Annotated in this window: 53 protein-coding genes, 4 pseudogenes and 3 riboswitches (1 of these 60 running past the window's edge); of the genes and pseudogenes, 11 read left to right on the top strand and 46 right to left on the bottom strand. The window is 46.5% G+C overall.

Features of this window, described 5'->3' with window-relative positions; all coding sequences use genetic code 11:
- Nucleotides 1-353 precede the first annotated feature (353 nt).
- The 12 genes and pseudogenes from A372_RS36285 to A372_RS33630 all read right to left on the bottom strand — a co-directional run bounded on the left by A372_RS36285 (nt 354) and on the right by A372_RS33630 (nt 9,977).
- On the bottom strand, nt 354-593 hold the full coding sequence (locus A372_RS36285; RefSeq protein ID WP_237728506.1) for an aspartyl-phosphate phosphatase Spo0E family protein: 240 nt from the start codon (nt 591-593) through the stop codon (nt 354-356).
- A gap of 230 nt (nt 594-823) precedes the next feature.
- Entirely contained in the window at nt 824-2,116 is a 1,293-nt protein-coding gene (locus A372_RS0108845) for a helix-turn-helix domain-containing protein (RefSeq protein ID WP_019420477.1), read from the bottom strand.
- A 184-nt stretch (nt 2,117-2,300) separates the two neighbouring features.
- Nucleotides 2,301-3,563, bottom strand: a complete 1,263-nt coding sequence (gene ltrA, locus A372_RS0108850) for a group II intron reverse transcriptase/maturase (RefSeq protein WP_019420478.1) — start codon at nt 3,561-3,563, stop codon at nt 2,301-2,303.
- Nucleotides 3,564-4,266: 703 nt separating this feature from the next.
- Nucleotides 4,267-4,542, bottom strand: coding sequence for an IS110 family transposase (locus A372_RS38500; protein ID WP_267933994.1), 276 nt, complete (start codon nt 4,540-4,542; stop codon nt 4,267-4,269).
- 194 nt (nt 4,543-4,736) lie between these two features.
- Nucleotides 4,737-5,291 (bottom strand): DUF1700 domain-containing protein, encoded by a 555-nt coding sequence (locus A372_RS0108860; RefSeq protein ID WP_019420479.1) that lies wholly within the window; start codon nt 5,289-5,291, stop codon nt 4,737-4,739.
- A complete protein-coding gene (locus tag A372_RS0108865) occupies nt 5,284-5,628 on the bottom strand; it encodes a PadR family transcriptional regulator (protein WP_019420480.1) in 345 nt (114 codons plus the stop codon). Before A372_RS0108865 ends, A372_RS0108860 begins: the two co-directional genes overlap by 8 nt.
- Nucleotides 5,629-5,942: 314 nt before the next feature.
- The gene (locus A372_RS0108870) at nt 5,943-7,112 is read right to left on the bottom strand and encodes a serine hydrolase domain-containing protein (protein WP_019420481.1); all 1,170 of its coding nucleotides are present in this window, start codon (nt 7,110-7,112) and stop codon (nt 5,943-5,945) included.
- A gap of 19 nt (nt 7,113-7,131) precedes the next feature.
- On the bottom strand, nt 7,132-7,197 hold the full coding sequence (locus tag A372_RS39515) for a hypothetical protein (protein WP_407672911.1): 66 nt from the start codon (nt 7,195-7,197) through the stop codon (nt 7,132-7,134).
- Nucleotides 7,198-7,622: 425 nt separating this feature from the next.
- Entirely contained in the window at nt 7,623-7,850 is a 228-nt protein-coding gene (locus A372_RS0108875) for a hypothetical protein (protein WP_019420482.1), read from the bottom strand.
- A pseudogene (locus A372_RS33625) lies at nt 7,843-8,235 on the bottom strand (tyrosine-type recombinase/integrase); the annotation flags it as partial. The gene A372_RS0108875 and the pseudogene A372_RS33625, both read right to left, overlap by 8 nt.
- Nucleotides 8,236-8,925: 690 nt before the next feature.
- A complete protein-coding gene (locus tag A372_RS0108885; protein ID WP_019420485.1) occupies nt 8,926-9,438 on the bottom strand; it encodes a GNAT family N-acetyltransferase in 513 nt (170 codons plus the stop codon).
- Between the two features lie 104 nt (nt 9,439-9,542).
- Entirely contained in the window at nt 9,543-9,977 is a 435-nt protein-coding gene (locus A372_RS33630; protein WP_157259489.1) for a hypothetical protein, read from the bottom strand.
- 143 nt (nt 9,978-10,120) lie between these two features.
- Here A372_RS33630 and A372_RS0108895 point away from each other — a divergent pair, with 143 nt between their 5' ends.
- Nucleotides 10,121-10,900, top strand: coding sequence for a class I SAM-dependent methyltransferase (locus A372_RS0108895; protein ID WP_019420487.1), 780 nt, complete (start codon nt 10,121-10,123; stop codon nt 10,898-10,900).
- 180 nt (nt 10,901-11,080) lie between these two features.
- On the opposite strand, the gene A372_RS33635 is transcribed toward A372_RS0108895, so the two are convergent.
- Nucleotides 11,081-12,754, bottom strand: coding sequence for a DUF4855 domain-containing protein (locus tag A372_RS33635; RefSeq protein ID WP_019420488.1), 1,674 nt, complete (start codon nt 12,752-12,754; stop codon nt 11,081-11,083).
- A gap of 391 nt (nt 12,755-13,145) precedes the next feature.
- On the opposite strand from A372_RS33635, the gene A372_RS0108905 reads away from it, so the two are divergent.
- From A372_RS0108905 to A372_RS0108915, 3 genes are read left to right on the top strand one after another with little or no spacing between them, the layout of a single operon-like run.
- Nucleotides 13,146-14,768 (top strand): spore germination protein, encoded by a 1,623-nt coding sequence (locus A372_RS0108905; protein ID WP_407672912.1) that lies wholly within the window; start codon nt 13,146-13,148, stop codon nt 14,766-14,768.
- Entirely contained in the window at nt 14,740-15,849 is a 1,110-nt protein-coding gene (locus tag A372_RS0108910) for a GerAB/ArcD/ProY family transporter (RefSeq protein ID WP_019420490.1), read from the top strand. Before A372_RS0108905 ends, A372_RS0108910 begins: the two co-directional genes overlap by 29 nt.
- Nucleotides 15,839-17,080 (top strand): Ger(x)C family spore germination protein, encoded by a 1,242-nt coding sequence (locus tag A372_RS0108915; RefSeq protein ID WP_019420491.1) that lies wholly within the window; start codon nt 15,839-15,841, stop codon nt 17,078-17,080. The genes A372_RS0108910 and A372_RS0108915 overlap by 11 nt, the downstream gene beginning before the upstream one ends.
- Nucleotides 17,081-17,151: 71 nt before the next feature.
- On the opposite strand, the gene A372_RS35395 is transcribed toward A372_RS0108915, so the two are convergent.
- From A372_RS35395 to A372_RS0108945, 6 genes and pseudogenes are all read right to left on the bottom strand, one after another.
- Complete coding sequence (locus tag A372_RS35395) at nt 17,152-19,464, bottom strand: fibronectin type III domain-containing protein (RefSeq protein WP_019420492.1); 2,313 nt, start codon at nt 19,462-19,464, stop codon at nt 17,152-17,154.
- A 378-nt stretch (nt 19,465-19,842) separates the two neighbouring features.
- A complete protein-coding gene (locus A372_RS39520; protein WP_019420493.1) occupies nt 19,843-19,938 on the bottom strand; it encodes a DUF488 family protein, N3 subclade in 96 nt (31 codons plus the stop codon).
- Nucleotides 19,939-20,244: 306 nt separating this feature from the next.
- Complete coding sequence (locus A372_RS0108935) at nt 20,245-20,790, bottom strand: putative glycolipid-binding domain-containing protein (protein WP_019420495.1); 546 nt, start codon at nt 20,788-20,790, stop codon at nt 20,245-20,247.
- Nucleotides 20,791-21,012: 222 nt separating this feature from the next.
- Nucleotides 21,013-21,276: pseudogene (locus A372_RS38505) on the bottom strand (hypothetical protein); the annotation flags it as partial.
- A gap of 378 nt (nt 21,277-21,654) precedes the next feature.
- Nucleotides 21,655-22,470: a hypothetical protein gene (locus tag A372_RS33650; protein WP_157259490.1), complete on the bottom strand. Its 816-nt coding sequence runs from the start codon at nt 22,468-22,470 to the stop codon at nt 21,655-21,657.
- A 254-nt stretch (nt 22,471-22,724) separates the two neighbouring features.
- Nucleotides 22,725-25,082 carry a hypothetical protein gene (locus A372_RS0108945; RefSeq protein WP_019420498.1) on the bottom strand — a complete coding sequence of 786 codons (2,358 nt, stop codon included), beginning with the start codon at nt 25,080-25,082 and terminating at the stop codon, nt 22,725-22,727.
- A gap of 424 nt (nt 25,083-25,506) precedes the next feature.
- Here A372_RS0108945 and A372_RS0108950 point away from each other — a divergent pair, with 424 nt between their 5' ends.
- The gene (locus tag A372_RS0108950) at nt 25,507-26,397 is read left to right on the top strand and encodes a phosphotransferase (protein WP_019420499.1); all 891 of its coding nucleotides are present in this window, start codon (nt 25,507-25,509) and stop codon (nt 26,395-26,397) included.
- 71 nt (nt 26,398-26,468) lie between these two features.
- On the opposite strand, the gene A372_RS0108955 is transcribed toward A372_RS0108950, so the two are convergent.
- The 19 genes and pseudogenes from A372_RS0108955 to gcvH form a co-directional block, all read right to left on the bottom strand.
- Complete coding sequence (locus tag A372_RS0108955) at nt 26,469-27,353, bottom strand: carbohydrate ABC transporter permease (protein ID WP_019420500.1); 885 nt, start codon at nt 27,351-27,353, stop codon at nt 26,469-26,471.
- A gap of 24 nt (nt 27,354-27,377) precedes the next feature.
- Nucleotides 27,378-28,289 carry an ABC transporter permease subunit gene (locus tag A372_RS0108960; RefSeq protein WP_019420501.1) on the bottom strand — a complete coding sequence of 304 codons (912 nt, stop codon included), beginning with the start codon at nt 28,287-28,289 and terminating at the stop codon, nt 27,378-27,380.
- 81 nt (nt 28,290-28,370) lie between these two features.
- On the bottom strand, nt 28,371-29,108 hold the full coding sequence (locus A372_RS0108965; RefSeq protein ID WP_019420502.1) for a hypothetical protein: 738 nt from the start codon (nt 29,106-29,108) through the stop codon (nt 28,371-28,373).
- Nucleotides 29,109-29,500: 392 nt separating this feature from the next.
- The gene (locus tag A372_RS0108970) at nt 29,501-29,989 is read right to left on the bottom strand and encodes an HXXEE domain-containing protein (RefSeq protein ID WP_019420503.1); all 489 of its coding nucleotides are present in this window, start codon (nt 29,987-29,989) and stop codon (nt 29,501-29,503) included.
- A 46-nt stretch (nt 29,990-30,035) separates the two neighbouring features.
- Nucleotides 30,036-30,626 (bottom strand): TetR/AcrR family transcriptional regulator, encoded by a 591-nt coding sequence (locus A372_RS0108975; protein WP_019420504.1) that lies wholly within the window; start codon nt 30,624-30,626, stop codon nt 30,036-30,038.
- Between the two features lie 826 nt (nt 30,627-31,452).
- Nucleotides 31,453-31,740, bottom strand: a complete 288-nt coding sequence (locus tag A372_RS0108985) for a YciI family protein (RefSeq protein ID WP_019420506.1) — start codon at nt 31,738-31,740, stop codon at nt 31,453-31,455.
- Nucleotides 31,741-31,946: 206 nt separating this feature from the next.
- A complete protein-coding gene (locus tag A372_RS0108990) occupies nt 31,947-32,342 on the bottom strand; it encodes a (2Fe-2S) ferredoxin domain-containing protein (RefSeq protein WP_019420507.1) in 396 nt (131 codons plus the stop codon).
- Between the two features lie 89 nt (nt 32,343-32,431).
- Nucleotides 32,432-32,863 carry a hypothetical protein gene (locus A372_RS0108995; RefSeq protein WP_019420508.1) on the bottom strand — a complete coding sequence of 144 codons (432 nt, stop codon included), beginning with the start codon at nt 32,861-32,863 and terminating at the stop codon, nt 32,432-32,434.
- Between the two features lie 119 nt (nt 32,864-32,982).
- Complete coding sequence (locus A372_RS38510) at nt 32,983-33,405, bottom strand: pentapeptide repeat-containing protein (RefSeq protein ID WP_019420509.1); 423 nt, start codon at nt 33,403-33,405, stop codon at nt 32,983-32,985.
- Nucleotides 33,406-33,494: 89 nt separating this feature from the next.
- Nucleotides 33,495-35,015, bottom strand: coding sequence for a sensor histidine kinase (locus tag A372_RS0109005; RefSeq protein WP_019420510.1), 1,521 nt, complete (start codon nt 35,013-35,015; stop codon nt 33,495-33,497).
- Nucleotides 35,012-35,695 carry a response regulator transcription factor gene (locus A372_RS0109010; protein ID WP_019420511.1) on the bottom strand — a complete coding sequence of 228 codons (684 nt, stop codon included), beginning with the start codon at nt 35,693-35,695 and terminating at the stop codon, nt 35,012-35,014. Before A372_RS0109010 ends, A372_RS0109005 begins: the two co-directional genes overlap by 4 nt.
- A gap of 735 nt (nt 35,696-36,430) precedes the next feature.
- Nucleotides 36,431-36,742: a hypothetical protein gene (locus A372_RS0109020; RefSeq protein ID WP_019420513.1), complete on the bottom strand. Its 312-nt coding sequence runs from the start codon at nt 36,740-36,742 to the stop codon at nt 36,431-36,433.
- Nucleotides 36,743-36,807: 65 nt separating this feature from the next.
- Nucleotides 36,808-37,281 (bottom strand): NUDIX hydrolase, encoded by a 474-nt coding sequence (locus A372_RS0109025; protein WP_019420514.1) that lies wholly within the window; start codon nt 37,279-37,281, stop codon nt 36,808-36,810.
- Between the two features lie 57 nt (nt 37,282-37,338).
- Complete coding sequence (locus A372_RS0109030) at nt 37,339-37,554, bottom strand: hypothetical protein (protein ID WP_019420515.1); 216 nt, start codon at nt 37,552-37,554, stop codon at nt 37,339-37,341.
- Nucleotides 37,555-37,568: 14 nt separating this feature from the next.
- On the bottom strand, nt 37,569-38,033 hold the full coding sequence (locus A372_RS0109035) for an aminoacyl-tRNA deacylase (RefSeq protein WP_019420516.1): 465 nt from the start codon (nt 38,031-38,033) through the stop codon (nt 37,569-37,571).
- 160 nt (nt 38,034-38,193) lie between these two features.
- A pseudogene (locus A372_RS37290) lies at nt 38,194-38,262 on the bottom strand (GNAT family N-acetyltransferase); the annotation flags it as partial.
- 65 nt (nt 38,263-38,327) lie between these two features.
- Nucleotides 38,328-38,936, bottom strand: coding sequence for a hypothetical protein (locus tag A372_RS0109040; protein WP_019420517.1), 609 nt, complete (start codon nt 38,934-38,936; stop codon nt 38,328-38,330).
- Nucleotides 38,920-39,126: a hypothetical protein gene (locus A372_RS0109045; RefSeq protein WP_019420518.1), complete on the bottom strand. Its 207-nt coding sequence runs from the start codon at nt 39,124-39,126 to the stop codon at nt 38,920-38,922. The genes A372_RS0109040 and A372_RS0109045 overlap by 17 nt, the downstream gene beginning before the upstream one ends.
- Before the next feature lie 560 nt (nt 39,127-39,686).
- Nucleotides 39,687-40,076, bottom strand: a complete 390-nt coding sequence (gcvH, locus tag A372_RS0109050; protein ID WP_019420519.1) for a glycine cleavage system protein GcvH — start codon at nt 40,074-40,076, stop codon at nt 39,687-39,689.
- A 186-nt stretch (nt 40,077-40,262) separates the two neighbouring features.
- Nucleotides 40,263-40,375: riboswitch (glycine riboswitch) on the bottom strand.
- Between the two features lie 193 nt (nt 40,376-40,568).
- Nucleotides 40,569-40,663: riboswitch (glycine riboswitch) on the top strand.
- Nucleotides 40,664-40,772: riboswitch (glycine riboswitch) on the top strand. It begins immediately after the preceding riboswitch.
- An 87-nt stretch (nt 40,773-40,859) separates the two neighbouring features.
- Here gcvH and gcvT point away from each other — a divergent pair.
- The 3 genes from gcvT to gcvPB are packed head-to-tail and all read left to right on the top strand — an operon-like array spanning nt 40,860 to nt 44,791.
- Nucleotides 40,860-41,963, top strand: coding sequence for a glycine cleavage system aminomethyltransferase GcvT (gene gcvT / locus A372_RS0109055; RefSeq protein WP_019420520.1), 1,104 nt, complete (start codon nt 40,860-40,862; stop codon nt 41,961-41,963).
- A 21-nt stretch (nt 41,964-41,984) separates the two neighbouring features.
- A complete protein-coding gene (gene gcvPA / locus A372_RS0109060; RefSeq protein ID WP_019420521.1) occupies nt 41,985-43,337 on the top strand; it encodes an aminomethyl-transferring glycine dehydrogenase subunit GcvPA in 1,353 nt (450 codons plus the stop codon).
- Nucleotides 43,334-44,791, top strand: a complete 1,458-nt coding sequence (gene gcvPB, locus A372_RS0109065; protein ID WP_019420522.1) for an aminomethyl-transferring glycine dehydrogenase subunit GcvPB — start codon at nt 43,334-43,336, stop codon at nt 44,789-44,791. Before gcvPA ends, gcvPB begins: the two co-directional genes overlap by 4 nt.
- Before the next feature lie 322 nt (nt 44,792-45,113).
- Here the strand turns inward: gcvPB and A372_RS0109070 are convergent, their stop codons facing one another.
- The 5 genes from A372_RS0109070 to A372_RS33660 form a co-directional block, all read right to left on the bottom strand.
- On the bottom strand, nt 45,114-46,100 hold the full coding sequence (locus A372_RS0109070) for a phosphotransferase enzyme family protein (RefSeq protein WP_019420523.1): 987 nt from the start codon (nt 46,098-46,100) through the stop codon (nt 45,114-45,116).
- Between the two features lie 188 nt (nt 46,101-46,288).
- Entirely contained in the window at nt 46,289-47,170 is an 882-nt protein-coding gene (locus A372_RS0109075; RefSeq protein ID WP_019420524.1) for a GNAT family N-acetyltransferase, read from the bottom strand.
- Between the two features lie 346 nt (nt 47,171-47,516).
- The gene (locus tag A372_RS0109080) at nt 47,517-49,124 is read right to left on the bottom strand and encodes a PASTA domain-containing protein (RefSeq protein WP_019420525.1); all 1,608 of its coding nucleotides are present in this window, start codon (nt 49,122-49,124) and stop codon (nt 47,517-47,519) included.
- A gap of 118 nt (nt 49,125-49,242) precedes the next feature.
- Nucleotides 49,243-50,340 (bottom strand): NAD(P)H-dependent flavin oxidoreductase, encoded by a 1,098-nt coding sequence (locus tag A372_RS0109085; RefSeq protein ID WP_019420526.1) that lies wholly within the window; start codon nt 50,338-50,340, stop codon nt 49,243-49,245.
- Complete coding sequence (locus tag A372_RS33660; protein WP_019420527.1) at nt 50,327-50,593, bottom strand: hypothetical protein; 267 nt, start codon at nt 50,591-50,593, stop codon at nt 50,327-50,329. The genes A372_RS0109085 and A372_RS33660 overlap by 14 nt, the downstream gene beginning before the upstream one ends.
- 338 nt (nt 50,594-50,931) lie before the next feature.
- Here A372_RS33660 and A372_RS0109095 point away from each other — a divergent pair, with 338 nt between their 5' ends.
- The 3 genes from A372_RS0109095 to A372_RS0109105 are packed head-to-tail and all read left to right on the top strand — an operon-like array spanning nt 50,932 to nt 53,298.
- Entirely contained in the window at nt 50,932-51,186 is a 255-nt protein-coding gene (locus A372_RS0109095; protein WP_019420528.1) for a FeoA family protein, read from the top strand.
- Nucleotides 51,183-51,914 (top strand): FeoB small GTPase domain-containing protein, encoded by a 732-nt coding sequence (locus A372_RS0109100; RefSeq protein WP_019420529.1) that lies wholly within the window; start codon nt 51,183-51,185, stop codon nt 51,912-51,914. Before A372_RS0109095 ends, A372_RS0109100 begins: the two co-directional genes overlap by 4 nt.
- Entirely contained in the window at nt 51,892-53,298 is a 1,407-nt protein-coding gene (locus A372_RS0109105; protein WP_019420530.1) for a nucleoside recognition domain-containing protein, read from the top strand. Before A372_RS0109100 ends, A372_RS0109105 begins: the two co-directional genes overlap by 23 nt.
- 3 nt (nt 53,299-53,301) lie before the next feature.
- Here the strand turns inward: A372_RS0109105 and A372_RS0109110 are convergent, their stop codons facing one another.
- From A372_RS0109110 to A372_RS0109125, 3 genes and pseudogenes are all read right to left on the bottom strand, one after another.
- On the bottom strand, nt 53,302-53,655 hold the full coding sequence (locus A372_RS0109110) for a hypothetical protein (protein WP_019420531.1): 354 nt from the start codon (nt 53,653-53,655) through the stop codon (nt 53,302-53,304).
- A gap of 914 nt (nt 53,656-54,569) precedes the next feature.
- Nucleotides 54,570-56,666: pseudogene (locus A372_RS0109115) on the bottom strand (thioredoxin domain-containing protein).
- 607 nt (nt 56,667-57,273) lie between these two features.
- Nucleotides 57,274-57,671: the 3' portion of a metallophosphoesterase family protein gene (locus tag A372_RS0109125; protein ID WP_019420534.1), read on the bottom strand. Its footprint extends 268 nt past the window's final position; the window shows 398 of its 666 coding nt (coding positions 269-666); its start codon lies off the right edge, out of view; its stop codon occupies nt 57,274-57,276.

Here is a 57,671-nt window from a genome sequence, read left to right on the forward strand (position 1 = left end):
GCTGCTGTTTATCTGGAAATATGAAGGTAGACAGCACATTTCCCGATATATAGGAAACAAGAAACAGCCAGCTCACATGTATTGCATTCATTCCTTTATTCATTCCTCTCTCCCTCAACTCGTCACGAAACCCCAAGTTCTTTGTCTATCCGCTGTATCGCACGCTTGGACTTGAGCAAGGCTGTGGAGGTAAAGATTTCTCTTCAAAATTGAAAGTAGACATTGCATCATGTTTATGCGGAGGAAATCAATATGTAATGATACATTATCTCTATCTATTGATGATATAAAGAGCATTTTAATAAGTAATAATTAACCTTATATGGTTATATTTATCAAGATCATTGATTTTTTTAAAAATTATCTTGTCTTTGCCTCTGAAACTCAAAAAGATAAATGTCTAGCTCTTGACTCAATCTAACAACAGTTTCGTCTGTAAAGCTCTTTTTTTCATTGGCTTTTTTTATTAATTGGTGTCGGATACTTTCGATTCTTTCAAGTAAATAATCATGTTTTACATAGCAAAAATAAAATGGTTCTATTGTTGGAACACCCTTTCGTATTTTATAACAGCTTAAATGGTGGGCACCCACTCTCTAAAATCAGTATAATATAAGTCGTAGAAATCCCATTAAATTCAATTACAGGAAACGAAGGGAACGAAGGGAACGAAGGAAACAAAAATAACAAAAAAAAAGAGTACCTAATCGGTACTCTTACCATGGATGAATCCCTTCATTATTTCCCAAAAACGCTACGCTCGAAGTTACCACAACGACTGCCGAAAAAACGATACTGCTGTATAGCTTTGCTATGAAGCGCTTCACACCAATCCCTCCAATTTATTTTCTTTAGCTGCACTGCGTTCATAATACGCCTTCAGTTTTTCCAGTGTGGGTACGGCCATGGCAGTGCTTTGTTGCAGATGGCTGCACACGATTTGGTTGATGCATTCTTTTTCCTGAACCGTATCATTCACTCTTGAGAAATGAAACGCGCCTTCTAGGTATTCGGTTACTCCCTTATCGAGTTCGCCCACGATAACAAAGTATGCAGCTCGATGATAATAATATTCAGCTAACTGTGAAATGGTGATAGGATTATTAGTGCTGATGGACTCCGTGTATATAGGGTAGGCAATCAACTGTCTGGCCTCATCTAATCGGTTTTCTTGCAAATAGATTTGTATTAACTGATTGCTTGCCGGTAGAGCGGCATCCTGGGTACACGTTTTTAGAAATGATGTAAGTTTTGCGACAGCGCCATCGGTGCTCCCCTTTTTCGCATCGAGCGCTGCCTCCATTAGTACGGAGTTAGCCCTGATGTGAGGGTAGTCATATTGAATATAGAGGCGTGAGTAGTATTCCGACTTATCGTAGTCCTCAATGCGAAAATAAGAATCTCGCAATATCCCGAGCGCATTGATGTAATACCAGTTATTCGGAGCCGCTTCCCCAAGAACACGGAGACAGAGATCAATGCTTTGCGGGTACAAGAATAAATTGAATGCATGTACAGCCAATTTGTAATACAAAGTGATTCTCTCTTCACTGGTTAAAAAATCAACGAATTGAACGATATGTTTACCACTGTCGTAAACGTCCCGGAGCCGGGAAAAGTCGTCTCGATCGATAAGATACACCCGGAATAACCCCTTAGCCAAAAAAGGCATGATTCCATGGTCGCGAGAATAGTCAACGATGAGTTGATACAAGGCTAATTTAATCTCCTTATTTTCCACGCTGTCCGTGAAGGTATAGAGCCGTTCAACCAAGGCGTGACTATCGCCACTAGGTGATTCCAAAAATTTCCTACCTACTTTTTTCACCAGATCAGCATTACCCGAATGCTGAATCACATCCTGCAATACGAAAAGGAGGGTGTCTGCCCTTTTGTCAACGGTTATGTGCAGTTCGACCAAAGTCTCTAGGGGTATTTCCAAGGTGTCTACAAGCGGACGGATGGTCATATATTCCGGCCTTTTAACGTCCCCGTTTTCGATTTTTGATATCGTACCTTTATGTAAGCCTGTCAATTCAGCTAATTGCGATAAAGTCATGTCCCTATTCTGTCTGTAGCGTTGTATTAATTCCCCAATGGACAATACTTGTGCCACCCTATACGCACCTTCTCCCTATTTCAATAATTGACCACCTATATTTTACCATGTTTGATACAAAATATATACATTTATCAACAAATTAACGATTTTGCGCAAAGGTTATGCAAAATCGAGTAGGAGGGGGTGCCTAACCCCCGTCCTCTCACACCACCATACGTACCGTTCGGTATACGGCGGTTCATGTTATATTCCGCAGAAGATTATATCTGTACATTAGACTTCTCAGCCCTTGCTTTAACCAGTATTCGTTACTCCATGCACGACTGAGAATTGGACTGTACGCACTACGCCAATATTTCTTCCGTGTATTCCCCCATTCCCATGCTTTCCCTTTCGGAATACCTAATGCTATCAGGTTCCTCACCCTAGTCCTTGGCAGTTTCCACTGTTTCCAGATGTACATTCGCAATCTTCTACGTATCCATGAATCGAGTGCACTAAAGATTGATGGTGTATCAGCTAAGGCGTAGTATCCGCACCACCCCGTCAGATACTGATTCAGTTCTCTTATCCGCTCTTTCATTGAGATTGGGCTTTTCCGCGCGATGAGTTCCTTTATCTTTGCTTTTACTCGCTGCAAAGAGGTCTGGGATATCCTTACCTTCGGGTTTTCTTTATCCGCACTATAACTGAATCCGAGAAACTTTCGTTTCCATGGACGGTCTACCGCACTTTTCGCCTGGTTCACCTTTAGCTTTAGCTTCTTCTCAATGAACTGCGTTATCGAATGCTTTACTCGGTTTCCTGCCTTCCATGTCTTTACGTAGATATTGCAGTCATCTGCGTACCTCACAAATTTTAAGCTTCTCTGTTCCAATTCCTTATCCAACTCGTCTAGTACAATATTGGACAGTAGCGGACTCAGCGGGCCTCCTTGCGGGGTTCCTTCTCGGCTCAGTTGTACGAGTCCATCTTGGAGTATCCCCGATTGTAGGTACTTTCGAACTAGCTTTAACAGCATCTTATCCGTTATTCGCTCTGCCAGTCTCGCCATCAGTCGGTCATGGTGAACCAGGTCAAAGAATTTCTCCAGATCAATGTCTACCACGATCCGGTATCCTTCTTGCATGAATTGTTTCGCCTTCCTTACTGCGCCATGCCCTCGCCTTTGTGGACGAAATCCATAGCTATGTTCGGAAAACGTAGGGTCGAATACAGGAGTCAATACCTGCATAATCGCTTGTTGAATAAATCGGTCTGTCACGGTTGGTATACCTAATAACAGAGTTCCGCCGTTCGGTTTCGGGATTTCGACCCGACGGACTGGACTTGGCTCATAGGTTCCCTGTTTCAAGCTTTGACGAATGGTTCGCCAATTTTGTAGAATGTGGACTCGTAACTCCTTTACGGTCATTCCATCTACGCCATGGCTCCCTTTGTTCGCCTCAACGCGTTTTAGCGCTGTCAGCAAGTTCTCCCGTGACAATAGTAGTTCTATCATTCGTTGATATACTCCTTGCGTGAATTGTTCTTCTGTTCATGCCGCTGTAAGCTCAGCCCTTCTGAATACCCTCGCGTATTCACCGCTACTTTCTCCAGATAGGTCTCCGAAAAAAAACAGGAGATTGTCTGCCTTTATCACTTACATTCGAAATCCAAGTCGTTCAATTCCTATAACATGTTCGGCCCTTCCGACCATTGTCGTCACAACTGTCGTACTATGACCTCTGCTGACTTCTGTATGTTCAGTCTGCTTTCACAAGCAGATTTACAGAGTTACTCTGCATTCATACAGATCTCCCCAGGTAAGAGCGCTATCTTCCTCTCCATCTATCTGCTTCATTTACTCTCGTATGCCTTTGGCAGTAAGGACTTTGGTTTGTTATGCAACCTCATCCAACATACGCTAGCCTTATATGAAGTTCGTGTTCCTCAGACCGGAGATTTGCCGCCGACTTCCTTCAGATTCGACCTTGCGGTCGACACCCTTGTCTTAAGCTACGGCTACTACTGCCTTCACCGTTCGGGACTTGAACCCTAGAGATAGCGCCCATGCTGGGCGCACATAAAATGAGCAGGCTGCCGCAGCCTGCTCATCAATGTGTGTAATTCAACTATCGTGTCCCGTTAGCTCAATGATCCGGACTTCTACTGGTTCATCGAGAACATAACCTAAACACAAAGTACAGAGTACAGTTTGACCACTAAATATACATAAACACAAAGCTAATCTCCATTTTGAAATGCTCTTTTGCCCAATTGTGATAGCCGCACGACCCGGTAACCCGGCTCATCTCCAGTCGCGAACTCCGATGGCTACGGTGTGCTTTAACGTCCCCTCGGTAATTCATCTCAGCCAAATGCCAAGCATCTGCTGCATCTGTTTTCACCTTACGAAGCTGTGTGCCTTTCGATCGTTTCACTTGCAGGGGGTTGACGATGTAATGAATCCATCCACTGCGTTTAAGATACCCTACCAGATTTCGATGGAATGTCCGGTTGCCTCAAGGACAACAACGGGCATTGTTACGCGATAGGGGTGCATAAGCCCCTGTATAGCGCAGGTTTCCGCTCTCGTTTTGTGAGGGGTAAGGGCTTTACTGCGTGACACACCCATAGTAAAAACGGGGTACGGTTGGTCTATGAATGACCCCGCGCCCCGTTCTTTATATTATTACACTGTTTTCTTTTTCTGACTAATTGTGTGTATATATTTAATAGTAAGCTTCCATAAGACTTTCCCGAGCCAAAACATTAACACACCAATCACAATAGAAATTGGCAAGAACTGCATTGGGCTTGGTGTAAATGCTCCCATTTCGATTGTTATTCCGGCAATATCATATCCCATAAGATACCCGAAAAATTTAACAATTCCGCCTATCGGCGTAATAACTCCGCCAATCATTAAAGCAATGGAAAGAGTACTGATGAACGGCAAAAGTAACATACCGCTGACGCCTGCAAAGCTGCTACAAAATGCAAATATTTCGCCGAATTTACGCCAACTAAATTTACTGTTCTTTGAAATGGCTTCACCTAAGTATGCTTTCGCTAATTCTTTTGGGTTTCCTAACCGTTCGATGATTTTCTCAGAAGATACACCATTATTTTGCAATTCAAGCATTACGCTTTTGATTTCTTTTACAATGTCAATACGCTCGGAATCGGACATAGATTTCAAATACTTTTCAATTTTTACAAGATAGTCATTCATAATTTTATCCAAAGTTTAACTCTCCTTTAATTTCTGATATAGCTGTTAATAAATTATCCCATTCTAAGGACATCGCGTTTAAGTACTCGTTTCCTTTTTCTGTAAGGGTATAATATTTTCTCGGTGGCAAGCCTTCTGTACTTTCTTGCCAAGATGAAGAAATATATTCTTCTTTCAATAATCTTCTAAGCAGTGGATAAATTGTATTTTCTTTTGCAGCAACAATAGGATACTGCTCTAACTTACTTATGATTTCATACCCATAATATGGTCGTTGCTTTATTAGCAATAGAATACAAAAATCGAGTGTTCCTCGCTTAATTTGTGATTTCCAATCATCTACATTCATGTATTGTACCTCCTGCATATATATCGTACAACACAGTACTATATTTATCAATAGTAAATTCAGTACCAACAACCGCCGAACGCAAGCAGAAACAGCGGGCAATGTTACGCAATAGGGGCGCAAAAACCCCTTGTATTGCGCGGGTTTTCCGGGCGCGTTTTGAGAGGGGTAAGGTTTAAAAAGTTGCCGCCATAATTCCAAAAAGCCCCAAATTTATTTTTAAAAGTAAGTTGGGGCTTTTGAACCAGAAAGGTATATTTTTAACTATAAAAACTATGACAAAATTTATCCGTATTTTCCGTTTTCCTTTTTTCCTATTTGCTAAATTCAGCAAGTAAAATATTTTTAAAAGGATTAGGACTGTTATCTCTACCCAAACTGTTCAAACTGACGACCAACGTATGCTTGCCTCCAAGTGTACCTCCAGCAATAGTAGAAAACCCTAGAATGCCACCTGTGTGTCCCCATATCGAGACACCGTTTGGAAGCTTAGTTTCAAAGATTCCAAGACCATATCCATCGATTCCTGCTCTTCCTGTAGGAACTGTAGTAAGCATTTGTTTTAGTTGCTGTTCCTTCAGTAATTTGCCACCGAGCAAGGAAGAGAAGAATTTATTTAAGTTATCAGCAGTAGAAATCATATCTCCAGCCGAGCTACCTGCACTTGGATTATAATAAGTAACGTCTTTTATCTCACTTGCTTCGTCTGGTTGGGAATATCCCCGAGCATGCTTGGTGCCTGGAATAACGCTTGAATTGCCAGGTAGGAATGTATCCGACAATTCAAGCGGTTCAATAATCCGATTTTCAATCTCTTCTGCGTAGCTGTTTCCGGTTACTTTTTCAATAAGAATACCCAGTAATACGTATCCCGTGTTTGAATAAGACCAGCCCTTTCCTGGGACAAAGTCTGGGGGCAGAGAAATCCCCATCTTCACTATTTCATCAGCCGTATACGATTTTTTTGTATCCATAAAATCAGCGTCTTTTGACCTTGAGTATTCAGCGATACCACTTGTATGGTTCAATATCTGCCGGATGGTAATCTGTTTACCATTATATCCGTTTCCTTGAATGACACCAGGCAACCATTTTTCGATGGAGTCGTCTAGATTTAAGCGGTTCTCTCCAGCTAATTGAAGTACAACCGTTGCGGTGAACGTCTTCGTCACGCTGCCAATGCGAAATCGAAAATCTGTTTCCATTGGTTTCTTGGTGCTCAGATTCGCTACCCCAGCGGCATAACCCCACGTTTTTCCACCCTCAGAAGTTTTAGCAAGTATCCCCGGGAATCCAAGTTGCAATGTATCCCGCATTGCTTGCTTGACGGAATTATGATCTCGTTGAGTGGTTGTTTGTAACGAACTAGATACATCTTGAGTGGGCTCTGCTTTTACAATTGAGGTTGGCGATGTGTATAGCAGGGAACTTCCAGTTATTAAAAGGGCCAGACTTGCAAATGTAATTTGACTACGTATTTTCATAAGGCATTCCTCTTCTCTATTAATATTGTAAGTTTGTAATCATCTTCATAATTGTTGTTTTACCAACGCCATTCTGTCCTAACAAGCGGTAAATTCCTCTTTTTTTCGCATCCCAGAAATTAATTCTTTTCCTTAAAATACTCTGTTAACTGGTTTGTTTTTCATATATTCGTCATATCTGTTCCGCCTTTCACACCCACCTCCTGCATATACATCGTACAACACAGTACCTCAATTATCAATAGTATATCAGATTTTTTTATTCAATGAGAGATATTTGAAAGAAATTCAGTATCAACAACCGCCGAGCGCAAGCAGAAACAGCGGGATGTTACGCAATAGGGGCGCATATGCCCTTGTATAGTGCTGGTTTCCGGGCGCGTTTTGAGAGGAGCAAGGGTTTTATACCTTTTCCCTCAAAATCATCGTTCTGCTGCGTGACACACCCATAGTAAAAACGGGGTGCGGTTGGTCTATGAATGACCACCGCGCCCCGTTCTTTTTTTGTGCTTATGGTTCAGTTTCCTTTTGCCGTTCGGCTTCTCTTGGCTGTCGCAAAATCCCATCAATGTTCCGCTTGATAACGTCGTATTCCTTTACCTGCTTTTTCAGTTTCCCATAGTCGGTATACAGCTTTTCCTCTTGAAGCCTTTTGTATTCCGCTTGCAGGGCGGCGATGTTCGGGAGCCTGCCGCCGATCTGCGCTGCCTTTAATACTTTGGTGGCTGCTTCATACAAAAAATACTGCTTTCGTGCCCTGCGCGACGCCTTGTTTGACAACGGCTTCAAACGCCTTGCGTTTAGTGTTGTCCAGAAGTTTTGCATAGCTCATTGTCATCTCTGGAGATGCATGGGCCAATAACTCCTGGACGGTTAATATATCTGCACCGCCGTTTAGCATCTTAATTGCATAGGTGTGACGAAATTGATGAGTTTTAAAGTAGAATACGTTACCGCATTCATCTGTGATATTCAAATTCTTTACCAAGCTGTTCAATTTCTCTCCAACCCATAATTGAGAATAAGGTCTACCTTTCCTTGGACCACGAATTCTTATGAAAATATATCTTTCTGGATTGTTGTCTTCATTACTGTTCTCAATTGAATTTTTAATTAAAGCCGCTGTTCTTAATTTTCGAGAAGTCAATAAAATATTGAGATTTCGACATATTATAATTTATCTTATATGTATCATACAAAATTCGAATGTCCCAACGGTCTTTGTCCCATTCCTCGCGAGCATCGATTAGTTGTGATATAGAAAAGCGCATATGTCTTAAAAATTGAACATTTGATTATTTGTTCTCCGTACACATCATGTTCCCTTATTGTATGTGTGCGGATGTTCTGTTTCTCCAACCAGAATAACCATTCCCGATCTGACTTACCAATGTCCAAATCAAGTAGTGATCCTAGTCGAGGGTGTTTTTCATTAAGAATCTTGTGAGCTGGTTTATGTTCGTGAAATTAGTTCCGAATAAGCTTGAAAAAGACCAATCCTCATTAAATAACTTATGGAACACAACATACTTCATTTTTAGAGTAACAAATGGGCTATAAAACTCGAACCGAATGTTTTTATTAGATCGATTATATTTTTTTCGCTGATCATGAAAATTAGTTATAGAACCTATCACATCTACACTCCAAACGTTTTCAGTCAAGAAATAGGGATTCTCAACTTTGCGAAACGACACAGATCCATCAGCATTAACTAACCGTTCCTCTATTTACGATACTATAATTAATACGGTCTAATACTTTATTTTCAGTCTAATACTTTATTTTCTCAAGACATTTAGTCAAGCCCAGCTCAAGACTGGCACCCTATTCCTGAATAAATCAAATGCTTCTTATTAAAAATATGTTCTTCTCTTTCAAATGTAAATCCTATTTTTTCTGCTACTCTGATGGATTGAATATTGTTTGGAGCAATAATGCTTACCAGTTTGTTTTTCTTTAATTGTTGGAACCCGTATTCTTTACATTTTAACGCTGCTTCGGCAGCAAATCCTTGCGACCAGTATCTTTTATTGATATGATATCCAATTTCCACTTCAGCTGCCCCGTTAATGATTTGTGTTATAAGTCCACAATCTCCTATCACTTCATCCGTATCTTTTAAACACACCGCCCATAATCCAAAGCCATCCGCTATATACCTCTCTTGATTGCGGGAAATCCAAGCATGTGTTTGTTCCATTGTAAATGGAGCTGGATAAAACTTCATCGTTTCCGCATCAGAAAATATTTTATGTAAAGCGGAAGCATCTTCTGCTTCGAAATGTCTTAAATAGAGTCTTTCTGTTTCTAAAATGAAACTCATCCTAAACTATCTCCCTTAACCTGTGGTATTACATACTATTATATACAAAGAATAAGCCCTCAAGATTATACATCTCGAAGGCCGCATGTAAAAAATTGCAATATTTATGCTTTTTCTTCTTCAATACTCGATAAAACCTTGAATTGCATCTGCATTCCTGCCCCTGCCTGCATATTCAGCAAGTTGATGACATCCTTCGTATTCTGAGTCATTCCATCTTCATTTGCATATTGTTTACCGGAAAGACTGTGCAGATCGTTACCGTCACTTATGGATTCGTCCTCGGCTTGCTTTGCTTCACTTAACAAAATTTTGGTGCCGTCCGGCCTAACGATATATTGCCGCACATAAGCCCCTTCCCTACAAGTAACTAACTTCCCTTTTTTCTCCTCACCTTGCTTATCCTCTGCCTTCTCAGCCTCTTTTTCCATAAGCACAGAACTAAACAACTCTTTATTCGCATTGGAATTCGCTCGTTGAGCGGTAAACGTATAGCTTCCACCAGAATGAATACGCATACTTACACTTCCTTTTTGCACATGATAATTACTCTAAATAATATAGCTCTTAACTAAATATCGGAAGACAATGATTAAAAGTTAATCGTGCTTGCTTCCATTTATAGAGAGCAAGACTTAAAATTGATATGAACATATCAAGTGGTTTCTTCGAGGAGGTTCACATGGTTACCGAAAAACGAGCAACTTTCAATGAAGTCGCGGAGCTATACGATAAAGCCCGGAATCATTATCCAGACTCCCTATTTGACGAATTGCACAAGCTTACGCAACTGCCTTCCGCTGCACGTATTTTGGAAATCGGTTCGGGCACGGGAATCGCCACGCTTCCGCTTGCAGAACGAGGCTATCGCATCATCGGAGTCGAACTTGGACACGATATGGCAGCAGTTGCACGGCATAAGCTGGCCGCTTTCTCCAATGTCGATATTCAGCTTGCCTCCTTCGAAGATTGGCAGCCTCCGGCAGAGCCGTTCGATCTGGTCCTTTCCGCAACTGCATTTCATTGGCTTGATCCGGACATCCGGTTCCAGAAGACAGCTTCTGTACTGAAAGACAGAGGGCATCTGGCAATCGTAAAATATCATCATATCGCGGGTGGCGATCAGTCCTTCTTTGACCAAGTGCAGTTATGCTATGAACAATATAAGCCACACTCAGAACAGCTCCAACTTCCCCGCATGGAGGATATGTATCCCGATACAGAAGAGCTTGTACAGTGCGGATTGTATGAGCAGCCTGTCATACGAAGGTATGTCACGGAGGAAACCTATAATCGTCAACAATATCTCGATTTATTAGCAACGTATTCCGATCACCGAACTCTTGAACCATTGACTCGACAGCGTCTTTTTGAATGCATAGGGACTCTTATTGATAACGATTATGATGGTAAAGTGAGAAAATGTTACTTACATGAGCTCATCTTGGCACGCAAAGCTTAGTATTCAGCAGAACTAATGATGGCACGCCTAATCTATCTTCACTGTTATGTATATTTCGGTATGAGGCAATTACAATGTGCCCACAGGAGAGATTGATTCGTATAAAGAAACCGAGCGAAGCGGACGGAGGATCCGTCCACTTCGCTCGGTTTAAATTGTCGGCTGGCGCCTAGTAGAGCACTACGTGACAGGTTGCTTCTGATAGGTTCCTTTAATGAATTGGTACATCCAATCGTACAATTCGCGTGCGCGCGGATCGGTGCTGCGGGCGCTTTCCAAGAGTCCGTCCACGCCCTGATAGTATGCCTTGAAGGCCCCTGTCATGAATCCGTTATCCACACCGCTGTTCAGATATTCAAGATACCGCTTACGGAATTCCGGATCATGATTCATCCGTTCATCTGTTTCCATTTCAACCCCAAGTCCGTGATGTCTCGCCAAGTAAGCAGCATCATCAACTCGTGCTGCCTGCGTTCCGTCGAAATAGTGGTTCGGTTGCAGTACGGTTGCATCGAATCCGAGAGCTCTTCCTGCAAAGTTCATGTTCGCAGAGAAGAACGGAATCCAGAAAAATTTCTTGCCTGCTTGGTGCACCAAGTCACGTGAATAGCTAAGCAGATTCATATCAACGGATTCTCTTCCATGCTCTACGCCTTCGGCCAACCAGTACATGCCAACCAAATCCAGTCGATCATAGTGACCTTGCAACCAACGTTCTTTCACTTGATTCATATACCATTGAATCGCCTTCGTACGGTTAGCAAAAGCAGCTTCTTCGCCAACTTCGGCAGCATTGAAATTTTCGGACACGCCGTCGCCGTCCACATCGCCAAAGTCAGAAATCTTTTCGCCTGCATACGGAATCATCAATACGACTTTAACTTTATGATTGGAATCATTGAGCTTGGCTCCGGCTTCTTTAACTGCTTCGTTTAAGTTAGCCATGTCACCATCCGCTTTGAACGTCTTATCTAAGTACCAGTTCCAATCGCTTAATAAGGCAGTGCTGCCGAAGTCACGCTGATCATCATCTGTTTTCAGCCCCAAATACAGCACCCCGTCATACATCCAGTCCGTCGAAATTCCCTGCTCGTCGACATAGCTGACGTATGGGATGATATTGTCTTTCTTCCAGTCGCCGCGGTCATTTTCATATTTGCCGTTGTACAATAACAACAAATCACGAATGTCCGCCGTATCACGACCTGGCTTCAAATAATCAGATGCAACCGGTTTCAAATTAAAAGCATCATTTGTCTTCCCATCAACGCCATAGATCTCAACTTCGTCTAAGAATACCCACACCGTAGTCGTTATTGCTACTTTCACGTAACGAGCATACGCTTTACTCGCGTTGCGGGAAGGATGAGGAACACCGTCCACTTTACCATCCCATACGTAATCAACGCCAGTAGCAGTCTTATCTGCCCAGATCGGTTCCGGAGAAGCCATATGCTTCACAGGCGCCCAGTTCTGTCCGTCTTCCGACACATAGTAAGAGAGTATATTCGGACTGTAAATTGCAGCAGGGCCTTCATACAAAAAATGCGTTTTAATGCGTCCTACCGATTTGTTCTCACCCAGATCAAACGTAATCTCACGCGTTTTTCCACCTAAGAATGCGACCCAAGCGGAATCCCAGAACGCGTTCAAATCTCCAAACTTTCCATCTGTCAATCTGTTCCCGTTATCTTGATGCTCTTGGTGCGGCGCTTCGGAATACGAATATGTGCTGTGCGGCGCTAAGTTTTTCATCTCTTGAGCCTCACCTCCTTCGGCATATGATACTTGCATGGTTGACAACATCAAGACCGCGGCAAGCAACAAAGAGGCCCATTTCTTCATCTTATTCATTAACTGGTCTCCTTCCCCTTGTTAAAGTGGCAACAGGAACCATCGTCTGAGATGAGGCTCATGTTGTTACTTTATTATAGATCGGAGAAATTCGACAAATTATAATTATAGTTCAAAAAACCTGTACAATTTTCCAGAATGATGACATCTAGTCGGCAGCATTATCTTGAGCGGATCGATACATGAGCTTCCAATTAAGGATAAACACAGTGAGACTCGCTGTATATTCCATACTGGAATGCGCATCCTACACAATATGGTGATGATAATGAGAGATCTATCGTTATTGAAAATTCCAACATGGGACATATGGCTGGCGGCTGGGTTCAGCTTCCTAGCTCCCTATCTTGTCTACAGGCTATTCCACTGGCTCGGCACGAACGAGCAATTCATGAAACGGTGGAAATCGTTAAAATCCAAACCGAAAGCCTCGGCCCAGCCGACACTGTGCTCTCAGCTGCGGCAGCCGCCGGAGAAGACAGAGGATGAAGCAATGCTGCACCGATCGCTGAACCAAAATGTGGATGCAATCTGCAAGCAGATCGGGGACAATACAGACTTGTACCTGCGTCCATTTCAATTCGGACAGCACATGAAAGCCATGCTGCTGTACATGGACTGCGCGACCGACAAGCAGCTGCTGGACGAATTTGTTTTGAAACCGCTCATGAGACTGTCTTCTGATGGAGTTACAGACCGGATGGATCCGAATCGGTTCGTCCGTCGACTCCGTCTCGAATGGATTCCGATGAGCGAGCTCGAAGACACGGCCAGCCTGACTCGGTCCATCTCGGCAATGCTGGTTGGTTCCGCCGTCTTGCTCGTAGACGGATCCGACCACGCCATTCTTATCGGCGCTAAGACGAAGCTGCTGCGCGCTATCGACGAACCCTCGACCGAGGCGCTCGTACGCGGTCCGCGCCTTGGCTTCATCGAGTCGCTGCGCGCCAACACCGTTATCCTCCGCGACCGGACGAACGATCCGAACTTCAAAGTAATCGGCTTCGAGCTCGGCCAGCGCAACCGGAAGAAAGTGTCCCTCTTCTACGTTCAGGACATCGCTCAACCCGAACTCGTCGAAGAAGTGAAGCGGAGAATCAGCCAGATTGACGTTGACGACTTGCCCGAATCGGGCTATATCGAGCAGTTGATCGAGGACAACTATATGTCCCCTTTCCCACAGCTGCAAACTACGGAACGACCCGACCGGGTCATTGCCGGACTATTGGAAGGACGGGTCGCCATCATGCTGGACGGGTCGCCGTTCGCGCTCATCGCGCCCGTCACCTTCAACATGCTGCTGCAGACGCCAGAGGATTACTACACCCGCTGGATCCCGGGATCGCTTCTCCGCGTGCTGCGTTATGTATCAGCCTTCGTATCCTTGTTCGGGCCTGCGCTGTACATCGCCTTCATCTCGTTCCATCAAGGTCTTATCCCGACGAAGCTTGCCATCTCGATGTCAGGCACGCGCGAAGGGGTACCGTTCCCGCCCTTGGTCGAAGCGCTGATGATGGAAATAGCGATCGAAATTTTGCGCGAGGCGGGCCTGCGCCTGCCAAAACCAGTCGGGCAAGCCGTCGGGCTGGTCGGCGGACTCGTCATCGGGACGGCGGCGGTGGAAGCCCACCTTGTCAGCCCGCTTATGGTCATCGTCGTTGCCTTGACGGCGATTACGTCCTTCGCCATTCCACAGTATGAGGCGGGCGTTGCCATTCGGATGCTGCGTTTCATCGTGATGTTCTGCGCAGCCACCCTGGGGCTGTACGGCATCATCCTTTTCATCCTCATGCTGCTGACGCATGTCGTCAAGCTGAAGAGCTTCGGCTTGCCTTACGTCTCGCCGGCCGTGCCGTTCCGGTCTAACGACTGGCAGGACTTTCTGTTAAGGCTGCCATTGTTCAAGCTGGTGCTTCGGCCGCGCATGCTGAAGCCGCAAGACCAGCAGCGGGAAACTGACATCGCGAAGAAAGGAGGAGATAGGGATGGGTCCGGCCGCCAATCTCAATCCTGATGACCTATCGCCAACCCAAGTCGCCGTCATTCTGGCGAATGCCATACTCGGCACGGGTATTCTTACGCTGCCACGCCTCCTCGCCGTCGCGATGGATACGCCAGACGGTTGGGTTCCGATCATGATCGGGGGCCTCATCGTAATTGCCTTCGCGTCGTGGTTGGTGAAGATTGGGTCCCGGTATCCGGGACAAACGTTTTTCGACTACAGCCCAACGCTGTTCGGCGTCTGGTTGAGCCGGCTGATTGTCGGTGTCATGATCGTGTACTTCGTCTGCATTGCTGCTTACGAAGTTCGCGTGCTCGCGGAAGTGGTCGATATGTTCTTGCTGGAGCAAACGCCCAAATCCGTCATCATCATTACGATGATGTGCGTGTCGGCTTACCTTGTCTTCGGAGGGATCGGAGCCATTTCCCGCATGTGCGGTCTGCTGCTGCCGCTGACGGTGCTGGTGCTGTTCTTCTGTTTTGCGCTGAGTATGAAGAGCTTCGATGCCAACAATTTACGTCCGGTGCTCGGGGAAGGTGTATACCCCGTCTTGAAGGGCATCTGGCCGTCCGCCATGAATTTTCTGGGGTTTGAGATTATGTATATCCTTCCGGCCCGCATGAAACATCCCGAAAAAGCTTATAAGGCGGTGTGGTATGGTATCGGCATCACGACCGCGGTCTACTTCTTCAGTTATATCGCCGTCATCGGAGGACTGTCGACCGAAGCGACGAAGACGGTCACCTGGCCGATGATTTCGCTTATTCGTTCGTTTGAGTATACCGGCATCTTGTTCGAACGGTTCGATTCGTTCCTGATGGCGATATGGATTATGCAAATTTATACAGCGTTCTTGCTGTTTCACTATTTACTCGTCTCCTCGCTGAAGGTGTTCGGGGTGCGGCGGCCATATGGAGGCGCGTTTGCTGTGCTGCCCGTCATCTATATGCTGGCCATGCTGCCTCGCAGCACGTTCGCCATTCTGTCTTTGTTCCGGTATGTTGAATATTTATTTCTCTTCACTATCGGGGTCGTGCCTGCGCTCTGCATGGTAATGAATTGGATTCGGAGGCGATCGCAGCATGAAGCCTAATTGCAAGCTTAAGCTGCGTCGGCACCTCGCACGCTGGTCATGTCTGCTGCTCGCCTCGCTCGTGCTGCCCGGTTGCTGGGATGCCCGCATGATCAACCAATTGTCCATCACGAGCGGGGTCGCTCTGGATCAAGCTCCTCCGGAGCAGATGACCGAGGAAGGAGCAGTCGGAAGGAACAACGGCAATCTGCCCCAGAACCCGAACCGCCTGCAGGTGACCTTCGAAATCATTATTCCGAAGATTGCGTCCGGCATGCCGTCCGGCTCGTCCACGGCGAAGCCGTTCACAAACATTACAGTGACTGGGGACACCGTGCACGAATTGACGCGGCGCATCGCCCTCGAGACGAATCCCATCTTCGCAGAGCACGCCAAAGTCATCTTAATTAGCCGCCAGCTGGCTGAAAAAGTCGATTTAACCAGGCTGCTCAATATGTTCTACCGTGACGAAGGTTACCGGGAGAGCTGCGTTATTTTCCTTACGGAAAGCGATGCGAAATCCGTGTTCTCGGTAAAAGGGAACGACATCCCTACGGACACCATTATGAGCATCGCGGACAATCAATTCCGCTCCACGCGGGTGCTTCCGCTATTGACGCTGCAGAAGACGATGGAGAAATTGACGAACGGCACGAGCTTCGTGCTTCAAAGCCTGAATGTATACAACGGCAAGCTAATGTTCCATAGCGGTGCCGTCATAGACGGCGCCACCAAACGGTTTACTGGTTATATGGGAGCATTGGAAATGCAGGGGCTTGCTTGGCTGCACGGTAAAAAAACCGGCGGACTCGTACGGATTCCGGAGTTCGAGGGCAAACCATCTTTCGTATACGAAGTCAAAAAGATGACTTCCCGCATCATCCCGGTCGTGAACGGCGATCAGATTTCCTTCCGGGTTCAGATCAGATCCCGCGGACGAATCTCGGAGGACTGGCGTCCCTTGCAGACAACGGAGAACAAGCTGGATATCGAACGGCTGCTGCAGGATTCCCGCCGAGACGTCGAACGCGAAATCCGCCTGATGACGCAAAAAACGCTGGACCTGATTCAGCGCAAGTACCAGACCGACATCATCGGCTGCGGCAACGAGCTGCGCATTCGTTATCCGCAAGTATGGACCAAGGTCAAGTCGAATTGGAAACGCACTTTCGCCGAAGCTCCCATAACGGTGGACGTCTCGATTGACATCGAAGATTTTGGCCTGGAGAATATGCAGTTAGAAAAAAAATAGCATTCAATGGCAAACAACCTTAGCGCCTTACAGGCGGCTAAGGTTGTTTGCTGTGTTGCTGGAGACGCTCCTTATTGCGCGTGAGGGATTTCTGCCGGTGTCTCTATATGCGCTGGTCCCATGGCGGCATTGCTGACATGAACAGGCTCCGAATTATTTCTCACTCCGGCCGCTTTAATGACAAAATGATAGCTTTTGCTTGAATCAACGTTCTTCAATGTATATTTATACTCGGTTTGACCTGCGACTGCCGGGATATACAGGCTCCAATTTTTTCCCGCCTTATCATCTTGCTCATAAATTCTGAATCCCCTGACAGGCTCCGAGGCGCCGGAAGGAGCGTTCCAGGAAATAACCGCTTTTCCGTTCTCGACTTTGATTTTAACCTGCTCGACCTTGGCAGGCTTATCGTCCGTTCTCTTGATGCTGTACTCGTCGTATTTCTTTAAGCCCTCGCCCTTGGCCGCGGTATAAGAGGTAAATTTCAGAACGTCTTTGGAGATAGAAACGTCCGTGAACATTTTTTTGAAAGGTTGAGCGTTAATGGCCGCAAAATAATCATCATACCCTGGATATTTCTCGTAGAACTTTCCGCCCACGGAGTTAGTCATCAGATACACGGTGCCTTTCGGATCAACAACATGGCCATCTTTATCTTTTACAACATTTTTGATGGGCTTATCGTTCAGCATTTGATAGGATCTCATGTACATATGGTCATGCGCTTCGAACACCATATCTATGCCCATTTCATCGAATACAGGCACAAAATATTTTTTGTAAAATTGGATGCGGCCGTCTTCCCACTTCCCTGCATTGTCGCCTGCGGAGTAAGGCCCTTTGTGGAATGACACAATTTTCCACTTTTTGTCAGTCTTCGCAACTTGATTCCTCATCCAGTCCAATTGGGCATTGAATTCAGGATCCGCCCACTCTAATTCACCTTTCTTATTGAGTCCGCCCTCGAACTGGGAGTTAAATTGCATAAAGAGCGCGTCTCCATATTCAAAAGCATACACGGATCCATCATGAGTGCCTTGAACTACGTCTTTGGGCAAGTTAAAGTGGTTGTAAAAATTGTTATTTTCTGTCGTCTCATCACCGTCGAAATCTTTCACTTCATGACCGCCAAGTACGGGCACGAAAGGAACATGGGCAAATTCATTTTGCGGAATGCCTAGAAACCACTGCCATTGGGACTCCAAATCGCCATTATCCACCAAGTCCCCGGTTAAAATAAAGAACTTCGGATCGCCAATATGATCGATCGCTCTGCGGAACGTGTCTTGCCACAGCTCGAATGTGGATTTGCTGGAGGCTTGCGAATCCGAGCCTACAATAAAATGGAAACCCTCATTGCCCGCTTGATCGGTGGTGAACGAACCGATAGGGCTCCATCCATCCGCATCCCCATTGCCTGCACGGTATTTGTATGCCGTACCCGGCCTGAGATTATTGGCTATGACCTTATGGCTCGCAAACTTTGTCTTTTTCTTTGAAGCCCGATCGCTTTTTACCATGAAAGTCTCGATAATCGTGGCACTCCCGGTATATGTAACCGCTTTGGCTTCAGGAAATATACCGTTCACCACCTCGGACGCTTCAACAACCTGCAGCTTCGTGCCTGTGATGTCTTTCGGCGTGTACCATGCAAATGCCGTGCTTGTTTTGGGATTTCCATTGAGCGTCATATTTAATAATTGGGGCGCTTTCTGGGAAGTGTTCGTTTTTTGCATGCCTTTGACAATGACATCCTTTATTCTGCTTGAACCTGTCTCGCCTATCGAGCCACTTCCTGATACTCTTGCATTTGAGTTCACGACCCAGCGGATATATAGCCGTTCCTGGTCATTGGCATCGCTTGGGAGCGCAGCATCCGACAATGAGCCGGCAGCTTTGTAGTCCGTGCCAAGCACCAGCGCGCTGTTGTTAACATCCTTCCAATTGGCCAAGTCTGTGCTGATTTGAACCTTAAAATCACGAGGCCCTGTGCTTGACGACTTCTGTTGCGAAGCTAAAGTAATATGCTCCAAGCCCTTTGTCGAGAGAGTGGCAACCCAAGCTTTTTTGTCTTTTCCATTGTCCCAGCCTTGGTAACGGATGCTTTTCTCGCTTTCTTCAAACGTAAAGCCCTTTCTGGAGTTCCCCCCAACCTCTTGAACAAGCGTAGAGGAATCTTTATACAGTCCAGATGCAGCGTAGAACACGCCGGGATCGTTCTTCATGTTCTTGAATTCCCATTTCGCCACAATCTCTGTGCTAGCCGCCACTGCCTGTTCTTTCGTCTCGCTTGCAAAGGCCATATTGGAGAATAACAGCATAAACGCTAATAACATGGGGAGCGTTCGATAACACTTCTTTTGCAAAGCGCGATTAACCTGCATTCCATTCCCTCTTTCCTCACAAAGTAAAATGAAAATCTTTACCAAGAAGATGGTAGCACATTTTAATGTTATGCCTTGCCCGTTTACATAAACTATAATTTCGCGTTTAAGAGAGTCTGTTATAGTAGTGGATTTGAATGTTGTGGACTGGCGCGTTGTTGATCAGGATTCATAGTCAAAGAAATACCAGAGGTATGCAATCTGTTCACATTATATGATAGCTTAATTTGAACTTATTGCCTCACTCCCTTTCTAAGTGAACAAAACACGACCAAAAAATGAAATCGATTAAACAGGGATATCATACTCTAACTAGTTTTTTTTGTAAACAAAGAAAAGACTTGTATATTATTAGTGCAGCTGATTATTTACCCGCGTCTATTCCCCTAGCCATACTCGATCCACCAACACGCGGACACCGTCGATGACTTCGGGATGATCATATATGCGTTTCATTTTGAACTCACTCATCATTATCCATCTTCCTCCCAGATATTTGTTTTTATTTGCTGGAATACTTGTAGAAAAATCCCGGCAGACTCGTCCGCCATAAAGGCTGCCTTTGCACGAACATCCTGCTTAGATTCCGACTCCAGCAATTTTGCAAGGCTCGGCGAAGTGGCTGAAGCGCCATCCTTCGGTCTTCGCGGATTGAACAAATCGCCTTCATTTTTGTAAAAAATGCGCAGGATTCGATCCTTTGTGCATATCCCTTCTAGGGAAGTCCCAAATATGCAAAAAGCCGCACATCCCAAATGAAAGGGATTGAGCGGCTTTTATTTAAATTCTCAACCATTCTTTTTCATATTCTACTACTACTCCATTCGAATCCACTTCTAGGCGAGCTGTATATCCGCTTTTGATTGACTTATAAATATACGTGTTATTATTAATTCGTTCGTATGATTGCTCAAGAGGCTGAATTTCTAAGTGCGGAAAACGAATCCAAGCTGCCGTAATCGTAGCCGACTCTCCTACCGCTAAATTTAGGCGCTTAATTGGCAATACATTAGTTGAAGGCGTTACGCCGATATCAATATCTTTAAGTCCAGATAGCTCTTGTATCTCGTTCCCGTTCAAAGTCCAGCGGTTGTTATTGTCCCGCAGCACTTGCAGCGTTTGACTGCTGTTTTCATTCTGGACGCTCAGAATCACTTCACTGGTGTTTCCCTCTTGATCGCACTTGACTGTATAGTCAATAAAAGACTTTTCATTGTTTTCGCCACTTATTACTTTGCCTTCTATAGATAATGACGTTTCAAAGGAAATATTGCAGTACTCCATCCCAAAGCCGTTCAACCGCTTCCATATAACTGTTTGCTTCATCAATAATACAACCTCCATTGGAAAAATTCAGCTTGCTGATTTCCCCCTTCGTTTTAATCCTCAATGAAGTTAATTCCTCGTTCCTTTAATTGTACAGAATCTTCATCAGACCATGAAATGCCGAGCTTCGTTTGCAACTTTAAGTTTACAAATTTCCATCGCTCATCATCCTTTGTTTTTGACGTTATGTGACATGCTCACAAAACCTTGTGGCTCAAGATCTTACATTTTCGCAAAATGCTCTCTCATATAGTCCATGACCATATCCACACGCTCATTTACCGAGAAATCTCCCTCTAATCTTAAGATAGGACAATTCAATTCTGACATCCACTTTTCATGAAGAACTTTGCTTCTAACTTCTGTGCCAGCCTCATCGTACAAAGCTGCCCAATTTAAAAATGTTGCAGAATCTTCGTGTTTACTTCCTCCGGGCAACACATCCTCGCCGTATCTTTGGAATTCACGATACTTTAAACGGCGCAGTCATCTATGCAGTGCTTTGACACTCATGTAGCACCAATCGCCGAAAAACAGCCATTCCACTGGACAAAATACAGTCTACAGGCCGTTTAGATGCCTAATTCATATGTTTTACTGCATATTTTCCAATGGAGCCTTCTCTGACATAGAACACTACTTCTCTTGCTCCTAAAATAGTTTTCTTAATGACAACGCTAATGATGGCCACAACCTAAAGCTGTTTTCAACAAATTGTTCGTTTGTTCCACTTGATCGATTATATACAGTTCTTCCTTTACGGTCTCTCTACTTGTCACTATATCGTCCATTTAAACTTAACTATCGCTCATTCATTTGTCAATAAAATGAAAACGCCGCCCGGCAACGGGCAGCGTCTCTTCATTAATTCGCAGCTGAAGCAGCCGCATTTGCAGAGGTATCTCCACCTGGGCCCTTATGCTTAACACCACCTTTGCTTTCCACGAATTTCTTGATTGAATCGGTCATACCATCCTTGAGTCTGCTGATAAGGTCATCCTCGCTGATATCTTTGGCTGTTGCAATATCAAGAATCGATTTATCAGCTTCCAGTTCAGTTCTCAGTTCTTCTTGAGTAATACCCAGAATTTGTGTCAACACTTCAGGGTTGCCGAATCCCATACCGCCATGACCGCCACGTCTTCCTTCACCTCCGCCAATAGGACCCGTACCTTCAATTTGCTTCGTCAGCCGCTCCGAAAGACTAGACAAAATTTTATCCGCTTGTTCCTGTGTCACCTTGCCTCCGGTCACCTCGGCGTTAATGGCTTCAGTCTCGGCAGCAATAAGCTTTTGCAGGTAGTCCTCTTTGCTTAACCCGCTCGCTTCGGCAACTTCCACTAACGTTTTGCCTTCTTTGAGACTAGCCGTGATGGAAGCTTCATCGACATTGAGTATCGTAGCCGTTTCTTTTACCACATTGCCATGACGCCCGCCTTTTTCGCCGAAGCCGCCGCGTCCTTTGCCATCCTGCGCATTCCGGTCTGCTTTCAGTTGTTGAACGGAGGTGCTGTTGGTTGCATCCGATGCTGCTGACTCGGCGAGCGCATAATTTTGAACAGCTCCGACTCCGAGAACAAAAGCCGCGATCATTGTGCCTGTAGCAATTTTTTTACTAATTGGTTTCATCGTTTGTTTCCACCTTTTCGGTTTATTTTTGTTTCCTGCTTGCAACACCAAGTTTAGGCTCCTTACCTGAATTGCACATTAGAATAAACTGAATGTTAGCTGAGCATATTCTGAGAAATGACTGAAAATAAAAGATGATTTAACGATGGAGAAGTATAAAGAAGGAGCAACTAACAATATCAAGTCAATTGGAGGCGTTTCCTGCATTGGATTTTTGAAATGTCGATTCTTTATGAATAGTATTATGAAGGTGTTTCGAAACAACAAAAGGAAAGCCGCGGCATTTTCAGCCGCGGCTTCGTTCATTAATGCGATTCGGCAGGATTTAGGCTGCCGTTGGCGCCTTTATCGTACGAGTTAATTTCAAAGGTAATAATTTTATCGTAGATAATGACATCTTTGCGTTGCTTGAACGGACCTTTATTGTTGCCGTGCTTATCGATAGAGAACGTGATTGGTCCCGTTCCGCCAGCCCGGCCTTCATACCAGCTTATGAATGCGTTCACTTCCGTCATGGACAAGTCGTATTCTTTCTCCGCCCCGTTTACCAGCGTAATCCGGAGCAGAGCCCGTTCTCCCGGTGTTCCCGGTTCACCAGGTTCCGGGCCCGGATTGTCTCCGGCCTTCGGCATGACGGCAACTTCGTTCGAATTCGCGCTCTCCCCTGCTTCGTGCAAAGCCGTCACGACATAATAATAAATCTTCCCGTTAACGACATTGGTATCGATATATGAATAAGTGCTCGAAGTAACGGTCGCAATTGTCGTATAGGAACCGCCTGTGGTATCAGAACGTTTCACATTGTATCCGGTTGCAGCATGTACCATATTCCAACTCAACATCGCTCTCGCATCCCCGGCAGTTCCAGTCAAAAGAATGTTCTCTGCAGGCGGCTCAGCAGTTACTTTGCCAAATACGTTCCACTCCGCCACCGTCGAAAAGGAGCCTGTCGTCTTCAGTACCACCGTTGCCACGTCTGCAATAGGTGCAGGCAGCGATTCGACACTGTCGTTGGTGACTGGCTTATAGGAAAGCAGTAAATTGTGGTTCGCGTCGTAAAATTCGACTACTGCATCATGGCCGGTATATTTATTGACAATGACGCCTGATATTTCTGCCGGTGCGGAGAACGTGTGCCAGACGATCTTATTTCTATTCACCTCATATGCAGTCGACGGATTGTTGTCTGTCAGCAGCCGCACATTTTCCGTCGGATTAGCCAAAGACGCTCCCGCTTTCAACGTAAGCCCGTCCAGCAACCCGCCCGTATATTTGGTGGCATCCGGCTTAATGCTCCTCTCGCCGGAATGGCCGCTCTCTCCTGCTTCGTTGACTGCACTTACGACATAGTAATACATAACGCCGTTGCTTACGGCCTTGTCCGTATAAGCCGTGCCCTTCACATTGGGAGCCAGCAAAGCGTACGGTCCGCCGGGTGACGTTGCCCGCTTGACATGGTACGCTTTCGCCCCCGTCGAGCCCCATTCGAGCGTTACCGTCTTATCGCCGGCTTGGATCCAATTGATCGTTGGTACAGAAGGCGCGACCGAAGGTGTAGTGAATACGTTCCACTCTGCAACCATGGAGAAGGAGCCTGACGTCTTCAGTACCACCGTCGTCACATTACTGACCGGATCGGGCAGCGATTCTACGCCGTCATTGACCACAGGCTTGTGGGTAAGCAGCAAATTGTGGTTCGCATCGTAAAACTCGATCATTGCTTCATGGCCGGTGTACTTATTAACAATGACGGCTGAAATTTCCGTCGGCGCGGAGAACGTGTGCCAGACGAACTTGCTTCGATTCACCTCATATGCAGTCGACGGATTGTTGTCTGTCAGCAGCCGCACGTTTTCCGTCGGATTAGCTAAAGACGCTCCCGCTTTCAACGTAAGCCCGTCCAGCAGTCCGCCCGTATATTTGGTGGCATCCGGCTTAATGCTCCTCTCGCCAGAATGGCTGCTCTCTCCTGCTTCGTTGACGGCGCTTACAACATAGTAATACATAACGCCGTTGCTTACGGCCTTGTCCGTATAAGCCGTGCCCTTCATATTGGAAGCTAGCAAAGCGTACGGTCCGCCGGGTGACGTTGCCCGCTTGACATGATACGCTTTCGCCCCCGTCGAGCCCCATTCGAGCGTTACCGTCTTATCGCCGGCTTGGATCCAATTGATGGTTGGTACAGAAGGCGCGACCGAAGGTGTAGTGAATACGTTCCACTCTGCAACAGTGGAGAAGGAGCCTGACGTCTTCAGTACCACCGTCGTCACATTACTGACCGGATCTGGCAGCGATTCTACGCCGTCATTGACCACAGGCTTGTAGGTAAGCAGTAAATTGTGGTTTGCATCGTAAAACTCGATTATTGCTTCGTGGCCGGTATACTTATTAACAATGACGGCTGAAATTTCCGTCGGCGTGGAGAACGTGTGCCAGACGAGCTTGCTTCGATTCACCTCATATAAAGTCGCTGGATTGTTGTCTGTCAGCTGCGTCACCGCATTGCCTGCCGGCTGTCCTATGGCGCTTCCCGTTGGCAGCGCGACTCCGTCCAGCAGTCCGCCCGAATATTTGCTTGCCGCGGCGTTCGCGGGCGCGGCGTGCATCAAGCTTGCGATCAACGTCAACAATAAGCACAACCAACCGAATTTGTTTAACCTCATCTTATCTCCTCCTAGAATATAAAACGAAAGTTATAATATGTAATTACAAACCCAGTATATAACATAATCTTCTTTTATACTACTATAGTCTTATATTAAATTATCTAAATAGGTATTTTGAACTCTATTAAAGTTGATTTTTGAGTAATTCCAGGAAAAAACGGAACAAACAGCAATCTACACACGATGCGGGAAATACGAACACACTACAAAAATGTACTTTTCAATTTCACTTAGAACAATTATTTTCTATTACCGGGTCAGTAATCGTAATAATAGTTTACATAATATATATTATGACAAAGGAACACACTAATTAATTTACTGGTCTGTCCTAAGCTATAGTACATTCATGATGCAAACTCCTGCAGCATAAGAATAGAACACCGCGATCCATACTTATTTAACCGATGGAGGGTTCCCTATGCCCAAGTCTGTCAAACAGCTGATTAACGAGATCGACCTCTGGAAGGATGCGTACCATATCCGTTACGAGCCTTTACAAGGAGGCTGCAAGAACGATACGTACAAAGTGACAGCGGATGAAGTCAGCTATGTGCTGCGGATGAACGACCAACAAAACACATACTTGCAGTTGGACCGCCCCATGGAATTGAAAGCGTTGTCAGAGGCGAATCGCTTCGGAATAACACCGGAAGTGATGATGACAGAGAACGCAACCGACTGCGTCATTACCGCATACATTGACGGATCTATGCTGAAGGAGTCACAATTGAAGGATCCGGAGATTGCCTCTCAGCTCATTTCCAAGCTCAAGCTCATTCACAGTCTCGAAGGCATCGAGCGCACCTGCACGCCATACCATCTGATCGAAAGCTATGTCGCCGGCATGGATACGCTTGGGGTGAAAGCCCCTATCGACTTCAAAGCGATGCTTAACCGGATGTACGACATCGAACGATACCGGAGCCAAGATCGCATCTACACCCGCAAATATTGTCATAACGATTTGTTTCTGGTCAATACGCTTTATGACGGCAAAAACGTATATATCATCGATTGGAAGCTGTCCGGTTGCGGAGATGTTTTTTTCGACCTGGCCTCCATTCCGTTCTCTGTGTCATTTACCCACGAGGAAGAGAAGCAGTGGCTGGCTTCCTACTTCGGTGACTATGATGAAGAGCAATCCCGTATTTTACAGGATATGAAATGGTTGAACATGCTGCGGGAAGCAGCCTGGTCCCTGCTTCACACCGGACTGCACGCCGAAGGGGAGCATCAACGACTCGATTATTACAAGTACGCACTACGGGTAATGGAACGAATGGAAATGGGGCTTAACACGCTTGCCTGATAGCCTCTATTACAACAAAACGCTCCGGTCTGGGACCGAAGCGTTTTTAATTATGCCTCTTATCATGAAGCCTATTCTTTGACACTGCCGACTGTAATCCCTTTCACGAAAAAGCGCTGCAAGAACGGATGGACCAGCATAATCGGCAGCGCCCCCAAGAAGATCTGGGCCGTTCGAAGCGTCTTTTCGCTTACATATTGCAGCGTCTGCAAGTCTTCGATCGATATCGCCTGCTTATTAATCTCGGTAATTAACGTAGATAGATAACTTTGCAGCGGATAATTATCCGGTGAATTCATGTACAGAATTCCGTCAAACCACGAATTCCAATGTCCGACGACCGTGAACAATCCGATGGTAGCAATTGCCGGCAAAGACACCGGCAAATAGATGCGCCACAGTGAATCCCAATGGCTAGCGCCATCGATAAAAGCCGCCTCTTCCAGATCGTGTGGCACACCGCGAAAGAAGTTCAGCATCATGACGGCATTCCAGACGTTCAGCGCTCCCGGGAGAATGAGCGCCCAGATCGTATCGATGAGCCCGGTATCTTTCACGACCATATAGGTCGGGATAAGACCGCCTCCGAAGAACATCGTAATGGCGAAGAACCAGACATATACGGTGCGGAACTTAAATTGACGGTTCTCTTTCGACAGCGGATAGGCAGTTAAGAAGACAAGCAGCATATTCAACAGCGTCACGATCGTCACCCGCTTCACCGATACCCAGATTGAATTCAGAAATTCTGCCTTTTGCGATAAATATTGATACGCTTCCGTCGTGAACCCAACGGGCCACAGCTTCACTTCCGCTGCCATCGCCGCCGAATTGGAGCTTAACGAGATAGCCAGTAAATGAATAAACGGCAACACGCCGATAAGCGTAACAAAGCTAAGAATTACGGCGTTGAAAATGATAAAGGTCTTGCGTCCCAGGGATGGTTTGTAGTGCATTCGCGGTCACTCCCCTCTTCCCGATTAGAAAATCCGATAGTTGCTGAACCGATATGCCATATAATAGGACACCGAGACCAGAAGGAGCGAGATGGCCGATTTGAATAGGCCCATGGCCGCCGCAGGCGAGAATTGCATATCGAACAGACCGAGACGGTACACGAACGTGTCGATGACATCCGCATATTTGTACACCGTCGGATTGTACAGAATGAGAATCTGATCGAAGCCGGCATTCAGGATGCCGCCGATGCTTAACGTCGCGAGCAAAATAATTATCGGTGCCATGCCTGGCAGCGTTATATTGCACATTTGCTTCCATTTTCCGGCTCCGTCCACTTCGGCAGCTTCATATAAGTTTTGATTGATGCCCGTTATGGCCGCCAAAAAAATAATCATGTTGTAGCCCATTCCCTTCCACACTTCGGAACCGACGAGAATGGACACGAACCACGGTCCGTTCCCCATGAACATAATCGGCTCGATCCCGAACGTTTCCAGAATGGCATTCACCGACCCCTGCAACGAGAACAGTTCAAAGATAACCCCGCCAAGCACCGTCCACGAGAGAAAGAAAGGAAGAAAGATACTCGTCTGCACCGTCTTCATAAACCATTTAAGCCGCAGCTCGTTCAACAGCAGCGCCAAAATGAGCGGGATAATAAGACCGAACACGATCTTCAATATGGCAATAACGAGTGTATTCCACAGCACTTGATAGAAATCAGGGAGATTGAATACGTACGTGAAGTTGTCCCAGCCTACGAACTTCGACTTGAAAAAGCCGAGTATCGGCTCGAATTTCTGAAATGCCATGACGAGACCGAACATCGGTCCATAGCTGTATATGAGCGTTACGATGACCCCAGGAATGAGCATCAGGTGCACAGGCCATTCTCGCCGCATCTCTTTCATACTATATAACGATGATTTCATCCTATGATGCCTCATATACGGTCACGATTGCTCGTATTACTCGGTTACGGTGTGGAGTTGTTCTCCACCCATTTGTTGATTTCAGCTGTAATTTGCTCCCCGCCAAGCTTCTTCCAGCTTGGGAAGTCCCTTCATGAGCGCCGTCACATCCGCCAGATCAGACTGTGATTGCACGACGATTCGCGATGCATCATCAATCATAAATACACCTGCTCTTTGATACGAGCCTGTAATTTGCGATATCGTCTCCGCCAGCTTCTCTTTTGACAGCTCCAAATATGAAACGATGCTGCCTCGGTTCCCTGTCATGATGAACAAGATGCGATCGTTCCACGCATAGATTGGCTGCTCTCCAGCTTGCTCGATTAAGGCTTGAACCATGTTGTGTTCCGGGTTCGGCAGCTTGCTCGTCCCCATTTCGGTGGAAAGGGTATGCTTGTAGGACTTGATGTAAGTGCCCGCATTCACCATATAATCGCTTGCATTTTGTATCGTCGTCAGACTCTCATGGATGCGGTTGACTAAAGCGACTTCTTCGTAGCCTGATATATTGCCTGCATAGAATGCAAGACTTTGCAGATCGGAGTTGTGGATGAGCTGCAATTGCAAATTGCGGATAAAAGAGATTTCTTCATTCAATTGGTTCGTATAAAAGGAAACATTTTTCGCCAAAGAACGCTCGGCTTCATCGCGAAGATGGTTCATGCTTGTCCAATTAAAGACGAGACTTATACCGTAGATGGGCATGACGAGGATGAGAAACACGATGATCATCTTTTGATACACATACATAGGAGTTCGTTTGCGCCATACTTTCATGCCATTTGCACCTGCCCCCAATCATCAACAAAAAAAGCGGTGTTATTTCCGGTCGACAACACCGTAAACGCCGCTTCTTTGTTTCCGATTATACATGGGACTGCCCAAATGTAAACTGATTTTTATTTAATCGCACTTATAGAGGTTGTTCAAAAAGTCCGCTTTTGATCACGAAGTCACTCAGGAAGTAACTCGGCATCGAATTTTGCATTCACTCTCGAAGTCCGCTGCTCATGTAGTCCCGTCTACACTGCGCTGCTCCTTACAAGTTTTGCAAAGCAAAACTCACTTCGAAAGCATACGCTTCGAGTTCCTGCAACCTTCTCGGTGCTGAAAACCGACCTTTTTGAACACGCACTTATATTTAACTACATTAATTTTATTCAAATACTTTAATACGTTATCAGTTTTTTTCCTATTTTAAAATATAAAGGGATGGTTGATAATAAAATCACTCCAACACATATCGTACCCACTATAAAATTTGTTACTGTTATCGTATTTGTATCAAAACCAGCTTTTAAAATTAATAGATTCGTAGGAATAATGACACCTATTCCTGTCAACAATCCAGGTGAATAACACCGTTCAATAATCGTCGAAATCAAATGAGGGAAAATAATATTAAATATCATTGAACCCAAAAACCCGAAGTAAGCATACTTCAATATCACATTCGAAGGATAAAAAATATATAAAACGGTTATCAAATACGCTAATGCAGTAACTACAAATAATCCGAATAAAAACTGATCCTGTTTAACAGGGGCATGCATTTTTACTTTAGTTGCTTTTAATGACTGTCGTATTAACCAAACGGCTTCTTCTAAATTATGTATAGTAATTGCAAACAGAAACAAAATAAGAATAGAGCTGCTCATTTTTTGTCCCCCATTTCAATATATCTTGTTGTAACCATTCGTTCCCTCACTTCAAGCCGTTCACTATAAAGCGGGTCGTATAAGCGGCTACAGCCTCTACACTTTCCTCTTTGCCTTGCATATCCGCCGACTCGAATATGTCATCTATAGATGGAGCTATTCTAGTAAAAATCAACGAACCGATGATAAAGTGCAACGTATGTTTCATTGATTCAAAGTCAAAGCAACCTTTTTCCCTTCCTGCTTCCAAAATACGGCGAAGCTGCATCCATAGCGCGAACAAGTATCGCTGCAGCTTTTCCATTCTGGGACTCTGCATGATGATTTCCTGCTGCAGCAAGTTGATAAGCTCCGGCTCCGCCATACGCAAGCGCACGAACTCGCGGATAAACGCGCGCAAATCCTTCTCGGGATTTTCCAATTCGTATTCGGTATTCAAAAAGTCTGGTGCGAATGCATCAAACAAGGCATAGAATACATTCTCTTTGCCCCCGAAATGATACGACACCAGCGCCAACGCCACTCCAGCCTCGTCGCAAATTTGCCGCACGGTCGTTCCCTCGAAGCCTTTGCGGGCAAACAACACCTTCGCTGCATCCAAAATCTTCATTTTTACATCTTTTTCATCCTGTTTCATTGAAGCCCTCCTGTCCTTATCTTCTCTTAGATCCAAGCAGCATAGGAGTATATTTTTTGAACAATTGTTTTGAACGATTGTTTTGAACATTTGTTTTGAACGATTGTTCAAATTGAACATGCTTAAATAATACTCCTGCCTTGCCGCTTTGTCAATACGATTTATACAGGAGCTCTAATGTGCTGCCGCTGTCATCATCCCCATTCAAGTTCGGGTGGCCAATATGGCAAGGGCGGATACCATCAGCATGTAATCGGTATGAAATTATCAAGCTCTGAATGAGGATGCGCCGCGCCCAGAGAGCGGTGATTATAGCGGTTCTTCTATTTGTTCGTTCTTTTTAGTTTTCTTTGCCTATAGATAAGCACAATAAATGCAACCGTTAAAAGTATTGACTGAGTGCTTGTATCCACAGAGCCAAATAAAGAATAATAATATGACATCAGAAGTCCAATGGACGCTATTCCTAAGAGAACATAATTCCTTACTGCGGGGCTTTTCCTAAATAAGAACGCAACCCCAAATACAATGATTAGACTGTAAACCAGTAGAAAGGACAGCATAATTAATGATGTTCCAACAATACCAATGCTCATTGCCTCTCCCTCCGTTATCTTTTTCTTGATTGTATCATAAAACATCCGAAATTGTTATTATATCCCAACACAGAACCTGACCTTTGATTTTTTCGATTAAGTAGTCATTTTTTTATTGCAAGGCTCTGTTAAACAATAATGTTGATAATTCATCAAAAGAAAAACGGACCCGTCTGCTGGCCCTTTTTGTTTACTTCTTCAACTAATAACACCTATTTCAACAAAAATCACTAACATTTTATAAACAATCCTTCTAATGGTTCCCAAGGATGTACTTCATACTCAAACTTTTCTTCTAACACAGCAGGGTCATTTTTAGCAACTTCTTCTGCCTCCTCTATACTTTCAACTTCAACAATCACTAAACCACCCGTATGGTCCATAAACGGTCCAGCAGAAACTAACCTATCTTTTAGGGTATCGACCAAATAGTGACGATGTGGAACTAATTCTTGCTCCCAATGAGGTTTACGATCTATCCACGCTTTACCCCTTGAATATATAATTACGGCTTTCATTGACTAATCCCCTCCTTTTTTGTGAAACAATTCACACAAGGTGTAACATACCATTCCATTTATGGGTAATTTTTTTGTTTATTTTAATGTTCCAATCCTTTTTCAATTGGCGTGTCCGCGCTTTCTAGTCCGATAGGTGAAGAAGGCAAAAAGACCGCCCTTCTTGATTAGGAAACGGTCAATTCTCCACCCATCTTACGACTTGCTCATTTATTCCAATATTTCAATAATAGCGAAAGCGTGCTGCTGAAATCCCAAAAATCTAAAATGACCGGCGGACACGGGAATTCGTCCTCGTCATCCTCCGCTCGTTCACTGCTACGTCCCGCCATGAGCCGCTGCATAATATCGATTGCCATCTCCGGCGTCACCTGATGATAGAACGTCCCTTCAGGCTCTATTCTGACGGCGCATCCTTGAATATTAGTTCGCGAACAAGGGATTTCTTGTATCCGTACCTCATGTATACAACCAAGGTTATATGCTTCTTGTATAAGGGTATGCTTGACCTGCTGGCTGCTCCTTCTGCTTGCGCCATTCATTCCGTAATAGACGAACACGGAATGAATCATTGAAGGGAATCCCGGTAAACGTTGACTCATTTCTACCCCTCCTCATTGAGAAATATTATCATTATCAATGAGGAGTGTCTGCCCCTGGACGGATTATTTTAACCTGAACAAGGAATGTTTCAATATTTCGTGCTTTGAATATATAAATATTCGCCGACACCTTTTGAGATCAGCATGATCAATGAACTGATGACGCTCAAGATAAGCGTCAGTGTGAGAACAATCCAATACATAGATGGAATGTTCATGCGAATACTTATTTGATACGTAAAAAATAGATAGGCCATCATCCCTGCTTGGAAAAAGCTCATACATACAAATAGCCACTTTGCCCATTCTTTTCCCATATATAGCAATACACAAATGACAATCGTATTAATCGAACCGATGACGGATTGCGGCGAAGCTCCATACTTGAAGCTCAGATAAATAAAGATAGTCAACAGGAGACAATTCGAAAAGATGATCGTTCTCAATACGCTCTTCCCGCGTTGCGCTTGTCTGTTCATTCTCCCAAAATAATCTTCGCTTGGGGATGTTTCATTCGTCAACGCTGCTCCCCTCCTCAAAAGACCATCTATATCGCAAACGGGACACACCTAGTCCGCATCGACTACAAGTTAAAAATCAAAAATCACCACCTATTGTTAGGTGGTGAACAAAAAGGGCATTATGATGGATTGCTATGCATATTCAGTAGTGCTTCAATGTCAATCCCGTTAATCTTCAAGCCCGAAATGTTGCAGTTCCGAAGCTCGACATTCACTAGTTGGCAGTTGTCAAAGGTGCTATTGTTCAGATGACACATCTCAAATCGAACTGGCCGCTGCTCGGCACCAGGTTCATAAGCGGGGTGTCCTTCTCGAGGCATGCCGATGTTGTGAATGTAAGCTCCCCCGATTTGCGCGCCGTCAATTTCCAAGTCGCTTAAATTGGCATCCATAATTTTGGTGCCTGCCAATGTCACGTTGTCAAGGGTAAGATTCTCCGCTGCGACATTCGTGAAGCTGGACCCAGACACGCATGCGTTGTCAGCTACAATTTGTTGCACGGCATTATTAATATGGAGCTGTGTACCGGTTGAAGATTCCAATGATTCTTCCTCCCTAAATGGTTGATTTATCCTCCAGTCACCAATAGATTAATACAAGCCACACCATTTGTATAGATGTTTTTCTTATGTTAATTGGGGGATAAAGGAAGCATAATCATAAACGCAGCCCCTTTGCCTGCCTCGCTCTCCACGTGTATGATCCCGCCATGTGACTCTACAATCGATTTGGAGATGGACAGCCCTAGTCCTGCTCCTCCGTTCTTCCGCGTACGGGAATAATCTTTCCGATAGAAACGATCGAACACATATGAGATATGCTTGTCGTCGATGCCGATCCCGTTATCCTTCACCGTGAGCTGTACCGTATCACTTGTTCGTGTTAGCGCCAGCGTAATGATCCCCGATTCTGGCTCTGTATGCTGTACGGCATTGTAGAACAGATTGAGAATAACCTGCTTCATCTTATCGGTATCGAACCGGCACATCACATGATCGGATAGTTCGAATTCAACATGTCGGCTGCCAGCTAATAAACGCAGCTGTGGCTCCATGTCTTGAATCAACTTATCCAACGCGCCTTCCGTCAGTGCAATGTCAGGTGTCCGATCAAGCTTGGCGAGCAGCAGCAAATCCCGTACCAGATGATTAAGACGCTCTGATTCGCCATACATGCTGTGCAATGCTTTTTCAAGCTGCTCGGGCTGTTGGGATGCGCCGCGCAGCAACACCTCCAAGAACCCATGGATCGAGGTCAGCGGAGTCCGAAGCTCATGAGACGCATCTGCTACGAATTGACGCATCTGTTCTTTCGCTTCCTTCTCCGCTTCAAATGACGCCCGCAGCCGCTCCAGCATGCGATTGAACGATATCGCTAGCCGATCGATTTCTTGTTGACCCTGAATCGTATTGAACCGTTCATCCAGATTGCCCGCATTGACGTTCTCCACGGCATGTACCATGTTCGACAACGGATGCAGCGTTCTTTTTAGCACAGGCAAAAAGGTCAATAATCCAGCTAGCAGCGCGAACACTGCAAGCACGATAAAAATGAGCAGCTGTCGTCCCAGCTCGTCTTTCATCGGGCCCGTACCCGCACTAATCTGTACGATTCCTTTCACCATCCCACTTATCTGAATGGGGTGCAGCACCACGATTTGCTCCTCACCTTCAGCATTGCGGACCACTTGATACCCCAGCCCTTCCCTTCGCGGGGCAGGATTCGATTGCAGCAAACTGTTATATTCCTCATCTGATAGACGCGGAGCCGCTCCCGCGCTCTTCCATTCTGACAGAACGGAGTAGCTGCCGTTCTTATCGATGAACGCGATCGAGACTCCCGGCATAAATACAACGGGAGGCGTTCCTCCATCCTGACTCCATCCGCGGCCTGCCTTCCAGCCTCCCCGATACCCTTTATTAGGAACAGGCACGCCGGCCTGCCGCCACGTTTCCGGAGGAATGGACATAGCCTGATTCCGCAGACTTTCCGCCTTGTTTTGATACGTAAATTGACGCATGAACACATATTGGAACAATCCGATCAGAACGAGCAGAACGGCCAAAATGAGCAGCGATCTCGACAGTAGCTGCCAACGCAATGAGCCGAACAGTTGGCGTCTCTTGCTCCCATCCTTGCTTAACCGGATCATGTAAGATCCACCCGATACCCGACGCCCCGTAGCGTTCGAATCAAGCGATGCTCGCGATCGTGCAATTTCTCCCGCAGCGAACGGATATAGACTTCCACGATATTCTCGTCACCACCGAAGTCGTACCCCCACACCTTGTCCAAAATAACCAACTTGCTCACCACAAGCCCGTGATTGCTCAGCATAAACTTTAACAGCTCATACTCGGTTGGCGATAGCTCCAACACACGGTTGTCCATGCTGATTTCCTTGCGTCGATCATCGATGCGAAATGGCCCGAGGTTGACCTCACCTACAAGATGCGGAAATTGGTTCCGGATTCTTGCATGGATGCGGGCCAACAGCTCTGCGAAGCTGAACGGCTTCACCATGTAATCGTCCGCTCCGAGCGTAAGACCTCTGATGCGATCGTCGACTTCATCTCTGGCTGTCAGCATAATGACTGCCACTTGATCCATCTTTTTGAGCATACCGCATACTTCAAAGCCGTCCATCCCTGGCATCATGACGTCCAGAATGACGACATGGGGTTGAAATTCTTTCATCAGCGTAATGGCCGCGATTCCATCTTGACTCGTCCTTACCTCGAACCCTTCGTTCACAAGCCCAAGCTCCAGAAATTGCAATATATTCGGTTCGTCATCCACAAGCAATACTTTAATTCCCTTCAACTGCTGCATAAGTATCCTCCGCCCCCGATGTCTAGTGGCACCATTATACAACACCGATATGAAAAAAACCTGAGCGCAAGCTGAAAGCCGCCTGAATGACAGAATCAGCTCAAATAAAGGAGCATGCCGTTTTTTTCCCGAGCCGCAGTGATGTAATAATTCTGATTATTCGATCCCAACAATATTCGTCCCCTTCATAACCACGCAGTAAAATTTGATCATTGGATGTCGTCTTTGCTCACCACTGTTCCTATAAACACGACGCTGGCGTGACCATATCCCTCGCTGCATCCTGCATTGGATTTCGTACAGTAGAACAGCAGCGTACACCTCTTTACAACGGGTTGCATTGGAGTTTATCCAATGCTTTGGCACTCATTCAGCAGCATTTGCTGAGGCATGTCCAAATCCACTGCACAAAGTACAGTCAATTGCCATTTAGCCGCCCAATCCGTACATTCTGCTGTATATATTCCAATGGGGCTTGCTCGATCGTCGAAGGTTACCGCTTCACCAAGCATCAAGACGTCATAACGAAAAGGCCTCCCCTTTAAAGGGAAGGCTTGCGAAATGGAGGAGTTATATTTAATCATTATATGCTTCCACATCCGATTGCATAACATCCATGAGCCATTCCTCAAGGCTATGAAAAAGGCTTGTTCTTGGCCAGATCGGTTCCAACTCCCTGTCCCCGCTCCAAGTTAAAAAAATGAACTTGGACATAGATACAAGATTCGAATACTATCATTTCCTGCTATACGAGGAGACGAAGCAACACCACCACACGATGGTGTACAAATAGCCACACACTACATAAATTGCCCATAATGAGCCTAGGAACAACTGGTTAACCAAGTATTCCAGTTCTGTCATGCCTTCGCTTCTTCCGAGCGAATTCAAGAAAAAAACAATGAAGCCGCTGATGAGAACGGCGACATGAATCCACGACATCAGCGTTAATCGCCTTCTGCATATACTATACACGCTTGCCGCTAAACTGATGCCTAAAATTGTGTAGCTCAACGCCCATACCCACGCTGCATTTGTGGCCCACATTAGACCCTTCCTCCTGTTTATTCAAAGTTTCAATACAATTGAGCATTCTAACGCCACGTAAGTTGCTATAATGTCTTTCCAGGTTCGATTCTCTCAAGCAGGGTATACGGCTTCGTCTCCCATACTTCGTATGGAATGTAGCGGCCCTGCATGGCGTCCAAGATTCGTGATTTAAAATGGGGCCGCTTCACAAAATCATCAATATTCGCTTCGGATAATTCGATAAAGCGCGCTGCCTTTATTTCACTGTCCTGCTTGACGATATCGCCGCGGACATGGTGTGCACGGAAGACGACGGACACAATGTCACTCGTCTGATTGAAATAAACCCCTGTAATCCCGAGCGGTTCAATGATGATGCCCGTCTCCTCCTCGACTTCCCGACATACTGCTTCATGCAGAGGTTCACCTTCCTCCACTTGTCCCCCTGGCATCTCCCACGTATTAGATCGATTATGGGTTTGCACGAGCAACGTATGTCCCGCTTCGTTCTGAATCAAAGCGGAGACGGCTACGATGTGCCTCGGCACATCCGACATTACAATTCCCCCCTCATAGATGATGTTAAAAAACGGCCACTTTAAACACGATATGCATTATTCTGGCTTTACGCTTTCAATAGCCGCGAAGAAAACGTCCAAAAGCTCTTTATCGAACTCTGCTCTCACATACTCACCTATCTGGTCCAATTCTGCATCCGTTCCATATTCCAAAACCGGGCGCCCTTCGCACTTCAATACGGTACAATTGAACTTCTCTTGTACTTGCTCGATGACAAAATCCTGATCCACTAACGTCATTGGTCCCTTCACAGCAGCCTACCCCTTTATTTTCTTATTCTAGCAATCTTTCCAGCATTCATGTTCAACATTTCTTCGACTTCGATGCGAACTAATGAGTTAGGCGATCCACCGCCTGTATAGATACATTCCAATTCGGTTACTTTAGGGTCGATCAAAAACAATGCATCATATCCAAAGGAGGGCACTCCACCTGCAGGATAGCCTGTTCTCTCCAGCACCTCCGCTTCTTCAGCCAGCCTCGGTCGATCGATGTCGAGCGCTTTGCTTACTCTCGAAGTGCTTGCCCGGTCCTTTCCATGCACGATCGCAACAATTAATCTGCCTGCGTTATCTATCATGCAAATGTTTTTGACGAATTGATCTTCCGATCCGTTTACAGCAATAGCCGCGTCTTTCACCGAGTGGCAAGACTGCTCCAACACCAAATGCTCGGCTTTCAGTTGATTCGCAGCAATAAACTCATTCATTTTTTGTTCAAACTTGTACATATTTATTTGACCTCTCCTTAGCTGGAATTCAAGTTCACTAAGACCTCGCTGCCTCAGTCCTCGCTGCTTTTCGTTTTCTTATTTATATTCCATCCATTACCCTCCGCCGCAAAAAACTGATGTTGCGATGTTCCTGCCCGGTGATTAGTCTTCAATACAGAGCCTTTTCCATAGATAGCGCTAACAGCTTTGTGGCATAGCCTTTGCGCCGCTCAGACGGTCGAATACCATTGTAATGTCGGACTGACTAATTGCAAATCGTCCACAATAACATCCCTATAATTCTCTGGTTCATCATTGCATATTCTGTATACTCTCTAAATCACCTATATTAATTACCGTTATCTCATCGTCACAGGCAAAATCGATAAAGTATAGACTTTTCTTATCCCCCGTCTTCAAAGCGGGATCATTGAAATCTACCGTTTCTAATTCATTTCCGTTCTTCTTTACGATATACGTTATTCTTGTAGCACCATAAGAATCAGAAAGATTAGCATGCTTCTCACCATAATTAGCCAGAAGTTGTTCTAATGAATCTCCTAAACCAATTTCTCTGTACGTTTGAAATCGATTCGATTGATTATCATTAATGGATAGGAAAAATTGGACCACGACATCATCTCGATAAGCGATGCGCAATCCGCCATATTGGTACAGGTTAAACTGGATTTTGTCCTCTTTGCCGTACAGCTCCGTAATTTCTTGTTTAGTCATGCCTATATGTAACAAGTCTCCCGTTTTGGTGTCTATAATTTGAAGGTCGTCGCTTGTATATTGGTCAGGCTCGTATTGCGTTTTTATGACCGCTTCACTATCATCGGTGTTGAGAGATACAGTGAATAGCAATATTAAAATAATGATGCCAAAGATGCTTGAATGCAGTCTAGTTTGTCTGTTCAATCGAATTCTCCTCAAGCATCACTCCGGGTACTTCATCCTCTTCCATCGCCACAAAATGATACTCGTCTCCCGGAATTTTAAGCAGCTGTCTCGCTGATTGGTCTAAGCCAATCGGTTTAAACAAGACCTCATATAGTAATTCCTCAGACTTGCTTATTTCTTCTGCTTTGCTTGTTAGTTTGTAGTTCATACACCTTACATCCATTCTAGTAATTTTTAAGGAGATCTGTCTTTTAGCTCTTTCCGTCTGTTAATTAGGTCGCAAAGTTTACCAGCTGTCTTAACACAGTATGTCCTCTTTTCAATTATAACAATTTTTTTCATAAATAGAGCAACTTCATCAACATCATTATTAGTGTAAAATGATAAGTCAATTCCTTCAATCTCAAATCACTGTATCGTTCGTGATCGTCTTCCTCGTTCATTTCTTTCTTAATATATGGTATTTCTAAGTTTTTTAAGCTTATGTTAATCGTAACCTTGTTCAGTATTTCTTCTTTACTAACTTCGAATTTTTGGTCAGAGATGTAGCCAAATTCACTGTACAGAATACAGTCTATATGCCGTTAGCCGCCCAATCCGTACACCCTGCTCTATATTTTCCAATGGGGCTTGCTTCGACCGTAGTAGTTCTTATATATGATTCCAGACACCACGCTCTATATCCTTTCTTGCGAATGCAAAAACACCCCCCACTGATCGCATAACGCGATTACTGGGAGGTGTCGCTTGCTATCTCGCTGCTTGTGCTTAATCGATAAGCTCCTGATATTTCTCCGCGCTTAACAAATGCTTGAGCGCTTCCTCCATGCTGCCTTCGATCTCGAGTTCGGCAAGCCAACCACCGTCGTAAGGCGCGCTGTTCACCTGTTCCGGCGCATCCTCCAGCCCGGTGTTCACCTTCGTAATCTTTCCGCTGACAGGACAATACAGCTCCGATACCGTCTTTACCGATTCAATTGAACCCATGCTGTCACCCGCAGAAAGCGTGGAACCGATTTCAGGAAATTCAATAAATACGATATCTCCCAATTGAGCCTGTGCATGATCGGAAATTCCGATGCGTACGGTGCGTTCATCGACGACGAAAGCCCACTCATGTTCTTCGCTGTACAATAAATTCTCTTTCACTTCACTCATGCTAACGCCTCATTTCTTCATCATAATTGTAGTTGGTAGTGTAGATACGCATGTAAAAAAAAGACAAGAAAAGGCCTTATTCGCCCTCTTCTCTGTCCTCGGTACCTGAGAGTTTGTGCTCGATCCTGCCGATATGGACACGATCGAATTTACCCCTTGGGTGGCTAATGCGCTCTCCAGAGCTGCGTCAGATGACGGTACATGTACCTGAGAGATTAATTGCCAATCGGCAGGTTGGCAGCTTGCTCCTTCGGTGCCGGCACAAGGAACCCCGTGTCGGTCTCTCCCAATCATCTTCATCCGCGTTGTATGAATTTAACAAGGTTGCATTTTACATCAATCTAGGTTGTTCAAAAACACGCATCTATAGCGTAGTTCAGCCTTCGATATATGTCAATATTTCGGACAACATTTTTTTCAATCCGCAAAAAATGGATTGACAATGTGTGGAAGCATCAAGTAATAATGTAGGTATAACAACTGCACACGCGAATGATGGTAAGGGGAGAGATTACCGCACTCAGGTAACGCCGAAGGAGTAAGCCCATACGGGTGAATCTCTCAGGCAAAAGGACTTTTACCGGACGCATCTCTGGAGAGAACTCTTTCACTAGAGTCACCCAAGGGGAAACTCGGAACGTTCGCGTATGCGAATGCGCGAGGTAACTCTCAGGTACAAAGGACAGAGCGGAAGGAATACAGTAGGCGCAGGCATGCTGGCTTTCTTCTGCCTGTCTTTTTATTTTATCAATACCTAACTAATAAGACGATCGAGGTGAAGTCATGTCACAGTTAAAAAGAACACCGATATTCCCGTTATACGCCGACTATCCCGGCGCTCGCTGCATCGACTTCGGCGGATGGGAACTGCCGGTGCAATTCAGCGGCATTCAGAAGGAACACGAAGCCGTCCGCACTCAGGCAGGCTTGTTCGACGTCTCCCATATGGGCGAATTTATGGTAAGCGGTTCTTCGGCAGAAGCCTTTCTGCAGCACGTGACGACGAACGATGTCACCCGTCTCGTCGACGGGAGAGCACAGTATTCCCTCTTATGCAATCCGAACGGAGGCGTCGTCGACGATATTCTCATTTATCGGCTGGCTGCAAATCATTACATGCTGGTGGTCAATGCTTCCAACATTGACAAGGACTTCGCATGGCTTCAAGAACATCTCCCTGCCGACGTCGTCCTAGAGAATAAGTCTGACAGCACGGCATTGCTCGCGCTGCAAGGTCCTAATGCGCAAGCGATCGCGGCTCATGTTACGGACGCGCCGCTGGCTGAGCTGAAGCCTTTTCAATTTGTGACGGACGCTGCCGTCTGCGGCGTGCGCGCCTTGATTTCCCGTACCGGGTATACCGGGGAAGACGGATTTGAGCTGTATGTAGCAGCAGAAGACGCGCCTCAGGTATGGACAGAGCTAATGAGAGCAGGCGAAGCGCACGGGCTTGTACCTGCTGGGTTGGGAGCGCGTGATACGCTGCGGTTCGAAGCGAAGCTTCCGCTATATGGGCAAGAAATATCGGCCGACATTTCGCCGCTTGAAGCAGGACTTGGTTTCTTCGTCAAGCTGGATAAGGGAGACTTCATCGGACGGGAAGCACTCGCCAGCCAGAAGGCTGATGGGCCTCGCCGCAAGCTTGTCGGAATTGAAATGATAGACAAGGGCATTCCACGCTCCCACTATCCTGTATTAATCAACGAGAATCCTGTTGGCGAGGTAACGACGGGAACGCAGTCCCCTACACTCAAGCGCAATCTAGGCCTTGCCTTAATTGATGCCGCTTACAGTGAGCTGGATACGGAAGTAATGGTCGAAATTCGCGGGAAGCAGCTGAAGGCCCGTGTCATCAAAGCCCCATTCTACAAAAGAGCGACGAACTAAACAGAAGGAGCGAATCCAACTATGAAGCATCGCTATATCCCGATGACGGCACAGGACCAAGCGGACATGATGAAGGTCATCGGCATCTCCTCCATTGAGGAACTATTTCAAGATATCCCTGCTTCCGTTCGCTATCCGGGCGTTCTGCCGATGTCCGAGGCGCTTGACGAAGCAGCCCTGCTGAAGCATATGAAGGAATTGGCGGATAAGAACGCCGACTTTGAACGATATACCAGCTTCTTGGGCGCCGGTCTCTATGATCATCATGTGCCTGTCGTTATCAATCACGTGGTGTCCCGTTCTGAATTCTACACGGCGTACACCCCGTATCAGCCTGAAATTAGCCAAGGTGAACTGCAGGCCATCTTCGAGTTTCAATCGTACATTTGTGAATTGACTGGTATGGCTGTGGCCAATGCCAGCATGTACGACGGTGCTACTGCTCTGGCAGAAGCAGGCGCACTGGCCAGCGGAGCGACGAAGCGCAAGGAACTCATCATCTCGCGCGCTGTCCATCCGGAAGCCCGCCAAATCGTGCGCACGACTGCGCGCGGTCTGAATCTCGATGTCGTGGAAGTCGATTACAAGGACGGCGTCACCGATCTGGAGGAGCTGCAAGCTCTTGTGTCGGAGGACACCGCAGCCGTCATCGTTCAATCGCCGAACTTCTTCGGCTGCATTGAGGATTTGCGTGCTATCGAGCCGATCATTCACAGCAAGAAAGGATTGCTCGTCGTCAGCACCAACCCGATCACCTTGGGGCTGCTGGAAACGCCGGGCAAGCTGGGCGCGGACGTCGTGGTCGGCGATGCGCAGCCGTTCGGCATTTCCGCTTCACTTGGCGGCCCGACATGCGGCTTCTTCGCAGTGGCAGAACCGCTCATGCGACGGATGCCGGGACGGATCGTCGGACAGACGAAGGATATCGATGGCAAACGCGGATTCGTCTTGACGCTGCAAGCCCGAGAGCAGCACATCCGGCGCGAGAAGGCAACGTCCAACATTTGCTCCAATCAGGCGCTGCTTGCGCTGTGCGCATCCGTTTATTTGTCGACAATGGGCAAGACAGGAGTTCAGCAAGTCGCGAACCTGAATGTGCAGAAGGCTCATTACGCCGCTGGCGTATTCGCACAACAATCCGAGCTCGCGCTCGCTTTTGACGCGCCTTTCTTCAATGAGTTTGTCGTTAAGCTGCCTGATGGCGCAAATATAGATGACGTTCAAGCAAAACTGCTGGATAACGGTTATATCGGTGGATACGACCTGGGCATAGCCTATCCTGAACTGCAAGGTCATATGCTCGTCGCCGTTACCGAGCGAAGAACGAAATCCGAAATCGATCAATTTGTGAACCGATTGGAGGCATGTCTATGAAACCGGACAAAAAGCTCATCTTCGAACTCAGCAAACCCGGACGTGTCGCCTATTCTTTGCCTGAGCTCGATGTTCCCGAGGTCAATCTCGGAGAACTGATTCCCGAATCTATGCTCCGCAGTCAACCTGCCGAGCTGCCTGAAGTGTACGAGGTTGATGTAATCCGCCATTATACGGAGCTTTCGCGCCGTAATTTCGGCATCGATAATGGCTTTTATCCGCTTGGTTCCTGCACGATGAAGTACAATCCGAAGATTAACGAAGATGTAGCCCGCTTCACCGGCTTCGCGAAGATTCACCCGTATCAGCCGGAACAGAGCATCCAGGGAGCATTGGAGCTGTTATATACGCTTCAGAACGATCTCGCCGCGTTAACAGGCATGGACCAAGTGACGCTTCAGCCTGCGGCAGGCGCCCATGGCGAATGGACGGGCTTGATGATGATTCGCGCCTACCACGAGAGCCGTGGCGAGACCCGGACGAAGGTCATCGTGCCAGATTCCTCGCATGGTACGAACCCAGCCAGCGCAACGGTTGCCGGCCTCGAGACGATTACGATTCAGTCCGACGACAAAGGACTGGTTGACCTTGATGCGCTCCGTGCTGTCGTCGGTCCCGATACAGCCGCGCTTATGCTGACGAATCCGAGCACGCTCGGCTTATTCGAAGAGCATATTGTCGAGATTGCCGAGATCGTCCATGAAGCAGGCGGCCTTATTTACTACGACGGCGCGAACTCGAACGCGATTATGGGCATTACCCGCCCGGGAGACATGGGCTTCGACGTCGTGCACTTGAACCTGCACAAGACGATGAGCACTCCGCATGGCGGCGGCGGTCCGGGTGCAGGACCTGTCGGCGTGAAGAGCAAGCTCATTCCGTTCCTGCCGAAGCCAATCGTGGCCAAGAAAGAGGATGGAACGTATGGATTAAACTACGACAGGCCCGAATCCATCGGCCGCGTTAAAGCATATTACGGCAACTTCGGCATTCTCGTTCGCGCCTACGCGTATATCCGCACATATGGGCCGGAAGGGTTGCGCCAAGTGTCTGAATGTGCCGTGCTTAATGCGAACTATATGATGCATAGACTGGCGCCTTATTACGAAATCCCTTACCCTGGCGTGTGCAAGCACGAATTCGTCATGTCAGGCAGAGGGCTGAAGCAATACGGTGTCCGCACGCTGGATGTCGCCAAACGTCTTCTCGACTTCGGCTTCCATCCGCCAACCATCTACTTCCCGTTGAACGTCGAGGAATGTATGATGATCGAGCCAACTGAGACGGAAAGCAAAGAAACTCTCGACTCGTTCATCGACACGATGATTCAAATCGCGCAGGAGGCAGAACAGAATCCGGAGCTGCTGCTCAATGCGCCACACAATACAGACGTTAGAAGACTTGACGAGACGCAAGCTGCACGCAAGCCGGTCTTGAATTGCGCATGTAATTAATAAATAAGAGGCTGCACCTTTGATTGGAATGTGAACTTTCCCTGTCAAGCGGACAGCACTAAAAAAGCCTCGATTAAACAACCTTAGTTCGGTATTGTGCCGGGCTAAGGTTGCTTAGTTTCTTTTGAAAACGTCCATTGTTATCGTCAGCAGGGTCTAGTCCGCCAGCAACTTGAACGTATTCGCCATACCTCCAATAAGAACACCGTTCATCCCATCCAACACGATAAATAATCACATATCTAGTTATATGGAATAAAAAAAAGAAACCTTGACCTCTGCGGTCAAGGTTCTTTCTGTGAATCGGAAGCGACTAACTCCATTACAATTCATAAAATATCGGCCGCTCCCTTAAAAATGGAGTCAGGGTGTTTTGGCAAAATACCGGCATCTTCTCCCGCATCTTTGGATGAACCGCGCTGTTCATCATATGAAACGAATAGTAGCCGAGGATGTGCAGCAGCATGAACCCTTCGAGCAGTTCCAGCGTACCGCTTCGGGGGGCAGAATACTCCGATGCATACCCCTCCATGAAGTCATCCCGTGCCCGGGAAGGAACACTCAGTGCGCCGGCGGCCCCATCATACAAAAAATAGCCTTGTCCGTACAGGCAATAATCAATGATGGTGAATCCCCGTTCAGTCACAATGACGTTGCCTCTGTTGATATCGGCATGGATAATCCCCCATGTGTCGGGACTGCGCTCATAGGTCTGGAGACGGGAATTAATCATTGCGAATGCTTCGCTCACCGTGTCGTAATCCGCTGAAGTAAATATACCGTGCTCGCGGCCGAACTTCAGCCGCTCCAGCATGGCTCTGTTCTCACCGATGCTGGCGTAGGCAGGTCTATCACAAGCGAGATCTGATGCATAGCCGCTCGTATAGCGGTGCAGCATGCCGACCTGCTGTCCGTACTGAAGGACATTATCCCTCGACGAGAAATCGTCCAGCTGAGAATCCCGTCCCTCCAGCCACTGCAATACCGTGCACTGGATATAGGTGTCCCCGCAAGCAACCCGGGTAACAAATTCTCCCTCTCGATTACGGACAGGCTCCTGAACGTTCAATGCGGAGTTCTCTCCCAGCGCTTGCAGCAGCTGCATCTCCCCATTCAGTCCAGCCTCGGAATGCTGCAGTCCATGAAGCTCGTCATGGACAGGCTTATGAATCCGCAGCAGATAGGACAACCCACTGACTCCGTCAGTGATCTTATACGTCAAATTCTCATTGTGACGAATAAACTCAATGATTGGCGATTGTACTGCATAAGACGACAATGCTTCGGTTGCGATGGAATGATTATCCATCCGCATCACCCTCTTTACTTGAATAGTATCGGTCTGCATTCTGGCCAGGGAACATCCTTGACCCTACCCGCCCAGCCATGCAATCGTTACTTGGTTGTGAGAAGACTCTGTTCACAATCGGGCGAGACAAGGATTCTAGTATACTTCAAGATTCTACAACCGTTGAGGAGCAGCCTCTTCTTCAATGGTTATGAGTGCAGCTCGATACGGTAATGAGAGAGTACACGTCTCTCAGTAAACCCGGCTTTTTTATACAGATGAATCGCCTTCTCATTATGCATATCGACACATAACGAGATTTCTTGAATCCCCTTGTCCTTAAAAAGAAATTGTAGGGCGTGTCTCAACAGTGCTTCCCCCATGCCATGGTGACGGTATTCCGGCGAGACCGCAATAAATTCGATATTCCCTTCCTGGAATTCCAGATTGGCTTCCACATAAACGTACCCTTGCAGCTTTCGATCCGCTGTCGTAGAGACGAACACTCTATGATCGGAGTTGCATCTGTTCAGGATAGTGCGTCCGTCATAATAAGCCGATGGGAAGCAAGCCTGGTGGAGATGGACAAATGGCTCGTACATGTCTGCTTGAATCTCTTGAATATCCACCCCGGCTGCGGAATGTTCAGATAATAGAGATGGCGTGGCGAGAAGAATGAGGTGCTCTCCTCTGTTCTGCCCCCCGACACGGCTCATGAATTCGGCGGCATGCCGATGATTCGCATCATAAAATCCCGATATCGCGTTCACCTGCTCCTTCACCACAGCTACAGATTGATGCCACAGCTCTTTAGCCACATCCAACCAATCTTCCGCTCGTATGAACGGCCCCCACATCTCAGCTGCCCGTTCCTCCTCATCGATGTCGAAGCCGATCGTCCCGATTATTTCTCCAGCTCGATAAGCTGTCCAGAATGTTTTGCCAATGCTGTCAAAAGTATCATGCAAGGCGGATTCGATTTCTTCCTTCTCCGTCCCGCAATACCCTACATGATGTGTCTCTTCCTTATTGAGATCTGCAATAAATTCAACCAACTCGGCAGCATTGCCGCCAGGACGAATCGTAATCATTTCAACCTATCCTTTCCTTTTCAAATTGTAGATGACGTACTTTAGTTCTGTTGGATTTCATCCATTAGTTTGAGGTATGAGATGCGGTGACAAGCTGTTTCATTGGAATGAGTCCAACAGATTTTCGTTCAATTCGTATTGAGGCTATGATTCAGCATCATTTGATTGGAAGATTTCCAATCAAGTGGCGCTATTGTGTTGAAATGAGTAGATTCTACTGCACGTTATCCAATGGACGCAATGGGAGGCAGCATGAAGCATTGCAACAACGCTAAAACAAGACAAAAAAAGGAACTGGCTTGCAATCCATCGTCTTGCAAAGTCAGTCCCTCTTCACCATGCCTTATTATTTTTTCTCACGGCTGATATAGAAATTGACACGGTCGCCTTTCTTCGCTGCAGCACCTGCTTCAGGCTCTTGCTTGAACACCTGACCTGGTGCTTGCTCCTCATTGTTCTCGAGGACGAAGCTATACCGAAGGCCGGCCGCGAGCACCGCCTTCTCCGCTTCTTCCTTCGTCAGACCGACCAAACTCGGCACCTGACCCTCCATAACCGGCTCTCCCGAGGAATCCGTCGCTGTACCCGTCTCGCCTCCATCAGGCGTTGTTCCTGGCGTCGTCGTATCTGGTGTCGTACCCGGAGTAGTCTCAGGAGTCGTGTCTGGATTGGCATCCGTGCCTGTATCCGTGCCTGAACCGGCATCCGGATTCGCAGCAGCGCCTGAATTGTCCGGCTTCGTGCCGGTTGTCTTGTCGCCAGAGCCCGTTCCGGAAGATGAATCAGTAGATTGTCCGCCATTCTTCGACCCGCTGTTATCCGTCGATGTTCTGTCGTCAGTCGATGCTTCAGGCTGATTCGAGCTATCGCTATTTTCGTTATTAGTTGCTTGGCCTTCATCGGACGGTGTTTCCGTTGCATCGTCCCCGTTCGCCGCCGGAGTGGAATCCGTATTCTCGCTCGTCTCTGCAGGAGAATTGTTATCCGTTATAGCTGCCGTCTCATTCGACTTCGATATGGAGTTGGCCCAGAGCACGGCGCCGCCGAGAACACAGACGAAGACCGCGGCACAGGCAACAACGAGCAGCATTTTACTGCGCCCGACTTTGTCCGATCCCGATTCTGCATTCGCAAATGGACTATTAGCTTCTTCTTCCGTCTCATAGTCGTCGTAATCTTCATCATCTGACTCGTCATCATCTTGTAGATTCGAGACAGGTGCCGCAGCCGCTGAAGTCGGCTGCATCCGCGACAGGACAGGACCATTCGGCTGATCCATAATCTCGCGCAAGGTCACCATGAAAGAGAACATGGACGAATCCCCTGAATATACGCGTCGAACGAGACCTAGAACCGCTTCCTTCTGAGTAGGCGCCAAATCCTTCAAGGCGGCTGTCAAACGGCTCTCATACGTGTCGTAGTTCGCCGGAACGTTCAAATGCAGCGTACTTAATTGATACATTAAATAGCATAAGCCCATCGTTCCGAATTGCCCCGGCTCTGCTTCCGTCCAATAGTTCATTATCATAATCTGATTGTCTTCAGTAATCCATAAGTTCTCTACAGTAATCGGGAACCGGCTAATCTGTTCCTCCATGGCGTCCTGGATGCTCTTACCCAGTTCGTACACCATCGACAGCATCTTCTGTGAGCTTAAAGCATGGTGCTGAATATATCGCACGAGCGGCATTCCTGTATAGGCAGAGAATACGACAAAGAAATTTTGCCCTGATGTTCCTGCATTAAGCATATGGAAGAAACGATTATTTGAAAAATGAGACACCTTACCGAAAGCGCGCTTGCTTTCTTCGGCTTTCCCCGTTCCCGTATTTTCGACAAGATAAATAAACACATCTCTCTTCAAGGATAGATCTATCGCTTCATATAAGACTCCGTCTGCTAAATGTAGAATGACCTTGCAAAGTTCATATCTTTCCCCAATGTAAGCACTCATTCTCTTGCTCCTTCACGATTCATCGTTGTTAATAAAATATCTCTTTTGTCATTATGAAGGATATGGGCTGATTTTGCAAAGATTACAACAATCGATCAATTATTTTCACAAATCTCCCTTATTTCATCTGATGCACAACCTCTTGCCAGCGATGAATCAGCTTCTCAACAACATCATGTGCAGTTGTCCGCCGGCCGAGTCTCGCTGCCTGTCCTGCCCACAGCGACAAATATTCGGGATTGGATTGTCTCGCTGCCTCCTGCCGAATATCTCTGGTCAACTGATTCATTATTGGATAGGGCGGCACATGCTCGGCATGAGGCTGCAGCTGACGGATGAAGTCGTTCACGATGCCTCTTGCCAGCTTTCCCGAAAACGTTCGTGTAACGATAGTACTTCGTTCATTAGAAGACAGTACCGCTGCTTTATAGGCCTCATGAGCACCGCTTTCTTCACAGGCAAGAAACGCGGTGCCCAATTGGACACCCTGCGCGCCCAATGCCATGGCAGCAGCCATGCCCCGCCCGTCCATAATGCCGCCGGCTGCAATGACGGGCACAGATACATGATCCGCAATGAGCGGTACGAGAGCAATTGTGCCGACTAATGAATCTTCACAGGCTCCGTGGAAGGTGCCCCGGTGTCCGCCTGCTTCGCTCCCCTGAGCGACGACGAGATCAACGCCAGCCGCTACCAGAATTTGTGCTTCCTTAACATGGGTGGCTGTGCCGATGACGACGATTCCATTACTTTTCAACTGATGCATTATTTCCGGCGAAGGAACGCCGAACGTAAAGCTGAACACCGGTACTTTCTCTTGAATTACGACCGACAGCTGCTCTTCAAAAGACCGCTGGTAGGCATCGTAATCAAAGACGGCTTCACTAGCCCCTGCCTCTTGCCCCCCTGCCATATGCAGCCGTTTCCGAATGGAAGCGAGCTGTGTCTGAATTGGCTCCTGCACGCAAGGAACATCCACCTGCGCTTCTGGAACAAACAAATTTACGGCGAACGGCTTGTCTGTTAGCGACTTTATTTTCTGAATCGCTTCCTTAATATACTGCGGAGACATGTACCCGGCCCCGAGCGTTCCGAGCCCGCCCGCATTGGATACTGCCGCCACAAGAGCCGGCGTCGTTGCCCCGCCCGCCATTCCTGCTTGAATGACGGGAAATCGTATCTGCAACCGTTCCGTTAACGTGTTATATCCATTCAAATGTAACACCTCCTTTCATTACATCATGGTCATTCAACAATTCAGGAAACACATATATAGGAAACAAATGAAAGCTTACATAATTTTTCTTGATTTGGGCGGAGCCAAAGAATCCCTCTTCACTAGGCTTTAACGGATGCTTTTTCGTGTTTACATAATAAGTACTGAACGTGTCTTGCTTGACCACAAGCGATTCCTCGTAAGCCTGCAACAACAGCTTCAGTTCAGCAAAAACATTCTTAAATTCATTCATGCCCTATCGGCTCCTTTCCCGCCCGTAGCATTTGCACATTGTATACATGCAGACTACGCCTCCTATCCAATAACGATGTTAAATTCAACATCCCTTCCTTAAATTCCTTCTTTCCTACTGCCCATCTGGCCGTACTTTACGAAGGCAGCGTAAGTCTAGCAAAGACCATCCAGCGGCGGTAAAACGGTCTTTTTGCCCTGGGGAAAATTTTTGTTGTCATAGAAATATTGTTGACCTATACTAATTATGTAGCATATATATAACAAACCTTATTATGTTGTAACAATGAATTTGTCCTTAGGAAACATTCGCTGCATAGAAAAAGGAGAGACATCACTATGCCTACAACAAGCGTGCCTTTGTCGAATGCCAAGTCAGGAACCCATATACGGCTGAATCGGATTGAAGTTCAGGGCGTGCTGCGCAGAAGATTGCTGGATCTCGGATTTGTTCCCGGAAATGTCGTGGAAGTGTTGCAAAAAAGTCCGCTTGGCGACCCCATCGCATTTCGGGTTAATAATACAACGATTGCACTTCGTAAAGAGGAAAGCTCGCTCATTTTCGGAGACATAATCGGAGGTGAAACATCATGAGTCGATACACCGTTGCCTTGGCGGGCAACCCGAATACGGGAAAGAGTACGTTATTCAACACATTGACCGGACTAAGGCAGCATACCGGGAACTGGGCCGGCAAGACGGTAATGATGGCCGAAGGTGAATTCAGTTATGATAAGACGACCTTCCGGATGATCGATTTGCCAGGCACTTATTCCTTATATTCCAACTCTACTGATGAAGAAGTGGCCAGGGACTACATTATTTTTGAAAAACCTGATGTCACCATTGTCGTTCTTGATGCCACCTCTCTCGAACGGAATCTAAACTTGGCACTTCAAGTTCTGGAAATGACTAATCGCGCTGTGGTCTGCATCAACTTGATCGATGAAGCGAAGCGGCTGGGCGTTCGCATTGACCTGCAGAAGATCGAGCAGCGTCTCGGCGTTCCGACCGTGGCGATTTCCGCCCGCAACCGAATCGGAATCGATAAGCTCCTGAAGCAAGTGAAGCTGGTCGCCTCGGGACAAATCAATCCGCATCCGATCCATATCCAATATAGCGATGAGATCGAACGGAAGCTTGCAGAGCTAGAACCGTCCATTCGAGAGAATCTCGGCAGTCAATATCCAACGAGATGGATTGCGCTTCGCTTGTTGGATGGAGATGAGAGCTTGTTATCCTCGTTAAAGAAACGGATGAATAAGGTGACTCCGGATTCTGTGAGGGAGGTTGCAAGTTATGGCAGAACCGCTTGCCACTAATGCGTCAGATCCGTTAGACACGCTTCTGAGCAAGGCCAGAACCCTTGCTGATGGAGAGACTGTCCGTGACGGGATCGTAAGCGATATTTACCGGACGACACGGGACATTTGTGCTGAATCCGTTCATTATGAAGACAAGAAAAAGCTGCAGAGCACTTATCAGTTGGATAAGGTTGTGACTTCACCGATTTGGGGCTTCCCGATTATGTTGGCGATATTAGGTGCCGTATTCTGGATTACGATTGCAGGCGCCAACGTTCCCTCTCAGATGATATTCAGATTTTTTGCTATAGTGGAGGGATATATTACTGCTGGATTCCAAGCGCTGCATGCTCCAGATTGGCTGCACGGTGTGCTCGTTCTCGGATTCTTTCGTGGGACCTCCTGGGTCGTCAGCGTCATGCTGCCACCGATGGCTATCTTCTTTCCGGTCTTCGCGCTGCTCGAGAATTTCGGATATTTGCCGCGGGTAGCCTTCAATATGGATCGGTTGTTCAAGAAATCTGGCGGTCACGGCAAACAAGCATTAACGATGTCGATGGGCTTCGGCTGCAATGCCGCTGCAATTCTGTCGACACGCATTATCGAGTCACCGCGTGAGCGCATGCTCGCTATACTGACGAACAATTTCGTTCCATGCAACGGCCGGTGGCCGACCTTAATTTTGCTATCGTCGTTGTTCATGGCTGCCGGAGTAGCCAGCGGCTTGCAAACCTTAGCCACTGCGTCTGTCGTAATGGGCATGGTGATGATCGGCATCGTCGTTACCCTCACTGTGTCATGGGTATTATCTAAAACGGCATTACGCGGCGTTCCGACGCATTACACATTGGAACTGCCCCCATACCGACGTCCACAAATTTGGAAGACGATTCTGCTTTCTTCGAAAGAAAAATCGTTAAACGTCTTGATGCGCGCCATTATCGTCGCCGCTCCAGCCGGGGTAATCACCTGGATTTTAGGCAATGTGTTCGTCGGCGGAGACAGTATTCTTAATCATATGGCTGCTTTCTTCGATCCGTTCGCCCATGCGATCGGACTCGACGGATTTATCATTATGGCCTTTATTCTCGGTCTTCCCGCCAATGAAGTCGTGCTGCCGATATTATTGATGGGCTATATGTCTTCCGGTGCAATGGTCGATGCTGACGGATTGGATAACATTAAGGAAATCTTCCTGCAGCATGGATGGACTTGGTTAACGGCATTAAATATGATGTTGTTCTCCTTACTCCATTACCCTTGCGGAACGACCTTATACAACATTTATAAAGAAACGAAAAGTACGAAATGGACCATTCTGTCCGCGGTCATCCCATTGGGTATTGCCATTGCAGTTACGTTCGTTACGGCCCAGCTCGTTCGGGCTTTCGGATGGGTTTGACCTTTACAAAACCAAAAGTACGAATCCGGCATTATCGGATTCGTGCTTTTTTTGCGCTTCAATGAGATGCTGCTCCATATCCGGGACGTGAATGCGGCTCTTCGTCGTCGTTAGTATCGTTATTTCAAGTTCAATGTTATGCCACACATATTCTACTTTGATTCCAACTGCTTGATTGCTCTTTCTTAAATCTCTGACGATGACACTTTGCCCGGTATGTTCTGCTTCCTTAACCATCTCCTCCATCTCGGCTTGCTCTAATGGCTCGAATCCGTAAAATACAGCAATGCCTGTTTGAGTTGCATTTGAAGGTTTTTTATAGGGATGAGGAAAGTATGGTGTGATCTCCTCATTCATTTCATCACCTCTTCCCCCTGTATGTTATATATTGGTTCATTTTTGAATAATCGTTCGATTTTTAAACGAGATTCTGCTATGTAAATTCTTATTCTATATAAGTTGAACTATTGAGCTTCTTCATTAAAGTTTGATACAGCTTCGCTGCTTATCTCAAATGCTGGAGGGGCGATACTCTCTCCGTTCGGCGCTTCCGCTCACTCTCCCCTTCGCTAAGTAACAACGATTCCCATATATCTCAGGCGCTAGGCGGTGTGATCTAAGGGTGATGTTGCTGCATCGTCCGAGAAGCAATGTTACTGGAGAGACATGTGCACCAAAGTCAACTTCACCCTATGGTGGGATGCCCCTTCTGAACGAGAGGAAGAATGGAGAGAAGTACTTGACAGCGTATCGTTATTAGCTGGAAATGTGATCTTTCTTTAGTTCCACTTATATAGCAATTTTTATTAGCATCATAGAAGACTATCATATGAAATACCATTTTCTTGCGGACAGTGATGCATAGCTGAGGCAATTCCTTATTATTTTCATAGAATAGAATTGTAGAGAGGATGTCTCTCTATGAATCTCTGAAAATAGAAAGGAGAGAGTTGCAATAAGAATCTCCAAGCTATTCTGGAACTGTTCACTCAGAACGGACTAATTTCCACATAAAATGATAACACGACCACTACCCTTGTTCTGTTCATCCTCTTGGTTGTTATAGTACAATCCGGTGATGATCCGGGAGACGGTTGTAGATCGCAATCTCGGAATGTATCTACGAGAAATAACTCGGGATTGGGAAGATAATTATCAAAACGTAACCGTAAACAATATAGACAAACCGCCTCTAACGGACAAGTCCCTGCTCTGGTGCATTAGCATCAGAACAGGGACTATTTCGCATGTTTCAGCCGACACCGACTTAACTACAAAGACTGCAGCTTATCCTGCAGCTCCCCAACCTCATTGGTCGGCGACTGACATGAGAAGTTCTCGCATACATAAGCCGTTGGCTTTCCGCCAAGCTGAACTTTCTCCTGAACGAGCGGAATCATTTCCCTGACTCGATCCCCTTCCTCCCCGTCCGGTACCAACAGTACTGTAGCATGAGGCTGAAAGCCGTTGCTTGCCACAGCAATCATTTGTGCGGTTGCTTCATCATTCGGATCGCCGCAAATAACAATTTCACACGGAGGACTGTAAGCATAATCCAAAGCGATGAGAAACATGGAATGACCTGTCGGATACTGATCCACAGCGCCTGCAAATGCTTCCAGCTGCCGTTCTGCTATCTGTGCCAGACGCGCATCACCGGTCAGCTTCGCCAACTTCAGCAAGTTCATCGCCGCTACCGAGTTGCCTGAAGGCTGCGCACCGTCGTAAATCTCTTTATTGCGTGTAAATAACTCCTCGCTGTCATGGCCATAAAAGTAAAGTCCACCGTTGCCCTCGTCCCAGAACAGATCAAGCATCTGCTGATTCAGTTCAAGTGCAAGTTGCAAGTAATCTAGTTCGAAGGACGCCTCATACAAATCAATGAAACCCCATACAAGGAAAGCATAATCATCCACGTAACCAGAGAAAGCAGCTTCGCCGTCCCGATACCGGGCTAGCAGCCGCCCATCCGCTTGCCTCAGGTTGACTATGATGAAATCCGCGGCTTTGCGAGCCGCCTGCAAGTACTCCTCCCGCCCCAGCGTTCGGTACCCTTTCGCCATCGCCATAATCATCAGCCCGTTCCAGGACGTCAAAATTTTGTCGTCTTTCCCAGGATGCACTCTATGCTCCCGATAATCAAATAGCTTGGCACGGCACACTTCCATCCGTTCACGCAGCTGGTCAGGGTTCAAGTCTCTTGCTTTAGCAAAGGCTTCAAGATCTTGCCCGATCAAATTCGGAATACTGTGACCTTCGAAGTTTCCTTCTATGGTGATATCATACAGATCGCAGTATAGCTCTCCGTCTTCAGCACCTAATACTTCGATGACTTCATCAGGCTCCCACACATAGAATTTGCCCTCAATCCCTTCCGAATCGGCATCTTCCGCGGAATAGAAGCCTCCGTCCGGATGCGTCATATCCCTCATTACATACGTGAAAATTTGCTCGGCGGCCTGGGCATACTCCGGCTTTCCTGTCAGCTGGAAGGCCTCGAGATAGCTCCATGACAGCAACGCATTATCGTACAGCATTTTCTCAAAATGAGGAACGAGCCATTTCTCATCAACCGAGTATCTGCAAAAACCGAATCCTACATGATCATACATCCCGCCGCGATACATGGATTGAAGCGACTTCTCCACCATTTGGAGCGCTCTTTCCTTCCCTGTACGGTAATAGTAGCGTAGCAGGAAAGACAAATTGTGCGATGTCGGAAACTTAGGAGCGCCACCGAACCCGCCATTTTCCGCATCAAACGTCTGTTCATAATGAGCGTAAGCTTTGTCAAGTGTTGCCTCCGACACCTCACCTGACAGGTTGGAAAGCATCTGCTTCTCGACTTCCTTGACAATCTGTTCGCCAATGTCCGCTACCCGCTCGTCGTCCTCCTCCCATTGCTTGGCAATCTGCGGCAGGATGTCCATCAAGCCGTAACGGCCGTATTTGCGCTGCTTCGGATAATAGGTGCCTGCAAAGAAAGGCTTCTTATCCGGCGTCATTATAATAGTGAGCGGCCACCCTCCCTGACCGCTCATCGCCTGACATACCGCCATATAAATATGGTCGACGTCAGGTCGCTCCTCGCGGTCCACTTTGACGGACACATAATGCTCATTCAGAATGGCAGCGACCTCTTCATCTTCGAACGACTCATGAGCCATAACATGGCACCAATGACAGGTACGTGTAGGTCACCAACGTCAGCTATACCCAACAGATAAGAAAATAGGCTTATTTTCTCGTCTCGCTTCATCAAACGCTTCTTCACTCCACGCGTACCAGTTCACTGGATTATAAGCATGTTGAAGCAAATAGGGCGATTTCACGGCGATTAATCTATTGGGCTTGCGGTTCGTTGTCATGGGGCATCACCTCTTTTCGTTGTAGAAATTTAGGTAAAATAAAGCTTAGCGTTATTTTACCCAAAAGGGTGAGGAAATCCCAAGAAATAAAAAATGAGTCTGTAAAATAGTTAGTGTATACTCCAAAACCTACTAAAATGAAAGTAGTAGGAAAGGTTGGGGAAAACGGTACTATGGACAAAAGAGCAACTACGAGCATTCATCAAGGAGAATAAGCTGGTCACGACTCAGGCTGTTCACGGAGACGATTCAGGAACTTAAGTCAGCTTTGAAGGATGAAGCGAATACCTCGAAAATCTTGTTCTTTTTGAAATTAATTTAAAATATTTAAATTTTTTGCTTGAGCAGAATGAATAATCTTATTATAGAACTCCACCCATGTATAATATTCAATGTCGGCAATCTGCCTCGTTTACAACCATGAATCGGGTCTTAGGGTCAAAAAGACGCTCCGCACGACTATTGATTGCTGTCTTCAGATTACAGCTTAAAGAGGACGTACATCGGCAATATGATTTACGCTCTGATCACCCGGTTGAACCAACTTTGGTGTCTTTTCGTGTCGACTTTGAAGCGTTAGTGCAGTAAGCATAGTCATTACGCGATCTTAATCCTTTTCACTCACATCTCTAGGATCGACATTAAACTGAACAATCTCGAGCACTTCACCTAGCGAGGTGACTCGAATAGCACTCATTGCGACTTTCCGGTAAGCTCCGGTATCAATATTCCACGAATGAGACGCCTCCTCATACTCAGGACGGCCAGACTTGCATGGGGTGTGACCGATAATTTGAAGTCTGCCAATATTTCTCAACGGTGTGCGATTCCAAAGCACGCCTAACTCATTTCCTTCTTCGAATGGGAACTCTGCCTGATCTGCAATACCAGCATGACTTATCAGTACATGCTCGTTCTCCCAAACGAGCGGAAGCTCATTAATCCATTCTGATACCTCCTGCAGCTCCATGTTAGCGGACCTAAGCTGATCCAGCGTTTCAAAGC

The sequence above is a fragment of the Paenibacillus sp. OSY-SE genome, assembly GCF_000283315.1.
Classification (GTDB): domain Bacteria; phylum Bacillota; class Bacilli; order Paenibacillales; family Paenibacillaceae; genus Paenibacillus_B; species Paenibacillus_B profundus.

Excerpts from the sequence above, each read along its gene's own strand:
- ltrA (WP_019420478.1), bottom strand. The coding sequence starts at position 3,563 with ATGATAGAACTACTATTGTCACGGGAGAACTTGCTGACAGCGCTAAAA.
- A372_RS0108865 (WP_019420480.1), bottom strand. The coding sequence starts at position 5,628 with ATGAATGTAGATGATTGGAAATCACAAATTAAGCGAGGAACACTCGAT.
- A372_RS0108870 (WP_019420481.1), bottom strand. The coding sequence starts at position 7,112 with ATGAAAATACGTAGTCAAATTACATTTGCAAGTCTGGCCCTTTTAATA.
- A372_RS0108885 (WP_019420485.1), bottom strand. The coding sequence starts at position 9,438 with ATGAGTTTCATTTTAGAAACAGAAAGACTCTATTTAAGACATTTCGAA.
- A372_RS0108895 (WP_019420487.1), top strand. The coding sequence starts at position 10,121 with ATGGTTACCGAAAAACGAGCAACTTTCAATGAAGTCGCGGAGCTATAC.
- A372_RS33635 (WP_019420488.1), bottom strand. The coding sequence starts at position 12,754 with ATGAATAAGATGAAGAAATGGGCCTCTTTGTTGCTTGCCGCGGTCTTG.
- A372_RS0108905 (WP_407672912.1), top strand. The coding sequence starts at position 13,146 with ATGAAACGGTGGAAATCGTTAAAATCCAAACCGAAAGCCTCGGCCCAG.
- A372_RS0108910 (WP_019420490.1), top strand. The coding sequence starts at position 14,740 with ATGGGTCCGGCCGCCAATCTCAATCCTGATGACCTATCGCCAACCCAA.
- A372_RS0108915 (WP_019420491.1), top strand. The coding sequence starts at position 15,839 with ATGAAGCCTAATTGCAAGCTTAAGCTGCGTCGGCACCTCGCACGCTGG.
- A372_RS35395 (WP_019420492.1), bottom strand. The coding sequence starts at position 19,464 with ATGCAGGTTAATCGCGCTTTGCAAAAGAAGTGTTATCGAACGCTCCCC.
- A372_RS39520 (WP_019420493.1), bottom strand. The coding sequence starts at position 19,938 with ATGATGAGTGAGTTCAAAATGAAACGCATATATGATCATCCCGAAGTC.
- A372_RS0108935 (WP_019420495.1), bottom strand. The coding sequence starts at position 20,790 with ATGAAGCAAACAGTTATATGGAAGCGGTTGAACGGCTTTGGGATGGAG.
- A372_RS0108945 (WP_019420498.1), bottom strand. The coding sequence starts at position 25,082 with ATGAGGTTAAACAAATTCGGTTGGTTGTGCTTATTGTTGACGTTGATC.
- A372_RS0108950 (WP_019420499.1), top strand. The coding sequence starts at position 25,507 with ATGCCCAAGTCTGTCAAACAGCTGATTAACGAGATCGACCTCTGGAAG.
- A372_RS0108955 (WP_019420500.1), bottom strand. The coding sequence starts at position 27,353 with ATGCACTACAAACCATCCCTGGGACGCAAGACCTTTATCATTTTCAAC.
- A372_RS0108960 (WP_019420501.1), bottom strand. The coding sequence starts at position 28,289 with ATGAAATCATCGTTATATAGTATGAAAGAGATGCGGCGAGAATGGCCT.
- A372_RS0108965 (WP_019420502.1), bottom strand. The coding sequence starts at position 29,108 with ATGAAAGTATGGCGCAAACGAACTCCTATGTATGTGTATCAAAAGATG.
- A372_RS0108970 (WP_019420503.1), bottom strand. The coding sequence starts at position 29,989 with ATGAGCAGCTCTATTCTTATTTTGTTTCTGTTTGCAATTACTATACAT.
- A372_RS0108975 (WP_019420504.1), bottom strand. The coding sequence starts at position 30,626 with ATGAAACAGGATGAAAAAGATGTAAAAATGAAGATTTTGGATGCAGCG.
- A372_RS0108985 (WP_019420506.1), bottom strand. The coding sequence starts at position 31,740 with ATGAAAGCCGTAATTATATATTCAAGGGGTAAAGCGTGGATAGATCGT.
- A372_RS0108990 (WP_019420507.1), bottom strand. The coding sequence starts at position 32,342 with ATGAGTCAACGTTTACCGGGATTCCCTTCAATGATTCATTCCGTGTTC.
- A372_RS0109005 (WP_019420510.1), bottom strand. The coding sequence starts at position 35,015 with ATGATCCGGTTAAGCAAGGATGGGAGCAAGAGACGCCAACTGTTCGGC.
- A372_RS0109010 (WP_019420511.1), bottom strand. The coding sequence starts at position 35,695 with ATGCAGCAGTTGAAGGGAATTAAAGTATTGCTTGTGGATGACGAACCG.
- A372_RS0109020 (WP_019420513.1), bottom strand. The coding sequence starts at position 36,742 with ATGTGGGCCACAAATGCAGCGTGGGTATGGGCGTTGAGCTACACAATT.
- A372_RS0109025 (WP_019420514.1), bottom strand. The coding sequence starts at position 37,281 with ATGTCGGATGTGCCGAGGCACATCGTAGCCGTCTCCGCTTTGATTCAG.
- A372_RS0109035 (WP_019420516.1), bottom strand. The coding sequence starts at position 38,033 with ATGTACAAGTTTGAACAAAAAATGAATGAGTTTATTGCTGCGAATCAA.
- A372_RS0109045 (WP_019420518.1), bottom strand. The coding sequence starts at position 39,126 with ATGAACTACAAACTAACAAGCAAAGCAGAAGAAATAAGCAAGTCTGAG.
- gcvH (WP_019420519.1), bottom strand. The coding sequence starts at position 40,076 with ATGAGTGAAGTGAAAGAGAATTTATTGTACAGCGAAGAACATGAGTGG.
- gcvT (WP_019420520.1), top strand. The coding sequence starts at position 40,860 with ATGTCACAGTTAAAAAGAACACCGATATTCCCGTTATACGCCGACTAT.
- gcvPA (WP_019420521.1), top strand. The coding sequence starts at position 41,985 with ATGAAGCATCGCTATATCCCGATGACGGCACAGGACCAAGCGGACATG.
- gcvPB (WP_019420522.1), top strand. The coding sequence starts at position 43,334 with ATGAAACCGGACAAAAAGCTCATCTTCGAACTCAGCAAACCCGGACGT.
- A372_RS0109070 (WP_019420523.1), bottom strand. The coding sequence starts at position 46,100 with ATGGATAATCATTCCATCGCAACCGAAGCATTGTCGTCTTATGCAGTA.
- A372_RS0109075 (WP_019420524.1), bottom strand. The coding sequence starts at position 47,170 with ATGATTACGATTCGTCCTGGCGGCAATGCTGCCGAGTTGGTTGAATTT.
- A372_RS0109080 (WP_019420525.1), bottom strand. The coding sequence starts at position 49,124 with ATGAGTGCTTACATTGGGGAAAGATATGAACTTTGCAAGGTCATTCTA.
- A372_RS33660 (WP_019420527.1), bottom strand. The coding sequence starts at position 50,593 with ATGAATGAATTTAAGAATGTTTTTGCTGAACTGAAGCTGTTGTTGCAG.
- A372_RS0109095 (WP_019420528.1), top strand. The coding sequence starts at position 50,932 with ATGCCTACAACAAGCGTGCCTTTGTCGAATGCCAAGTCAGGAACCCAT.
- A372_RS0109100 (WP_019420529.1), top strand. The coding sequence starts at position 51,183 with ATGAGTCGATACACCGTTGCCTTGGCGGGCAACCCGAATACGGGAAAG.
- A372_RS0109105 (WP_019420530.1), top strand. The coding sequence starts at position 51,892 with ATGGCAGAACCGCTTGCCACTAATGCGTCAGATCCGTTAGACACGCTT.
- A372_RS0109110 (WP_019420531.1), bottom strand. The coding sequence starts at position 53,655 with ATGAATGAGGAGATCACACCATACTTTCCTCATCCCTATAAAAAACCT.